This window comes from Bifidobacterium tibiigranuli (assembly GCF_022655035.1).
In the GTDB taxonomy this organism is placed as follows: Bacteria; Actinomycetota; Actinomycetes; order Actinomycetales; family Bifidobacteriaceae; genus Bifidobacterium; species Bifidobacterium tibiigranuli_A.
In genome coordinates this window covers 1-45,605 of the sequence record NZ_JALCUA010000012.1, presented here as the reverse complement: position 1 = coordinate 45,605, position 45,605 = coordinate 1, and the positions used below count along the sequence as shown (strand labels likewise).

38 protein-coding genes are annotated in these 45,605 nt (G+C 57.6%); 24 read left to right on the top strand and 14 right to left on the bottom strand.

All coding sequences use genetic code 11. The features are described 5' to 3' along the window. Positions 1 to 274 precede the first annotated feature (274 nt). The 9 genes from LKK40_RS09665 (at position 275) to LKK40_RS09625 (ending at position 10,513) form a co-directional block, all read left to right on the top strand. Positions 275 to 982, top strand: a complete 708-nt coding sequence (locus tag LKK40_RS09665) for a GntR family transcriptional regulator (protein ID WP_273221803.1) — start codon at positions 275 to 277, stop codon at positions 980 to 982. 64 nt (positions 983 to 1,046) lie between these two features. Further along, entirely contained in the window at positions 1,047 to 1,868 is an 822-nt protein-coding gene (locus LKK40_RS09660; RefSeq protein ID WP_304310392.1) for an HAD family hydrolase, read from the top strand. Between the two features lie 373 nt (positions 1,869 to 2,241). Continuing rightward, entirely contained in the window at positions 2,242 to 3,576 is a 1,335-nt protein-coding gene (locus LKK40_RS09655) for a PTS sugar transporter subunit IIC (RefSeq protein WP_304310391.1), read from the top strand. Between the two features lie 208 nt (positions 3,577 to 3,784). Beyond that, entirely contained in the window at positions 3,785 to 4,087 is a 303-nt protein-coding gene (locus LKK40_RS09650; RefSeq protein WP_304310390.1) for a PTS sugar transporter subunit IIB, read from the top strand. A gap of 5 nt (positions 4,088 to 4,092) precedes the next feature. Then, positions 4,093 to 4,428 carry a PTS lactose/cellobiose transporter subunit IIA gene (locus tag LKK40_RS09645; RefSeq protein WP_304310389.1) on the top strand — a complete coding sequence of 112 codons (336 nt, stop codon included), beginning with the start codon at positions 4,093 to 4,095 and terminating at the stop codon, positions 4,426 to 4,428. Positions 4,429 to 4,483: 55 nt separating this feature from the next. Then, positions 4,484 to 5,917 (top strand): 6-phospho-beta-glucosidase, encoded by a 1,434-nt coding sequence (locus tag LKK40_RS09640; protein WP_304310388.1) that lies wholly within the window; start codon positions 4,484 to 4,486, stop codon positions 5,915 to 5,917. A gap of 219 nt (positions 5,918 to 6,136) precedes the next feature. Next, positions 6,137 to 7,075, top strand: coding sequence for an aldo/keto reductase (locus LKK40_RS09635; protein WP_304310387.1), 939 nt, complete (start codon positions 6,137 to 6,139; stop codon positions 7,073 to 7,075). 17 nt (positions 7,076 to 7,092) lie between these two features. Then, positions 7,093 to 7,380: a hypothetical protein gene (locus LKK40_RS09630; protein WP_304310386.1), complete on the top strand. Its 288-nt coding sequence runs from the start codon at positions 7,093 to 7,095 to the stop codon at positions 7,378 to 7,380. Positions 7,381 to 7,573: 193 nt separating this feature from the next. Then, entirely contained in the window at positions 7,574 to 10,513 is a 2,940-nt protein-coding gene (locus LKK40_RS09625; protein ID WP_304310385.1) for a cation-translocating P-type ATPase, read from the top strand. Between the two features lie 371 nt (positions 10,514 to 10,884). Here LKK40_RS09625 and LKK40_RS09620 read toward each other — a convergent pair whose 3' ends face one another. Beyond that, a complete protein-coding gene (locus LKK40_RS09620) occupies positions 10,885 to 12,369 on the bottom strand; it encodes an ATP-binding protein (protein ID WP_304310384.1) in 1,485 nt (494 codons plus the stop codon). Positions 12,370 to 13,059: 690 nt separating this feature from the next. On the opposite strand from LKK40_RS09620, the gene LKK40_RS09615 reads away from it, so the two are divergent. Together LKK40_RS09615 and LKK40_RS09610 are read left to right on the top strand one after the other, a co-directional pair. Continuing rightward, positions 13,060 to 13,722, top strand: coding sequence for a hypothetical protein (locus tag LKK40_RS09615; protein ID WP_304310383.1), 663 nt, complete (start codon positions 13,060 to 13,062; stop codon positions 13,720 to 13,722). Positions 13,723 to 14,076: 354 nt separating this feature from the next. Continuing rightward, a complete protein-coding gene (locus LKK40_RS09610; protein ID WP_304310382.1) occupies positions 14,077 to 15,057 on the top strand; it encodes a LacI family DNA-binding transcriptional regulator in 981 nt (326 codons plus the stop codon). Positions 15,058 to 15,235: 178 nt separating this feature from the next. On the opposite strand, the gene LKK40_RS09605 is transcribed toward LKK40_RS09610, so the two are convergent. Next, on the bottom strand, positions 15,236 to 17,245 hold the full coding sequence (locus LKK40_RS09605; RefSeq protein ID WP_304310381.1) for a sucrose-specific PTS transporter subunit IIBC: 2,010 nt from the start codon (positions 17,243 to 17,245) through the stop codon (positions 15,236 to 15,238). A 247-nt stretch (positions 17,246 to 17,492) separates the two neighbouring features. Here LKK40_RS09605 and LKK40_RS09600 point away from each other — a divergent pair, with 247 nt between their 5' ends. From LKK40_RS09600 to LKK40_RS09580, 5 genes are all read left to right on the top strand, one after another. After that, positions 17,493 to 19,106: a glycoside hydrolase family 32 protein gene (locus LKK40_RS09600; RefSeq protein ID WP_162000800.1), complete on the top strand. Its 1,614-nt coding sequence runs from the start codon at positions 17,493 to 17,495 to the stop codon at positions 19,104 to 19,106. Positions 19,107 to 19,326: 220 nt separating this feature from the next. Further along, entirely contained in the window at positions 19,327 to 20,283 is a 957-nt protein-coding gene (locus tag LKK40_RS09595) for a TatD family hydrolase (protein WP_152581539.1), read from the top strand. A 468-nt stretch (positions 20,284 to 20,751) separates the two neighbouring features. Further along, positions 20,752 to 23,421 (top strand): KUP/HAK/KT family potassium transporter, encoded by a 2,670-nt coding sequence (locus tag LKK40_RS09590; RefSeq protein WP_304310380.1) that lies wholly within the window; start codon positions 20,752 to 20,754, stop codon positions 23,419 to 23,421. A gap of 126 nt (positions 23,422 to 23,547) precedes the next feature. Continuing rightward, positions 23,548 to 24,417: a class II glutamine amidotransferase gene (locus LKK40_RS09585; RefSeq protein WP_152581537.1), complete on the top strand. Its 870-nt coding sequence runs from the start codon at positions 23,548 to 23,550 to the stop codon at positions 24,415 to 24,417. Between the two features lie 31 nt (positions 24,418 to 24,448). Beyond that, on the top strand, positions 24,449 to 25,231 hold the full coding sequence (locus tag LKK40_RS09580; protein ID WP_152581536.1) for an HD domain-containing protein: 783 nt from the start codon (positions 24,449 to 24,451) through the stop codon (positions 25,229 to 25,231). Positions 25,232 to 25,409: 178 nt separating this feature from the next. Here the strand turns inward: LKK40_RS09580 and LKK40_RS09575 are convergent, their stop codons facing one another. From LKK40_RS09575 to LKK40_RS09565, 3 genes are all read right to left on the bottom strand, one after another. Then, a complete protein-coding gene (locus LKK40_RS09575) occupies positions 25,410 to 26,801 on the bottom strand; it encodes an ATP-binding cassette domain-containing protein (protein WP_152581535.1) in 1,392 nt (463 codons plus the stop codon). Further along, positions 26,798 to 28,135 carry an FtsX-like permease family protein gene (locus tag LKK40_RS09570; RefSeq protein ID WP_304310379.1) on the bottom strand — a complete coding sequence of 446 codons (1,338 nt, stop codon included), beginning with the start codon at positions 28,133 to 28,135 and terminating at the stop codon, positions 26,798 to 26,800. Before LKK40_RS09570 ends, LKK40_RS09575 begins: the two co-directional genes overlap by 4 nt. Before the next feature lie 140 nt (positions 28,136 to 28,275). Beyond that, complete coding sequence (locus LKK40_RS09565; RefSeq protein ID WP_304310378.1) at positions 28,276 to 28,548, bottom strand: hypothetical protein; 273 nt, start codon at positions 28,546 to 28,548, stop codon at positions 28,276 to 28,278. Here LKK40_RS09565 and LKK40_RS09560 point away from each other — a divergent pair. Then, on the top strand, positions 28,547 to 29,935 hold the full coding sequence (locus tag LKK40_RS09560) for an Nramp family divalent metal transporter (protein WP_152581533.1): 1,389 nt from the start codon (positions 28,547 to 28,549) through the stop codon (positions 29,933 to 29,935). The genes LKK40_RS09565 and LKK40_RS09560 overlap by 2 nt on opposite strands. Before the next feature lie 63 nt (positions 29,936 to 29,998). Here LKK40_RS09560 and LKK40_RS09555 read toward each other — a convergent pair whose 3' ends face one another. The 4 genes from LKK40_RS09555 to LKK40_RS09540 form a co-directional block, all read right to left on the bottom strand. Continuing rightward, complete coding sequence (locus tag LKK40_RS09555; protein WP_152581532.1) at positions 29,999 to 30,700, bottom strand: GNAT family N-acetyltransferase; 702 nt, start codon at positions 30,698 to 30,700, stop codon at positions 29,999 to 30,001. Further along, positions 30,697 to 31,353 (bottom strand): DJ-1/PfpI family protein, encoded by a 657-nt coding sequence (locus LKK40_RS09550; RefSeq protein ID WP_152581531.1) that lies wholly within the window; start codon positions 31,351 to 31,353, stop codon positions 30,697 to 30,699. Before LKK40_RS09550 ends, LKK40_RS09555 begins: the two co-directional genes overlap by 4 nt. Positions 31,354 to 31,530: 177 nt before the next feature. Next, on the bottom strand, positions 31,531 to 32,088 hold the full coding sequence (locus LKK40_RS09545) for a DUF1697 domain-containing protein (RefSeq protein ID WP_202613175.1): 558 nt from the start codon (positions 32,086 to 32,088) through the stop codon (positions 31,531 to 31,533). 298 nt (positions 32,089 to 32,386) lie between these two features. Continuing rightward, the gene (locus tag LKK40_RS09540) at positions 32,387 to 33,919 is read right to left on the bottom strand and encodes an ATP-binding protein (protein ID WP_152581530.1); all 1,533 of its coding nucleotides are present in this window, start codon (positions 33,917 to 33,919) and stop codon (positions 32,387 to 32,389) included. 296 nt (positions 33,920 to 34,215) lie between these two features. Between LKK40_RS09540 and LKK40_RS09535 the strand changes: the two genes are divergently transcribed. Further along, positions 34,216 to 34,614: a helix-turn-helix domain-containing protein gene (locus LKK40_RS09535; RefSeq protein ID WP_152581529.1), complete on the top strand. Its 399-nt coding sequence runs from the start codon at positions 34,216 to 34,218 to the stop codon at positions 34,612 to 34,614. A 210-nt stretch (positions 34,615 to 34,824) separates the two neighbouring features. On the opposite strand, the gene LKK40_RS09530 is transcribed toward LKK40_RS09535, so the two are convergent. From LKK40_RS09530 to LKK40_RS09510, 5 genes are all read right to left on the bottom strand, one after another. Next, on the bottom strand, positions 34,825 to 35,751 hold the full coding sequence (locus LKK40_RS09530) for a DUF1684 domain-containing protein (RefSeq protein ID WP_304310377.1): 927 nt from the start codon (positions 35,749 to 35,751) through the stop codon (positions 34,825 to 34,827). 102 nt (positions 35,752 to 35,853) lie between these two features. After that, the gene (locus LKK40_RS09525) at positions 35,854 to 36,705 is read right to left on the bottom strand and encodes a GNAT family N-acetyltransferase (RefSeq protein ID WP_304310376.1); all 852 of its coding nucleotides are present in this window, start codon (positions 36,703 to 36,705) and stop codon (positions 35,854 to 35,856) included. Between the two features lie 3 nt (positions 36,706 to 36,708). Beyond that, a complete protein-coding gene (locus LKK40_RS09520) occupies positions 36,709 to 37,458 on the bottom strand; it encodes an amino acid ABC transporter ATP-binding protein (protein WP_304310375.1) in 750 nt (249 codons plus the stop codon). A gap of 80 nt (positions 37,459 to 37,538) precedes the next feature. Further along, positions 37,539 to 38,381 (bottom strand): amino acid ABC transporter permease, encoded by an 843-nt coding sequence (locus LKK40_RS09515; protein ID WP_304310374.1) that lies wholly within the window; start codon positions 38,379 to 38,381, stop codon positions 37,539 to 37,541. A gap of 105 nt (positions 38,382 to 38,486) precedes the next feature. Then, a complete protein-coding gene (locus LKK40_RS09510) occupies positions 38,487 to 39,404 on the bottom strand; it encodes a transporter substrate-binding domain-containing protein (RefSeq protein ID WP_304310373.1) in 918 nt (305 codons plus the stop codon). 406 nt (positions 39,405 to 39,810) lie between these two features. Between LKK40_RS09510 and LKK40_RS09505 the strand changes: the two genes are divergently transcribed. The 6 genes from LKK40_RS09505 to LKK40_RS09480 all read left to right on the top strand — a co-directional run. Then, positions 39,811 to 40,764, top strand: a complete 954-nt coding sequence (locus LKK40_RS09505; protein ID WP_304310372.1) for a DUF1684 domain-containing protein — start codon at positions 39,811 to 39,813, stop codon at positions 40,762 to 40,764. 32 nt (positions 40,765 to 40,796) lie between these two features. Then, on the top strand, positions 40,797 to 41,858 hold the full coding sequence (locus LKK40_RS09500; protein WP_152581522.1) for a methionine ABC transporter ATP-binding protein: 1,062 nt from the start codon (positions 40,797 to 40,799) through the stop codon (positions 41,856 to 41,858). Continuing rightward, entirely contained in the window at positions 41,855 to 42,541 is a 687-nt protein-coding gene (locus LKK40_RS09495) for a methionine ABC transporter permease (protein ID WP_152581521.1), read from the top strand. The genes LKK40_RS09500 and LKK40_RS09495 overlap by 4 nt, the downstream gene beginning before the upstream one ends. A 47-nt stretch (positions 42,542 to 42,588) precedes the next feature. Continuing rightward, positions 42,589 to 43,512 carry a MetQ/NlpA family ABC transporter substrate-binding protein gene (locus LKK40_RS09490; RefSeq protein WP_162000798.1) on the top strand — a complete coding sequence of 308 codons (924 nt, stop codon included), beginning with the start codon at positions 42,589 to 42,591 and terminating at the stop codon, positions 43,510 to 43,512. Between the two features lie 92 nt (positions 43,513 to 43,604). Further along, positions 43,605 to 45,026, top strand: coding sequence for an FAD-binding oxidoreductase (locus LKK40_RS09485; RefSeq protein WP_162000797.1), 1,422 nt, complete (start codon positions 43,605 to 43,607; stop codon positions 45,024 to 45,026). Between the two features lie 2 nt (positions 45,027 to 45,028). Further along, the coding region (locus LKK40_RS09480; RefSeq protein ID WP_304310371.1) for an aminotransferase class I/II-fold pyridoxal phosphate-dependent enzyme at positions 45,029 to 45,605 on the top strand (577 nt) is incomplete at its 3' end.

Below are 45,605 nucleotides of genomic sequence, written 5' to 3'. Positions count from 1 at the left end.
GGAAGCTAAGACCCAGCACGGCGATGGTACTGCGCTCGACAGGGCGTGGGAGAGTAGCACGCCGCCGCAATTATACTTCACACGAGAGGCCCCGGGGATCACACGATCCCCGAGGCCCCTTCGCACACCCAAACACAATGACGCGTTCATCCGAGTGTAGATGTATGCGCATAAGGTTATTCGGATAACTTACCATCTTGTATTACGATAGTGCGTGTATGCCGCGCAAAAGATACTGACGCGGCAGCGTAATTGTATGAAGGAAAGAACATCTATGGCCCAGAACTATCGTAAGCTGGCGGAACGGTTACGAGCACGGATTAGTTCGGGAGAATTTGCTAAGGCAGGCAAACTGCCCACTGAAGACCAGCTGATTGAAGAATACCAGACTACGCGGTATAGCGTACGAAATGCCATTGCATTGCTTGCTGAGGCCGGTGACGTGTTCCCAGTGCGGGGAAGCGGCGTGTTCGTCCGCGAGAATCGTGGTGCCGATTATCTTTCGGTAGGGATTACGCGCGGCATTTCTTCCGAATATCCCAATCGTTCGGTGACTTCCATCGTGTATGAGCTTGCGTTGATACGGGCTGATGCTGAACTGGCTCGACGGATGCATTGCGAGGAAGGAAGCCAGGCGTGGAAGGTCGTTCGTCTACGCCAAGTAGATGGGCATCCGCTTGCCTATGAAACTGCATGGTATCTTAAGGAATTCGTTCCTTTCATCAATGAGCAGATTGCTGAAGGGTCGCTGTTTGCCTATGCGCGCAACGATCTGGGATTGAATTTCGGATATGTTGATAAAGTGTTGTACGCTGGCAAACTTGACGCCGTATCTGCAAAGATACTGGGACTTCAGGAAGGCGACCCGGCATTGTATCTTGACGACGACTCATTCCTTACCAATGGCAGGCTATTCAACTCTTCACATATCGCCTATCATTACGAGAACACGCGATTCTTCACCATGACTTCTATGAAATGAGTCCACAGTGGCAAGGTATATGGTTGATAATGCTGTCGCAGGTTCAGCGCCGCATGCAATCATCATGCTTGATGTCGATGGGACTCTGGTCGATTATGAGAATCATCTGCCGGATTCCGCAGTGACGGCGATACGCAAAGCTCGTGGCAACGGGCATAGGGTTTTCATCTGCACGGGGCGTAGCAAGGCAGAGGTGTATCCGCCGTTGTGGGAGATCGGATTGGACGGCATGATAGGCGGCAATGGCAGTTACGTCGAATGCGACGGCCAGGTGGTGCTGCACCGTACGCTGAGTTTGGAGCAATGCCGTTGCGTGGTGGACTGGCTGCATGAGCGCAGATTGGAATTCTACCTGGAAGGCAATGACGGGCTGTTCGCGAGCGAGGGATTCGAACACGGCGCGCTGAAGGCGGTGCGGGCTTACAACGCTGCCAAAAGGCATGAGGAAGAGGGCGCTGCAATAACCGTGCGCAGCGTGTTTCCCGATATGATTTTCGGTGCAGAGCTCTATCGCTCCGATGTGAACAAGATCAGCTATGTGTTGAATGCATATGAGGACTCCCTTGTCGCCAAAGCGCACTTCACCGATCTCCAGCATGGCACATGGGGTGGCAAAGGTGCCACTGCCCTGTTCGGAGATATTGGGGTGAACGGCATCACGAAACGGTATGCCATTGACCGGCTTCTTGAGTATCTCGGTGCGGAGCGCACACATACGATTGCATTCGGCGATGCCACAATCGACATTTCCATGCTGGAATACTGTGCTGTCGGCGTGGCGATGGGCAATGCCTCGGACGATGTCAAAAATATGGCCGACTTAATCACCGATGAGGTAGGAAACGATGGACTGGCTCATGCGTTCAGACGGCTCTCTCTGATTTGAGACTTTCGGCATGCTTGTGGAGCGCACACGTACAGTTTGGGCAGAGACCCTTATGCACCCGAACGGAGCGTGTTGGAACGCGACGGAAGCGACAGGCGAGTTGTACGCTCTAGTATGTTTAGTTGTTTGAATAAATTTATCTTCGGCGTGTCGAATCATAGAACTATAGGCTGCTTTTGGCTTGTTCTCAGTGATTATTCATACTGATTTGCTATCGTCCTGCATTTGACAGATGCAGGAACAGCCATATACTTGGAAGCACAAGTTATTCGAATAACAAAGAATAGTGCGAATAACATATACAATCGCAAGGTGGCTTGAATTCCAATGGTGTGGATTCAGTAGCCTGCAATGCCCAAGGAAGGACCCCTTCATGAAGCAATGGCTTACTAACATCGCGCAGAAGGCGCTTGACTTGTTCGTGAAATTCGCGAGCACCAAAGCGATTACCGCGCTAAAAGACGGCTTTGTGCTATCCATGCCCGCTACGCTGGTTGGCTCGATTTTCCTCCTGCTGGCAAATCTGCCGATTCCCGGTTATGCCGATTTCATGGCAGGTCACTTCGGAGACAACTGGAACATCGGTCTCAACCAGATCAACAACGCCACATTCAGCATCTTGGCCATCATCATCGCCGTGGGAATCGGCTATTCCTACGCTCGTAACGAGAAGATGGACGGCATCTCCTGTGGTATCCTGACGCTGATTTCCTTCCTCATCGTTTCCCCCTCGACGCTGACAGTCACCAGCGACACTATCAAGGCCCTAGGTGACAAGACCGCCGAAGTCCCCGGTGTGCTCCCGACGGCGTGGGTGGGTGGCAACGGCATCATCTCCGCCATTATCATGGGCTTGATTGGCTCATGGGTGTACACCACCTGCATCAGAAAGAATATCCGCATCAAGATGCCGGATGTCGTGCCGGAGGGCGTTTCGAACGCATTCTCTGCAATGATCCCCGGGTTCTTCATCATGCTCTATTCCGCAGCAATCTATCAGGTGTGCAAGATCTTCGGTGGTGTTTCGCTCACTGAGCTTATCTTCAAAGTTATTCAGACGCCACTGCAAAGCCTGACCGACAACTGGGTCGGTGCCATCGTCATCGTGCTGCTTATGTCCTTGCTGTTCTGGTGCGGCATTCACGGGCCGAACGTGGTCTCTGGCATCATCTATCCGGTTCTCACTGCCAACTCCTTGGTCAACCAGGGCCTCATTGACAAGGGGATCAAGGTTACGCAGGCCAATGGTGGCCATTATCTCGTGCCGCAGCTCATTGATTGCTTCGCCAAGTATGGCGGCGTCGGATTGACCCTCGGCTTCATCGTATGTGGCTTGTTGTTCGCCAAATCCGCGCAGATTCGCGAACTATCCAAGTTCGCGCTCGCTCCCGGTATCTTCAACGTGAACGAGCCGATTATCTTCGGTTTGCCAATCGTGTACAACCCGATCATGCTCATTCCGTTTATGCTCGGCCCGCTGGTTGCCGTAATCCTCACCTACGGCTCTATGGTCATCGGATTCCTGCCCGCGTTCGGTGCCATGCAGGTGCCGTGGACTACCCCCCCCGATCATCTCCGGGTTCCTGCTTGGCGGATGGCGCGGCGTAGTCATCCAACTACTGATCTTCATCGCCTCTGTCGTGATCTGGTTCCCCTTCGTCAAGATGCAGGACCGGATTTACGTCAAGGAGGAATTGGCCAACGCTGAGGCTAACGCAGAAGCCGCCGCTGAAGCGTAGGCCATTTGCACGGCGCGATTCACGGCATGGGTGGTCGACTCTATGCGGCCGCCCGCGCCGGGTGAATCGGGTAAGGCGCTCCAGTGCCAGGTGCCTCAACGCCGCACGTGCCAACGCATGGCATTGCAACAATTAGCATAGTCGGGCGGCAACGCCGCCACCAATGAAAGGATAATCATGACTCATATCGTGTTGTGCTGCAACCAAGGAATGTCCACTTCGATTCTTGTCAAGAAAATGCGTGAAGCCGCCACTAAGCAAGGCATCGAAGTCGCTATTGACGCCTATCCGATTTCTGAAATTGAAGATAAGGCGCCGGATGCCGCAGTGATTCTGCTGGGGCCTCAGGTTCGTTTTGAGCTTGGCCGCGTCAAGAAACTGTTCCCGAATGTCCCTGCCGAGGCTGTGAGTCCGCAGGATTTCGGTTTGGCACGAGGAGAGAATGTGCTCAAACGCGCATTCGAGCTGATTGGAGAATGACGGCGATGACTGATGAAGAACAACCTATGGATATGGAAATTCTGTGCATGCAGATGATTGTGGAAGCTGGCTCCGCCAAATCGGATTACATGGAAGCTCTGCAAGCTGCCAAGAAAGGAGACTACGCAGCAGCCGAGGCGAAGATGAAGTCTGGTGACGAACATTACGCGATTGGCCATGAACGGCATGCCCATATGATTCAGCAGGAGGCATCCGGCGAATCAGTCACGATGAACCTGTTGCTCACCCATGTTGAAGACCAGATGATGGGTACCGAAACCATCAAGACCATGGTGATGGAGCTCATCGATGTCTACAAGCAGCTTAATGGCCAACGATAAGTCATATGACATGCGACATTTGTCGTATGCCGCACGACAGCTAAGGAGTTGAATCATGGGTTTTCCCAAGGATTTTCTATGGGGTGGAGCAGTTGCCGCGCATCAGCTTGAAGGTGCATGGAATGTGGATGGGCGTGGCCCAAGTATATGCGATGTGCTTACTGGCGGTGCGAATGGGGTGGCTCGCGAAATCACTGATGGTGTGATGGAGGGGAAGAATTACCCGAATCACCGTGGCATTGATTACTATCACACGTTCCGCGAGGATAACGCGTTATTCCGCGATATGGGATTCAACTGTTTCCGCACGTCTATCTCGTGGTCGCGCATTTTCCCCAACGGCGACGAGGAAGAGCCTAATGAGGCGGGGCTGCAGTTTTACGAGGAGCTGTTCTCGGATTACCGCGCCAAAGGCATGGAGCCCATCGTCACGCTTTCGCATTTCGAGATGCCGCTACATCTCGCCCGGATGGGAGGCTTCACTAATCGCAAGGTGGTGGACTGCTTTGTGCGCTTCGCCACCACGGTGATGGAGCGATACAAGAATCAGGTGACATACTGGCTGACTTTCAACGAGGTCGACAACCAGATGAATATGCACACCCCGATTTTTCCATACACGAATTCCGGCATCATGCCTGACCCAGACGCTTCCCCGCATGAGGTGGAGCAGAGTATTTGGCAGGCCATTCACAACGAGTTCGTTGCTGCGGCCATCGCCGTGCGCACAGGACATGAGATCAACCCTGATTTCCGCATTGGCTGCATGCTGTCCTTCGTGCCGATCTACCCGCAGACCTGCCGTCCTGACGATGTGATGCTTGCGCAGGTGCAAATGCGCGACCGATATCTGTTCGGCGACGTGTACACGCACGGCGAATACCCGAAGTACTTGATCAAGCGGTGGGAACGCGAAGGCTTCGACATTCATATGGAGCCGGGCGATCTGGAAATTATTCAAGGTGGCATTGTCGATTTCGTCTCTCTGAGCTACTACATGTCTACGGCTGTGAGTTCCGAAGGGGCCACATCGGTCTCGATGGAGCACAATCTCAAAGGACTGGTTCCCAACCCTTACATCGAAGCCACTGACTGGGGTTGGCAGATTGATCCGGTTGGGCTGCGCTATTCGCTATGTGAGATGTACGAACGATGGAACAAGCCGTTGTTCATTGTGGAGAACGGTGTGGGCATGTATGAAACGTGCGATGAGAACGGCTTCGTCGCCGACGATTCGCGCATTGCATACTTGCGCTCGCATATTGAACAGGTAAAAAAAGCCATTGACTTCGATGGGGTACCTGTGATGGGTTACACCGTATGGGGCTGCATCGATGTAGTGAGCTTCGGCACGGGTGAGATGAAGAAGCGCTATGGCCTGATTTATGTCGATGCGGATGACGAAGGCAACGGCACTTACCGCCGAAGCCGCAAGAAGTCCTCCTATTGGTACCAAAACGTTATCGCAACAAACGGTGAAGAGCTGTAGGATGCCTTCTTCGTTGAAGTGACTGCCCTTTTCGTGACGCTCATGTTGGCATGTGCGTCACGAAAAGGGCATCATGCGTTTGACGGTACATGGCATCCGCAATAACACAGGTCAGACTATGCCCCAAAAGCGCAATCGCAGTGTTCCGGCGCGCTCCATGACAAGGCGAGGCCATACAATGGGGGCACTTATATGTCCACAAGACTCGAAGGAGCGGCAATGAAATATGCGCCATTAGGAACTTCAGGCGTCACGGCTTCGCGCGTGGCCCTCGGCGTGATGCGAATCAATGAGAAGCAGCAGGATGAGGCCGACGAAATCGTAAAAACCGTGCTCGATGCCGGTGTGAACTTCTTTGATACGGCCGATTGCTATTCGGCTGGCGAGAGCAGTCGGCGTTTTGGCCAGGCTCTGGTCGATCTTGGCGTGGAACGCGACAGCATTTTCGTGCAGACGAAGTTCGGCATCTATCGCGATCCGGAATCGAATAACATCACTCGGTACGACTTCTCGAAGAAGCATTTGGTTGCGGCGCTCGACGATGAGCTTGAGAATCTGCAAACCGATTACGTTGACTTCGTGCTCTTGCACCGCCCGGACACGCTGGTGGATGTGGACGAACTCGCCCAGGCCTTCAATGAGCTGCAGACCAGCGGCAAAGTGCGTCATTTCGGCGTCAGCAATGTCAATCCGTGGCAGGTCGAACTGCTGCAGAGCGCGGTGTCGCAGAAGCTCGAAGTCAATCAGCTGCAGTTCGGGCTGGGCCACACCAATATGGTTCAGCAGGAGTTCCACGTCAATATGGAGGATGCGCCGAGCCTCGACCATGATGGTGGGCTGCTGGCTTACTCCCGGCTGCGTCAGATGACCATTCAGGCGTGGAGTCCGTTCCAGTTCGGCTTCTTCGAAGGCGTGTTTATCGATAATCCGAAATTCCCGGAACTCAACGAGGAACTGGATAAGCTGGCGAAGCAGTACGACGTTGGCAAGAGCGCGATAGCGGTGGCGTGGATTCTGCGTCATCCGGCGAAAATGCAGGTGCTGCTGGGGTCGATGACTCCTTCCCGCCTGACTGATATGGTCGCCGGCACCGAGGTGGAGCTGACCGCACAGGAGTGGTACGACCTCTATCTCGCGGCGGGCAACGATCTGCCGTAAGCGGGTGCCGTGCAATCGTGCATTATTTCACTCCTAAACGGTGCGTGACCTCGAACAAGATCATGTACCACGACAAGGCACAGGCCGAGCGCGCCGCCGAGGCCAGCTTCGCCGAGCGCGGCGTGCAGCTGTGGGTCTATCGCTGCGAATACTGCGGGGCATGGCATCTGACGCATCGTGACCCGGACACGGCCTTCGCGTATGGGGCTGGGCACGGTTCAGCGCACGGCTCTACACATGGATCTGCACAGGGCCGCCGCAAGCCTCATTCGCGCAAGCGAGGCTACAAGCCGCGCCGGAAGTAGGTCGTCCTTGCTCATCGGCTGTGTTCACCGAGAGAGGAGCCACGTTACCTGCGTTTGTTAGGTTCGTAAATAGAGATTGTGGCAGATGCCTATGATGCGCTGCCGAGGGGAATTTGCGCATCATATGTGGCATACGTGCGGCGATTACTGACCGAAACCGACCATGGCGATCGATGAAAGGCCTTGCACGACTATGACGAATGCGACGAATAGAGAGAATCAGACGGCAGAAGAACTGGCGACGAACGCCATCATGACGGGCAACGCCACAGGCGCGAGCATCGCTGCGGTAACGAACGAGATGGTCGCCGAGGAGGCTTGGCACAGCCTCAGCCCGGAGGCGACGCTGGACGCCCTGCACACCGCGGCGAACGGCCTGAGCAGCGAGGAATCCAAGCGCAGACTCGGCATCTTCGGCGAGAATGCGCTGGAAGCCGCCGTGCCGACACCCAAGTGGAAAGTGTTTCTGCTGCAGTTCAAAAGCCCGCTGATTGCGGTGCTTATCGTCTGCGGCATCGTCACGATGGCGCTGGATCATCATGTGGATGCCATCGCGATTTTCGTGGTGCTGCTGCTCAATGCCATCATCGGCTTCTATCAGGAGATCAAGGCGAATCAAGCCGTGCGGGCGCTGGCGTCGCTGTCGACGCCGACGAGCCGGGTGATTCGCAATGGGCGCGTGGCCTCGCTTTCGACGCCTTCGCTTGTGCCGGGAGACGTGGTGCTGCTGGAAAGCGGCGACCGTGTGCCAGCTGATTTGCGCCTTATCGAGACTAATAATTTGCGCATCGACGAATCGATGCTGACCGGCGAAAGCGAAGATGCCAGCAAGAACACCAAGGTAAGCGACCGGGATGCCCCGCTGGGCGACCGCAAATCGATTGCCTTCTCCGGCACGATGGTGACTGGCGGGCGCGGGCGCGGCGTCGTTGTCGGCACCGGATCGAACACCGAGCTGGGCGAAATCAACGATCTGGTCATCGGCACGCACGCCTCGACTCCACTTGAGCAGATCATGAGCCGCACCGAGCGCGGCATCGCGATTGCGGTCATCATCGTAGCGCTGTTCGTCTTCATCGGCGGCACGATCATCAACGGCAACCCCACTGATGCATTCCTTTCCTCGGTCGCACTGGCCGTCGCGGCAATGCCCGAGGCGTTGCCGATCGTGCTGACTGTGGCGATGTCGCTGGCGGTTTCGCGCATGGCCAAGCGCAATGCCATCGTGCGCACGCTGCCTGCGGTGGAAACGCTGGGTTCGGCTACGGTTATCGGATCCGATAAGACCGGCACATTGACGCAGAATCGCATGACAGTCGAGACGTGTTCGATCGGGGCAGCGCAGCCGCACGAATGCGTGTCTCAGGAGGATGTCGAGTCTCAACTGTGGAAAGACGACGTGGCGCGTTTGCTGCGAGCCGGCGCGCTGACCAATGAGGCGCATCGGCACGTCGAGGCATCCGGCGAGGTGCGCTATGGCGGTGACGCAGTGGATGTGGCGATGGCCCGTGCGGCCGACGAGATGGGTGCCGTCTCGCAAAGCGACCGCGACTTGCCGATTGTGTTCGAAACGCCGTACGAGCCGGAATTGCGCTACTCGATGACCATACGACGCAACGCCGATGGCAGCTACACGCAATATGTCAAAGGCGCGCCCGATACCGTCGCGGCCATGTGCGCGACGATGGCCGTTGAAGGCGGTAGAAATAACGGCGGGACTGGCGCGAATGTTGATGTTGCTGAAAGCGGTAGAAATAGCGGTGGAACTGGCGATCATAGTGCCGATGCCAGCAACGGCAGCGCGGCGGCCGAGCCAATCGACCTTGCCCGCATCGATGAAGTCTACGAGGCTATGGGCGGCAAGGGGCTGCGCGTCATCGGCGTGGCCATGCGTGAACTCGGGCCGGACGCCCGCCCGCAGGATTACCGTGAACCGGAATCGATGATTTTCCTAGGGCTTGAGGGGATGCTCGATCCGCCGCGTGAAGGCGTGCGCGAGGCGATTGCGCAATGCGCGCAGGCCGGCATCGAAGTCAAGATGATCACCGGCGATCACCCGCTGACCGCGCAGGCGATTGGCGAGCGGCTGGGGCTGCGCCACACTGACAACGCCATAACCGGCAGCGAAATGCTCGAAATGAGCGATGAAGTGCTCAAAGCCCGGCTCAAAGAGACTTCGATTGCGGCCAGAGTATCGCCGCAGGACAAACTGCGCATCGTGGAGGCCCTGCAAGACGAGGGCCATACCGTCGCAGTGACTGGCGACGGTGTCAATGACGCTCCGGCCTTGAAGGCCGCCTCCGTCGGCATCGCCATGGGCGAGTCGGGCACTGACGTGGCCCGCGAGGCCAGTGACGTGGTGCTCACCGACGACAATTTCGTCACCATCACGCAAGCGGTGCGTGAAGGGCGCGTCACCTTCAAGGCCATTCGTGGATCGGCCTTCTTCCTGCTCTCCACAGCGGTCGCGGCCGTGATCGCAGTTGGCGTCAATGTGATTGCCGAAATGCCGCTGCTCTTCATGCCGCTGCAGATGCTCTGGATCAACTTCGTCACCAACGGCGTGCAGGATATCGCGCTCGCCTTCGAACCCGGCCAGGGCGACGAGCTTTCCCGCCCGCCACGCAAGGCGAACGAAGGGCTGCTTTCGGCGGCTATGTGGGCCAGAACCGCGGTGTGCGGGCTGTGGATGGCCATCTGCATTCTCGTCATGTTCCGCGTGATGATCGACGATGGCTATGATGAGACGACCGCGCGGACGATGGCGCTGACACTATTGGTGCTCTTCAACTTCTTCATGTCGATGTCGGCGCGTTCGGAGAACATCTCGATCTTCCGGCTCAATCCGCTGCGCAACCCCTTCCTGCTGATTGCAGCAGTCCTCGCACTGATCGTGCACGCGAGTGTCATGTACATCCCGGCTGCCGCTGCAGTACTGGGTGTCGGCCCGCTTTCGGCAACGGAATGGCTCATTTGCTGGGCGCTGGGGCTGAGCGTGCTCGTCTTCAGCGAGGGGGACAAGCTGATTCGCACGCTGATGGCCAAATACGGCTACCATGGTGCGCGAAGCGGCCTGCGCGCCGCCGGTCACAAGGCCCGCCGCGGTGTGCTGCGCCTGCTGAACAACTCCTGAGGTCTGGGGCTTGGGGTCTGAGGCTCATGCGGCGCGTTCATTAATCAAGCAGGTTACTAGTACATTTGTCACGCAAACGACCCTATTCGCGTGATGTTTCTACTAGGACTGGCAGGTTACTAGTACGGTTGTCACGCAAACAGCCTCATTTGCGTGACAAAGGTACTAGTGGATGGGGCGCATGCGGCGCGTTCGGCCTCTGCCGGTGTTCTGCGACAGGACACCGGCAGCGAAACTTGACACCTACTTACCACTTAACTTAACACCTCTGGTTAGTAAGTGGTAAGTAGGTGGCAAGTTCAGGAGCCGGGCAAGCCGCTAAGCCACAAACGGCCAGATTCAACCGATTGCCCTAGCCGCCTGAGTATGCGTTATTTGTCTGACGGCGCGATTCTGTACCGTTGCTTCGGGCTTCGTGCTGGTTCGGTCGGTTCGATAAGACCCTGTTCGATGAGGTTTTTGACATGATTGTTGATTGTCGTTCTTGAAAGCCCTGAGATGCCGACCAAGTCTTTCGCGGAAACGGAATGCCGCTTGCGCAGCGCATCCAGAATCGCTTGATCGACGTTCTCGCTAGATTGTGAGGACAATTCGCTTGCTGTTATCCGGCGTTTATCCATAGTCAAGCTGAAATATGCAATGGTGTCCTTGGGGTGCGGCGGGCTCATCAGGGCGCTTTCGAGCTGATCCTCGATTTCGCGATATCCCGTTCCCCGGTTTTCCACAACATACCCGCCATCGGGGTATGACGTGGTCTCCAAAATGTTGGACAGCCATTGGTTTCGCGAGGCTGAAACGCCCTCCTGACCTAGGGTGCGAACGGTCACTGCGCCGAATAACCCTCCTGGATTGAGTATTTCCAATCGATCGGCATACAGGTTCACCTGCACTTGCGAGCCGCGAGCCGCCGGCGAGTAGTCACGATGCATCAGCGCGTTGGAGAGGGCTTCGCGCACTGCGGCGACGGGATAGTCGGGTACGTCCTTGCGGAATGCGCCTTCGATGATGGCACCGTTTCTCGTATTTCGAGCTACAGCGGCGATGGCATCCGCAACCATCGCTGGAATGGGGCCGATTATGGTCTGCGTGTCGAGGAATCGGCGGCCATCGCTAGTGCGTTCGGACTTCGTGGTTCCGGGGAAGGCGGTGAATGTGGCGTTCAAACGCGGATAGTATTTTTGCGGGAAGGTTCCCAGCGCCATGATGCCGGCAAGCGTCGGCCTCATATGATGGTTTTCATCTTGGCGGAGGACATGCAGATCCAGCAGAAGATCCTCGTCGCTTTTGGTGCCGAGAATGCGAGGATGCAGTTCGCGTTGACGCCTGATGAATGATTCAACAAGGTGTTGGTCGAGATCGTCGATGGTCGCGTCAGCCACAATGTCGTTATCGAAATTCGGCTGTTCGTGCTCTTCCAGCAGTCGGTCGACCTCGTAGCTGCTCAATCGCATGTCGCCGTCGCCAGTGCGAATGTACGAGCCGCGATACTGGCCGCGTTCGGTTATGTAGCATGGCTTGTCTCTTGGCAGCATCTCCTCGATTCGGGCGCAGAGTACAAGGGTATCTTCGAATGGCAGAATCTCGATGACCGGCCTGACGATTGGAGTGAGCTTGTCGCATTGCGAAATGAACGCATCCTGCATGGCGCGTGCGTTGAACTCTGGCACGGGGGTAAAGCCGTTTTGCTCGGAAATGCCGAGGATTACGGTGCCGCCATTCCCGTTCGAGAAGGCGGAAAGCGTTTCAACGAGTGAAGACGATATCTTGCGTGCGCTTTCCTTGACCTCGCAGGTCTGGGTATCGTTGCCGATCTGACGCATCGACTCAATGAGTGTGCGGAGCTCTTCTGCGGTCATTGACAACCCTCTCGAACTTACCACTTAACTTACCACTTAACTTACCATATACCCGGTTAAGTGTTAAGTTAAGTGGTAAGTAGGTGGTAAGTAGGTGGCAAGTTCATTAATCAGGCAGGTTACTAGTACGTTTGTCACGCAAACGACCCTATTCGCGTGATGTTTCTACTAGGACTGGCTGGTACTAGTACGGTTGTCACGCAAACAGCCTCATTTGCGTGACAAACGTACTAGTGGATGGGGCGCATGCTTCGGAGTTATCCACATTCGGAATATTCGCGTCTGAGTTGTCCACACTCTATCCACAACACGCCGGAATGGTAGCCTTTTTCCACAATGCCCGGAAACTCTCTGCTGCCTGACTGATGAGCCGTAGTGTGAATTGCTATGAGGACTCATTCACGCATTACTCGACTGCTGACGACGGCGAGCGACCATCAGCGATGTGCCATTGCGCAGAATCATGCCGACCAGATGGCTTTGCTCCGGCGAGTTCACTGCAAGCAGGTAGTCAGTCCGTATCGAGGCATATTCGCAGATGCGGAGTATTGGGCGTTGCTCAATCTGACGCAGAAAACCATGCATATTGCAAGGGCGCTCATGATTCTTCACCCGTCATGGGTGTTTGCAGGGCCGACTTCTGCGGCGTTCCACGGCTTTGAGCATCAGTGGTCCATTCACCGTGCAGGCGTGTATATCGCCGATACTGCGAATAAATCCGGGAAACTGCATAGCACGAATCTCAACCGTATTTATATGGCGACGATTCCGGTGTGCGTTATTGGCGGGGTTCGCGTGACGTCGATTGCCCGTACGTTGGTTGACTGCGGAATGCTGCTGCCGTTTTGTCAAGCTCTTGCCATATTCGACTCGGCCTTTGCCTTGACGGCGGTCACAGCAGATGAGGTGAGGGCGGCGTGCGCAGCGATGCATGGTGATTGCGCAGCTATCGAACTGCTGCTGACCTATGTCGATCCGCGCAGCGAGAACGGCGGCGAGTCGATGCTCCGCGGTGCGACCATTGAAGAGGGGTTCGTGCCTCCTGACTTGCAGCGTGTATTCGTGAACCCGCGCAATGGCGCAGAACGATGCCGCGTCGATTTTTCATGGACGCTTCCGGATGGCCGGATTGTCGTGGTCGAATATGACGGCATGGCGAAGTACGTAGATCCGAGCATGACGGGGCGTCGCACCATCAAAGCCATTGTGAACCAGCAGAATCGACGTGAACAGGTTCTTATGGCGGCTGGCGTGAGCATTATCATTCGTTTCGATTACGATGACCTGTTCAACCGCGAAAAGATAGTATCGCTGCTCACTGATGCGCAGGTGCCTCGCCGCTTCCGGCTGTAGCGGCTTCGTTCTCGTATTGTCGTCACGCAAAACTGCTTGTTTGCGTGACGACAATACGAGAACCAGTGATTCCTAGTACGTTTGTCACGCAAACAGACTCGTTTGCGTGACGTCGCTACTAGTGGGCATCGAGTTCTCGCGTATCGGCATGCTGGGCACGGGGGCACGGGGGCACGGGAGCACGGGAGCCCAGTGGGCACGGCGGGCAGGGACTTGGCGAATCACCCGCCAATGGGGAGTCCTGCAGCCCAGTAGACTTGGGCTAAGACGTTGACGTTGGCTGGTGCCTTGTTGCACGACGAGCGCCAGCCGCCGATAGTACAGTAACAGCACAGACCCGTTGAAACGAGAAACATGGCCAAACCGAAGCTCAGCGATGTGGCGAAGCGCGCTGGCGTGTCGGTCACGACAGTATCGAGGGTTCTCAACAATCGCGGGTATTTGAGCGCCGCGACGAAGCAGGCCGTGCATCAGGCGATCGATGAGCTTGGATACCGGCCGAACGAAATCGCACGATCATTGCTTGGCCAGCGCACGTATCTCATCGGTCTCATCGTCCCGACGGTCGCCAACCCGTTCTTCGGCGAACTCGCCGCTGCGATTGAAGGCGCCCTCGCCACCTCCGGCTACAAGATGCTGTTGTGCAACAGCCAAGGGCAGGCTGAGCAGGAACGCGCGTACCTCGACCTGCTTCAGGCGAATCAGGTCGACGGCATCATCACGAGCGCGCATAACGATCTCATTGATGGCTATGCCCATGCGACCCTGCCAATCGTCGCTGTCGACCGGCAGATGGGCGCGCATATCCCCAACGTCCGCAGCGACAATGCGATGGGCGGGCGCATCGCCACCGAGCTTTTGATCAACCAGGGATGCCGATCGATCGTGCTGGTTACCGCAACGGATTCGCCGCAGAATGCCCGCGCCGGGGCATATCGGACAGCGCTCAAGGCCGCTGGCATTACGCCGAATGTCTTCGAATACGGCTTCGATACGCCACGGCAGGCTAGGCAGGCGCGATTGTTCGATTGGCTCGATCGCCAATCCGGGCTTGACGGCCTGTTCGCCACTGACGATCTCACGGCGCTGCTCGCGCTTGAATGGGCGAAGCGGCGAAGCATTGAGGTTCCTGATGCCCTCAAAATCGTCGGGTATGACGGCACGCCGATGGTCACGCAATCCGTTCCTGGTCTGACCACCGTCGTGCAGCCGATCGACCGCATTGCCGAGCGTGCCGTTTCCGTGCTGCTTGCGCGCATCGGTGCCACAGCGTCGGTCAGGCCGCCCGACGAGATTGTGCTGCCCGTCGACATGCATCGAGGATGGACGGCGTAGCCGCAGGCGGCGTGAGCGGCGCGAGTGCCGCGAATACGCACCGCGAATACGCACCGCGAATACGCATGGTCCTAGGCGGATCCGTGCGGGCCCAAACGCATGCAGCAGTATGTATGACAGTATGGCAGCAGCGTACTTCACAGCATGAAGCACGCTGCTGCATGTGAAGCATGCCCAGCTACGCCTGTTGCTGCTGCTCTTCCGACGCAGCCGTGGACTCGGCCACGAGCTTGTTCTCGACGCTCAGAACGACATCGTTGGTCGAAATGGCTGGTTTCTCGCGCTGCGGAACGGTAACGTCCGCGAACGTCGCGGCGTTCGTGACCACGATTGGCGTCGTGATGTCAAAGCCCTCTGACTTCAGGCCTTCCCAATCGACGTGCGCCAACACGTCGCCGCGGCGGACGAAGTCGCCGGCCTTGACCTGGGGCTCGAAGTACTTGCCGTTGAGAGTCACCGTGTCCAAACCGATGTGAATGAGCAATTCGATGCCGCTCGCACTCTGCAGCCCGTAGGCGTGCCCGGTGGGGAATGCGACGCGCACGACGCCATCGACTGGCGAGACGACATCGCCTTCGCGCGGCGCAACAGCAACACCTGGGCCGAGCAGTCCTTGGGCAAAGGACGCATCATGCACGTCGGACAACGCCATAATGTCGCCGTTGACCGGCGAAGTCACATCGAAGTCTGTTGTAGCGCCCGGAATCGGCTCCGGAGCGTTGATGCTGTCGGTGCTGTCGTTTTCAGCGCTGGCGAGCGGCGCGTCCGGGTCGAGCGGAAGCCCCTTGTGCAAGCGGTATTTTCCGTATGCGTAAGTCGCGCCGAACGATAGCACGAAGCTGACCACCATGCAGAGGAAGAACTCCGGAATGCGCTGGGTCTTGATCGAGACGAAGCCCAGAAGACCGGCCGCGCCAAGCGCCGTTGCCACGACGTGGAAGTAGCTGATCAGGGCACCGGAAACCGCCGTGGCGCACATGCCGATGAAGAACGGGAACCGCATGCGCAGGGTCACGCCGAAGATAGCCGGTTCGGTGATGCCCAGCAGCGCTGAGAAACTCGACCCGCCGGCGAGTGCGCGCAGCTTGCTCTTTTTCTTCATGAGCAGGAAGACCGCGAGGCAGGCAGCTCCCTGCGCGACATTCGCCATAGATGCGGTCGCGAAGATAAAAGATCCGCCCTTTTCGAACAGCGCCAGTTCCACCGGAGGGAAGCTCTGGTGCAGGCCGGTGACGACGATAAGCGAATAGAAGAAGCCGAAGACCGCGCCGCCGAAGATTCCCGTGGACGAATAGAGCCACAGGATGCCATTCGTCAGGGCGTCGCTGACCGTGCGCATGATCGGGCCGACGAAAATGAACGTTGCCAGACCGGTGATCAGAATGGTGATCATCGGCGTGAAGAGGAAGTCGATCGTGCCGCGCAGCAGTTTGTGGAACAGCTTCTCGACAACCGACATGAGATATACGACGGCAAGGACGGGGATGACTGAACCTTGGTACCCCGCCTGTGCGACGTGGAGCCCAAAGACATCCCAGAACGGCATCTTCCCTGCCTGAACTGTAGCTGCAACATTATATCCGTTCACCAGTTGAGGCATGACCATCGCTGCGCCAATCGTCGCGCCGAGATACGGATTCGCGCCGAAGCGCTTCGCGGCCGAGAACGCGGCGATAATGGGCAGGAAGGTGAATGCGGCCGCAGCAAGCATGTTGACGAGGTCGATGATGCCTGCGGTAGCTGGCCAGATTCCGGGTAGCCCATCCTTACCGAGCAAGCCGCCTGGTCCGATGATGTTGTGCAACGCCATGAGCAGGCCGCCAGCAATCAGCGCGGGCAGGATTGGCACGAAGATATCAGCAAGCGTCTTAATGAACCGAACGGCCCAGTTGCCCTGCTGGCCCGCGACTTGCTTGACTTCGTCCTTTGTGGCTCCGGTTATGCCGGCCTCGCTGATGAGGGCGTCGTATACCTTGTCGACGTCACCTGGCCCGATGATGATCTGGAACTGCCCGCCGGCCTCGAATGTGCCTTTGACATCAGGGTTCGCGTCAAGCGCCTGCTGGTCAATGGCCGTTTTATCGATGGTGACAATGCGCAGTCTCGTTGCGCAGTGCGCCGCTGCCTGAATATTCTTCGGGCCGCCGAGCGCCGCTAGGACGTCCTTGGCTACCTGTTTATGTTGCATGATTCGCTCCTCGGTGAACAACACGCGGTTACATGACATTGGGTTGACAGCGGGTAAACAAGCTGTCGAGTCTCAGGATAACGGATTTATGTAAATATGTCAAACGATTGACATATCGAGACGACGTGTGCGTGTCGATTCTAAACGTATGGCTGTCTGTTTGTATGGCTAACCACAGTGGGTGCTGCACGTGTTGCCGGAACTTAGCCTATAGCAAACGATTGTCATATTGGTCTATAATGAAATCGTGCAACCGACAGAATATGATCTTTTGGATCTTGCGGACGCCCGACGCCGAGCGGCGTTGGAGCGCGTTCATAACGACCACGACTACCCAGTCTGGCACATTGCTGCGCCCGTTGGCCGCTTGAACGACCCGAATGGCCTGGTCTACTGGCACGGCCGATATCACGTGTTCTACCAGTGGGGCCCTTACGTTCCAGAGGCGAAAGCTGTGTACTGGGGGCATGCGGTGTCAGCTGATCTCATCCATTGGCAGCACGTTGAGCCAGCCATCGCACCAGAGCGTTGGTATGACAAGGACGGGTGCTACTCCGGCAGCGCTGTCGCTTTCGGCGACCACGTCACATGCTTGTACACCGGCAATGTCAAGGATCCGTCCGGCGCGCGGCATGCATACCAATGTGCTTTCGATATGACCGAGGGCGGTGGGGCTAAGAACGGTGTGGCGGTGAGGGGTGAGGCTGGGCGCAGCCTGTCAGCGCAGAAGGCCGACGATGCGCTGCCCATCTGGCGCTGCGAGAAGTGGCCGGACAATCCAGTCATCCCAGTCATCCCGGGTGGCTATACCGCCCATTTCCGTGACCCGATGGTCTTTGGCCGGCCCGGCGACTCGTTCAGCGCCTCGCCGGATGCCGCTTACCGGATGTGCCTCGGTGCACAGCGAGCCAACGAAAGCGGTGCCATCGCACTATTCTCGTCGCCGAACCTGCGTGACTGGCGTTTCGACGGCGAATTGCAGTTCGCAGGCCCAGACGCGGAAGAGCTCGCCGACTTCGGTTTTATGTGGGAATGCCCCAATATTTTCACGCTTAAGGACGAAGTCTCCGGCCGCGAGCGAACCGTGGCGCTGTGGTGCCCGCAAGGACTCAGGCGCGATGGCGAACGGTTCCAGAACACATTCCAATGCGGCTACGTCATAGGCGATCTTGATGGCAACGTTCTTCGTAACTGCACGCGATTCCGCGAACTCGACGGTGGAACAGAATTCTATGCGCCGCAATGTTTCGCGGGCCCAGACGGGTCCATGCTGCTCATCGGATGGGCTGGCAATGCAGGAGAGGACGGCCTGCCCTCGTTGACGAGTGCGGGCTGGCTGCACTCCCTGACCTTGCCGCGCAAGCTTACCTTGCACGGCAAGGTCGTGCGACAGAACCCCGCGCCGACACCGGAATGCTTCGGAGCACAGTTCGAGATATCTGCCGATGGTCTGCCCAAGGACGGCGAGCTGCTGCCACTGGGCGGCCAGCGTGCATGGCGGCTGCAGTTCATCACGCAATACGACGAGCAGGCGATGATTCGCATCGAAGCGGGACGCTGTTCCCTTGACATGCACTTCGAAGGCGGCACAATCACGCTTGATCGTAGTCAAACCTTATATCAAGGTGCCGGAGAGCAAACTTCTGCAATCCGCATCGCAACGTTCGCGCCGGACTGGCGTTCTGGGGATGCAGTGGTTGTCGATTGCATCTTTGATCACTCTGTGCTTGAAATCTATCTCAATGGGGGCGAGGTAGCGCTGACGAGCCGCGTATTCCTCGGCGAGGATGCCCTGAAAGTGTTCTGCACTGCCGATGGGCACCCGATGCCCAACGATATGACGTGCACGTTGCCCCGATAACCAATGGCAGATGCGCAGGTGCCTCGCCGGTTTCGGCTGTAGCAGCAGCGTTCTCGTATTGTCGTCACGTAAACTGATGGTTTCGCGTGACGACAATACGAGAACCAGTGATTTCTAGTACGTTTGTCACGCAAACGACCTTATTTGCGTGACGTCGCTACTAGGACTGCCGAGTTTCTTGGGTATGGGACACGCCAGACCTCCGCATACACTAGGCGTCATGAGCCATCATCATCGCAAACGCAGCTGGGCGCCTGCCCCCGAACCGCTTCCCGAGGGCGTGCATGTCGTTGACGATCATACGCATGTGGCCTCGGTCGTGCCCTTCGCCCGCGAGATGCGGCGGCAGGCCGAGGAGAAGGGCCAGCCGGAGGTGCCGGTGTACGGCGTTGACGATCTGCTGGGCCAGGCCAGCGCGGTCGGCGTGGAGGGCATCATCGATGTCGGGTGCGAGCTGCCGAACCTCATGACGGCTGTGCAGATGGCGCTGGACCACCCGAATACCGTGCATGCGGCGCTTGCGATTCACCCGAATGAGGCGGTTTTGCACGGCCATCGCGGGGTGCCGGGGCCGGATGGTCTGCCGGTTACGTACAAGCCGTATCACGACACGAGTTTCGAGGATGCGCTCGCCGAGGTCGCGCGGCTCGCCAAAGCCTATCCAAGCCAGGTTGTCGCGATAGGCGAAACCGGTATGGATCTCTTCCGCACGGGTGCCGCCGCCACCGACATTCAGCGCGAGGCCTTTCGCGCGCATATCGCGCTGGCGAAAGAGCTGAATCTTCCCATGCAGATCCACGACCGCGACTCGCACAGGCAAGTCATCGAGGCGCTGCTGGCCGACGGCAGCCCCGAGCGCACGGTGTTCCATAGCTATTCGGGCGATGCCGGAATGGCGCAGATAGCCAAGGAACACGGCTGGTATTTGAGCTTTTCAGGCACGGTCAGCTACAAGGGCAATGATGGCATTCGGCAGTCCGCCCGCATCGTCGGCCCGGAGCATATCATGGTCGAAACCGACGCGCCGTATCTGAGCCCCATGCCCTATCGCGGCCGCACCAATGCGCCTTATATGATCCCCTACACGCTTGCCGCGCTCGCCGAAGCCACCGATATGACGATTGCCGAAGTGGCCCAGGCCACGCGGCGCACCACGCACGCCGTGTACGGAGTGTGATTCGGTAAAGAATACAGGCCTGCGGACGCCGCACAGGGGATCAGGCGCAGGGATTCCCATGCAATATGCAGCTCGGCAGCGTACGTTGTACTACACGGTCACGCAGTTCGTATTGGAAAACGTACACTGAGTGCGGATAAGCGTACGTTTTCCAATACGAACTGCGCGAGCAATAAGGAAAACGTACGATACCGCGTGCGCTGCCACGCAATAGGCATCACGTGCAGCTGATCGCATTAACCGCTGCATGGCCGCCCACTTGTGAAGAGAAGTTGGCATCTGTCGATAGGCAGTATAGACTGGCGGCTTGGCTTGAAAAATGCCACATAACATAAGTACAGCACACAGTGACATAACAGTTACATAACACAGTTACAGCACAACCACAACACACTCATACCACAGTGTTCGTCAGCGGTTGCAGGCCAGTGAACACAACGCAGAGGTCTGCGCAATGGAGGATGCATCATGGTGCAGTCGCGTCGGAACAGGGCGTCGGAGCGGTCGCAGAGCAACGACCAACATCGCAAACAGGCTAAACAGGTACATCAGGGACAGCAGGAGCAGCGCAAGCCGACTGGCAAAATCGGCAGGAAGCCCGCGCCTCCCCAGTCGGATAGCACCCTGCTGAAAGCCGACACCTTCACGAACGCGCCGAAGGTCTCGCGCCGCACGCTCACCAAAGAGGAGCGCGAGGAGATCGCCAAGCAGGAGCAGACCCAGCGCCAGGAGGAGCAGCGGCTCGCGCTTATGGCCAATAAGGGCCCGCTGGCTCGCTGGTGGATCAAGGTGCAGCACAGCCCCGACAAGGTTTCCTTTGGCATGGCCATCGTCGCGCTCGGCGTAGTCTATGGCGACATCGGTACCTCGCCCCTGTACACCGCGCAGACCTTCATCTCCGGTCAGGGCGGGCTGGGCAACGTCGACCGCAGCGCGGTGCTCGGCATGCTGTCGCTGGTGTTCTGGTCGATCACGCTGATTACCACGGTCAAATATGTGCTCATCGCCTTGCGCGTTGACAACAATGGCGAGGGCGGCATCTTCGCGCTGTACTCGCTGATTCGCAAATACGGTGCGTGGCTTACGATTCCGGCCATGCTCGGCGGCGCGGCCTTCCTCGCAGATTCGGTGCTCACCCCGGCGGTCTCGATCTCGTCGGCAGTCGAAGGCCTGAAGACGATTCCGGCGTTTGCGCCGGTGTTCAGCATGAATCCGAATCTGGCGCTGACCATAACAGCGGTGATCATCGTCGCGCTTTTCGCCGTGCAATCGCGCGGCACCGAAAGCATCGGCAAGATCTTCGGCGTCGTCATGCTCACTTGGTTCACCTTCCTCGCCATCGTCGGCATGGTGAGTCTGAGCAACGACTGGAGCGTATTTGCAGCCCTGAACCCGGTCTATGGCGTCAGATTCCTCTTCAGTTCGCACAACCTGGCCGGCATCGCGCTTATGGGCACGGTGTTCCTCTCGACCACCGGTGCCGAGGCGCTGTATTCCGATATGGGCCACGTCGGACGCGGCAACATCTACTTCACCTGGCCATTCATCAAGGTCGCGCTGGTGCTGAATTACTTCGGCCAAGGCGCATGGATGCTGCGCAACCAGCACAATGCAGCCTACGCCAATGTCGAGGGGCTTAACCCCTTCTTCGATATGCTCAATCCTGATGTGCGCTATGTCGCGGTGACGCTCTCCGTCGCTGCCGGCATCATCGCCTCGCAGGCTTTGATCTCCGGCGCGTTCACCATAGTTTCCGAGGCCACGGGCATCAATTGGATGCCGCATCTGCAGGTGCGCTACCCATCACGTACGCGCGGCCAGCTCTACATTCCTGTCGTCAATACAGTATTATGCGTGGCTGTTCTCAGCGTGCTCATGCTGTTCCGTGATTCCGAACACATCTCTGCCGCATACGGTTTGGCGCTTACCGTTACGATGATCAATTCCACGATTTTGCTATCGGTTTATTTGCATCATCACCACCATCACCTATTCTCCATCGCATTCTGCGTGTTGTTCATTGCCGTCGAGACGATGTTTTTCGTTTCATCGGCTGCAAAGTTTTTGCACGGCGGCTGGTTCACGATGCTGCTCACCATGCTGATTCTGCTCATCATGGTCACGTGGAATGACGGCACCAAAATCGAGCGCTTGCAGCGCCGCCACATGCGGCCCACCGACTTCCTGCCCGCGCTCGACAAGCTGCACGGCGACTTCCGCATCCCGTATTATTCCGACAACATCGTGTATCTGACGTCGGACACCGAGATGAAGCGGCTGGACACTGACATCTTCTTCTCCATTTTCGCCGACCATCCCAAGCGCGCCCGCGCCTGGTGGGCCATTTCGGTGGAGACTACCGATCAGCCGTTCACCCGCGAGTATTCGGTGGAGAATTTCGGAACGAACTATATATATCGTGTACGCATCCGCATCGGATTCAAGGTCTCCCAGTCGATTCCGGCCTACATTCATCAGGTGATGCACGATCTTTCGCGCACCGGCGAGCTGCCGCAGCAGAAGTCGGCGTACCCCAAGATCGATGCCGACCCGGATATCGGCACGATTCGCTATGTGCTGGTGCACAAGGCGCTGATGCCTGAATCGAATATTTCAATGCGCGAGGCGCTGTCGCTGCGCATGAAGTATGCGATTCGCCATCTGGTCGGTTCGCCGATCAAGTGGTTCGGCCTGGCACCCTACAATCCGCAGATCGAAGTGCAGCCGCTGTTCGTCACCACGCGCCGGCCGCCGCGCCTGCGCCGCGAGACCGTGAAGGCGAATGATGCCCGTCGTGGGTCTGGTGCCGGTGCTGGCTCTGTGGTTGGTGCTGGCGGCAAGATTGAGGTCAAGATTGCTGATTCGTCGGCTAATCCTGGCGTTTCTGCAGGTCTTGCCAAACTCGCTGCCGAGAAGCCGGCTGCTGAGAAGGCTGCTGCTGAGAAGGCTGCTGTCGAAAAGGCTGTTGAGAAGCACACCGAAGCGTCTGCTGCCTCCGGCACGGGGAAAACGAGCAGTCCTCATAATGCGGACAAGACTGCCAAGAAGCCTGGCAAAACGGCCGCCGAACAATCCGCTGAGAAGTCTGCCGCAGCCGCTCCAAAGAATCGCAGAGGCGAGACCGACGGCAAGGCCTGAACGGTTTGAGCGGGTCTGAACGCCTGCTGTGCGCTTGCCGTTCAATGCCCGCTAAACGCCCGTTATAGGAATCGCTTATGACCCTACCGCGTGCGGGGTGGCAAACATGCGTTACAGTGGGCTGTTATGTGCAGATTACTGGGATATGCGACCGCGGGCTTCGACCTAAGCCTTCACGCCATCCTGGGATCGCAGGCGGTGGCCGATTACCGGGCCCTGAGCGAGATCCACAACGACGGCTGGGGCGCTTCGCTGCTGTCCGAGCCGGTGGAACCGCCGTATGTGCCCGATGGCGGCGCTCCCAGCCCGGAAACCGGGACGAGGCTGTATCGCTCCACGCTCGCCGCCGAATTCGATCCGGTGTTCGGCGAACTCGCCGAAGAGCCTGCGCGCGGGGCCTTGTGGCATTTGCGGCTGGCCAGCTCGAATCTGCCGCTGATCCTTGAAAACCAGCAGCCCTTCTTCGCCAACGGGCTGAGCTTCATCCACAATGGCGACATCTCGGACGAGCAGGGCCGCAATATTATTGCCAGCCACGACTATCCGGTTGACGAGAAAATATTCCTTTCGACGGGTGGCCGCAGCGATTCGGCCATGTTCTTCGCGGTGATTCTGGAATACATCGGCTTCGGATTCGCGTTGGACGAGGCCGTGGCGCAGGCGGTGCGCGAACTGCGCCAGCGCTACCCGAAGTCGAGCTACAACTGCATGCTGCAGAGCGAGGACCAGCTGATCGTGCTGTGCGCCGCAGGGCACGAGGAAACTGCGTCGCGCGTCGTGGAGATTTACAACCGCTACGGTCGTGGCGGCAAGGTCTATGATTACCGAACCTTACGCTACCGCGCCCTGAACGACGAGAACGGCGAGCCTGCGGGCGTCGTGGCGGCCAGTTCGGGCTTCAAGCAGGATGAGGCCGACGGCTGGACCGCGCTGAAGAACAACGAGATGCTCATCGCCTCGAATCGCACCGGCCAGTTCAGGCTGCGCTCCATCTAAGTCATTCGGACCGACTCCCTACAATGGTCGTATGACCGGAATCATTCCTACGCTTGCACAGGCCGACGAGCTGCATCGGACGATTGCGCCCTCGCAGGCGGCCTACGACCTCATCCACACGCATTGCGTCATCATCGCGACCATCACCCGCCAGCTGGTGCACCGGCAGAACGCGCTGTTCGTGCGGCGTTGCACGCTGCCCGCAGGCGCTGCTGAGCTGGGCGGGAGGCAACCCGCGTCATCAGCGGACTGCCTCGCCACGAGCAGCTTGTCCCTTGCTGCACCCGCCGTTCCGCCGACCGATGGGGTAAGCGGAGGCAAGGTGCCGCCGTACTTGCTGGATGAGAAGCTTGCGGTCCTCGGGGCGATGCTGCACGATATCGGCACCTACAAGGTCCTTAAGGACGACGGCTCGGACGGGGGCGCGTTGAGCTTCGACGGGCCGCGCTACATCCTGCATGGGCTGCTGGGCTATGAGTATCTGCTCGAACAAGGCGTGGACGAATCGGTGGCGCAATTCGCCCGGAACCATACCGGAGTAGGGCTGACCAGCGAGCAGGTGAAGGCGCAGCACTTGCCGCTGCCGGATGGGGACTACGTGCCGATGACCCTTGAGCAGGAGGTCGTCATGGTGGCCGACAAATACCACAGCAAGTCGATTCCGCCGAAGTTTCTCACGGCCGAGGCTTACGCCGCGAAGGCGGGCCGATATGGCGAGGCCAATAAGCGCCAATGGCTCGATCTCGTGGCCAAATATGGCACGCCTGATATTCCGGCACTGGCGAAGCGCTTCGAGATGCGTCTCGTGCAGTAACAGGCTCACACTTTTTGCGCTTGCCAGAAAAAGTGTGAGCCAAACGCACAAACTATGTTCGATTTTTTATAGCAAGAAACGTTGAAATTGCGCTATTCTTGCCGATAAAACATAACATGGCTTGTGTTCATTTGGCTCACACTTTTTTTGGTCGTCCTCAAAAAGTGTGAGCCGACAATCACTCATCCACGTCGTACACGGTGTCGGCCGCGTCGCAATCGACGTCAGATGAGGTGAGCATGATGACGCTGCGCCGCGTGTCGCGGCTGCGCGAGACCGTGGTCAGCAGGGACAGTATCTCCTGCGATTGGGCATCGTCCAGCCCCAGAGTAGGGCCGTCGATGATGATGACCGATGCTTCGCAGCTAATCGCCCGGGCGATCGCCATGCGCCGCTGATCGACTGCGGGCAGCTCGCGCACGGGGACGCCGGCGTGGATGTCCTCGCAACCGACCCGGCTGAGCAGATCGCGCGCGACCTGTGGCTTGGGCTTCAGGAACGTGCGCCCGGAGGCGTCCATCGCATACACCAGATTCGCCACGCCGTCGAGGTCCTCGCGCAACGCGAAACGCTGCGGAATCATGCCGATGCGGTGGCCGCGAATCTCGCCGATTTCCAGCTCATTGATATTCGCGCTTTTCAGCAGCACCTGCCCGCTGCTCGCCCGGGTGAAGCCGCCCATAACGGACATGAGCGCCGTGCGCTGCTCCTCGTCGTCGACGAATACGGCGTACAGCTTGCCCGCGTGGAACGCCATATCCACGTCATCAAGCACGCTGCGCCCCGATTTGCGGTTGGTTACGGTGAGATGGTCCAGCGCGAAGTTCGGGTAGGACTTGAGCAGCATGGCGTCATCGCGCCGAGAGACGATCTCCCTGTCAAGCCGCGAAGCGATGCGTTCCGTGGGGGCTACTGCGGAGTCGGACGTGGAGTCGGCCGCGTCCTGCGTCGTCGCGGCTGCGAAAAGGGGATTGGCCTGCGACTGGGTGAGTCCGAGCGTCGCTTTGACATGGGCGGCGTTCAATGCTGCGACATCGCCTGCGGCGTTTTCGGATGCTTCGTCGTCTGCGGAGTCTGTGCTGATGGCGTCTGCGCCCACGGCTTGTGCGTCGTGCGAGTCGTCCGATTCGTCTTGCTTGGCGACTGCCTCGGCGGAATGATTGTTGGCGTTTTGCGCGGCCGAATGCTGAGCATCTGAGTCTTGCGCATCGGACGAATTGACATCATCGGCGGGCTGATCGGCCTTGGCAGCGGCACCGGAATCAGCCCCAATCCCGCTTTCCGCATCGTCGTTGTCATCGTTATTGTTATCACCGGAGAGTCCGCCATCGCCCGATATGACCGCGAAATCCCCGTCCTCATCGTCATCGAAGACGACGCTGAACTGCACGGTTCGGCCTTCCGCTGCGGTTTCAGACTCGCCATCCGAGGAAGATGCGGATTCATCGGGCAGCTCGCGTGTCTCGTTGTCGTCGCTCATGTCCATATCCCTTTCGGTGGTGTCGTTTACGGCTTCCGGATTCTCGCGACCGGTCGCCTCCGTTGCGTTCTCAGGCTGCTTTTCGCTCATCGCGCCACCTCCTCACGCGGCTCGAACAGGGTATCGGTACGCAGCAGCAGCGCTCGCAGCGAGGCGATAATGCCCAGACCCAGGCTCGCGCACAGGCCGAGGCCGAGCACCTTCCAAATGATTCCCGCGTTCATGGCGATTGTGCCATTGCTCAGGCCCGAACCGCTCAGCAGCGCCGCCCCGAGCGGCTTGGTGCCGAAGCCTCCGGCGAGCATGCCGATGGCAAGTCCGAGCAGCGTGGGCAGCAGCAGTTCCAGCATGAGCTGCCAGCCGATGCGCGGCTTCGTTGCACCAACAATCAGCGCGGTCGATAGCTCGCCACGGCGGTTGCGCATCGTCAGCGCTGCAAGCGCGAGCAGCAGCAGTGCGCCGGCGATCCACGCGATATCCATCAGCAGCTCCGTCTTCGTATGCAGCGCAACCAATGGGGCGATCTTCTCGTGATAGGCCTCAAGTGAAGGCGACGAAACCGTGTGTGTGGACGGCAGCTTCGCGGCCTTGACGATTTTGACGAATTTGTTGTAATCCGAAACCCCGCTCAGCTGGAACATGATGTTGAGATCGGGCACGGACCAGTTCTTGGCCGTGGTGGACTCGAAGCCATTGGAGCCAAAGGCATAATAACTGGTGTAGATTACGTTCTCGCGGTTGTCCTTCGCGAGCTTCGCATCCGAGCCGTAGCCTTGGGGGGCGTCGCCTGTGTAGGCGTAGATGCCGAGCACTTTGAAAGTGTAGGATTTCGAGGCATTCGAGGGGTCGCCGACCTTGAACTCGCTGCCGACCGTGAGCTTGTTGCGCATGGCCGCCTGCTGCGAGATCAGCACGCCGGTCTTGTCCTGCCCGGTGTAGTTGAGCTGCTTGCCCGCGATGAGCTTGTAGGTTCCCAGATCGTTGGCTGCGGCAGCGTCCTTCGTGTAGAAGCTGCGCAGCGTGAACTCTCCGCCCGTAGCGTTCGAATCCGGCCTAGCGGAGCCCGGAATCGCAGTGAACGATGCGCTTTGGCGCACCGGCAGCGATTCGGTGAACGAATAGGTGAACTGCAATTGCGCCGTCTGCACTGCCGTGGCGTAGGTAGTGTAGTCGTTCCATGACAGATAATGCTTGGTCCAGGACAGGTCCGCGCCGTTGCGCGTGGCCATCGTGGCTGCGGTGGGCCTGATGACCGCCGAAACCTGCTGCGAATTGTATGCCGTGCCATGCGCGGTGTCATTCGCCTGCCGCGTCGCGAGCCCGAACAGGCTGGCGGATACGATCAGCGCCGCGACGACGACGATGCATATGGTGCGCCATAAATGATGCGTCAATGCGGACCATGCGTTCTTGAGAACGAACATGCAGCTCTCCACTTCTCTTGCGGCCTGCGGCAGGACCTTCGAGCCGCGTTACAGCGTTCGGTTACAGCGTAGTCGACGCACGCCCCGAAGCCGTGACGCATGCCGCGCGTGAATCTCGTACGCACTTAACTATGGGCACGCTATGTGACCGTTGTCTTGCGCAATGCTGATTGTCCGCTGCGAGCAATCAGAAAGGGGGCTGGAAACAGGGACTTGGCTTTGCGCTGGGTGGCGGGTTCGCTTGGTTTTCGATCATTGGACAGGGGATTGCGCGGGGGATTGCGTAGTGAATTGGGTAGAGGATTGCGCAGCGGGTCTTGCGTGTTTCGCCACGCCGTATTTATTGTTGTTACATAAAAGTTCGACCCCTCGAATATAGTAATATTGAAACGAAGGTAGAAAGCAATACCCATGATTAAAAATATAGGAGAGACAGGCGCTTCCGCACGTCGCCCACTGGTGACGACCGCGAACGGGCGGTCTCTTGAGGAGATCAATTCGACGATTCACGTCCCCTCCCGTTCCTCGGGCTTCTGGAAGAATCTCGCGGCCTTCTCCGGTCCCGGCGCGCTCGTGGCCGTAGGGTATATGGACCCGGGCAACTGGATCACTTCGATCGGTGGCGGCGCGCAGTTCGGCTACTTGCTCATGTCGGTGATTCTGATTTCCAGCCTCATCGCGATGATGCTGCAGTACATGTGCGCCAAGCTCGGCATCGTCACTGGGCTTGATCTCGCGCAGGCCACGCGCATGCATACCGGGCGCAAGCTCGGAGTCGCGCTGTGGATTTGCACCGAACTAGCCGTGATGGCTACCGACATCGCCGAGGTGATCGGCGGCGCAATCGCGCTCAATCTGCTGTTTGGCATTCCGCTGACTGTCGGCGTGGCGCTTACCGTGCTCGACGTGCTGCTGTTGCTGCTGCTTACGAAAATCGGATTCCGCAAGATCGAGGCCATCGTCGCCGCGCTGATTGCGGTCATCGTAGTCGTGTTCGTCTACGAAGTGGCGCTCGCCAGACCGGATATGGGCGCCATGTTCGCCGGCTTCCTGCCCACCCCCGCGATCCTGAAGCCCTCGCAGCTCACAATGGCGCTCGGCATCGTCGGCGCGACCGTGATGCCGCACAACCTGTACTTGCACTCTTCGATCGTGCAGACCCGCAAGGTGGACCGCAGCGACGAAGCGCAGGTCGACCACGCTGTGCGTTTCGCCGCATGGGACTCCAACATCCAGCTCAGCGTGGCCTTCGTGGTCAACTGCCTGCTGCTCGTGCTCGGCGCGGCGATGTTCTATGGCCACGGCGATGGGCTCGACACCTTCACCTCGCTGTACAACGCGCTGGGCGACTCGTCCCTGGCCGGCCCCGTCGCCAGCGGTGCCCTGAGCACGCTGTTCGCCGTCGCATTGCTGGCATCCGGACAGAACTCCACCATCACCGGCACGCTGACCGGGCAGATCGTGATGGAGGGCTTCATCCGCATGCACATCCCGCTGTGGCTGCGCCGGCTGGTCACGCGCGTCATCTCGATCATCCCCGTGCTCATCTGCGCCATCGTCTTCGGCGGCAAGGAGTCCGCCCTCGACAGCTTGCTCGTCTACTCGCAGGTGTTCCTATGCGTGGCATTGCCGATTTCGATGGTGCCGCTCGTGTGGCTCACCTCGTCCAAAAAGGTCATGGGCAAGCATGCCAACCCGCTCTGGCTCGCCATCCTCGCGTGGGTGGTCGTGGCGGTGCTCACCGGGCTAAACATCCAGCTCATCGTGCAGACCGTCGGTGCGTTGTTTGCGGCGTTGTGACGGTGTTACGCTGCGGTAAGCGGCGGTGATTCCGAGGGTTGAGATAGGCGGCTGCGGTATATGTCAACCCAGGAAGGCGCGGATTGTTGAGTCGTCAACGGGGCGGTCTGTGTAGAGGCAGCGGAGCAGATTGTCGGCGGCTGGGTCGGTGTCTTTGTGCGCGAGCGCGAATCCGAGACGAAGTGCGATGCTGCATGATGCCGTGTTGCGTTCCAGGGCGTTGATGAAAACGGGCATTTCGGGGTGCAGGGTGTGTGCTGTCTGCAGCGCCTTGCGCGCGATTTCAGTCGCGTAGCCGCGATGCCATCGCGCGGGCGTAAGCCGATAGTAGATATTCCACCCAATGTAGGAGGATTGCTTCGACTCGGGGCGTTTCGATGCAGAATGCAGTGATGCGGCGGCTGCAATCAGACGCACGCCGCCGACTCCGATAAACTCGCCTTGCGTGTTTCGCGCAACCCAGTAGCCGATGCCATCGCGTTCCCAATCGGCGAGCCATTCGAGCAGCATAGTCCGAGTCTGGCCGATTGACGTGTGAACGCCGCTGGGCAGATGCGTCCACACGCGCAGATCGGCGTGCAGCGCATGGAGTTCGTTCAAATCCTCCATAGTCGGGCGTTGAAGAAGCAGCCGCTCGGTGTTGGTGGATTCATTGCTGACTGATTCGATGGCATCGGACTGAGCGACGAAGGGCACGTCGTTGGACTCGGCGGCGGAAGAATGTGTAGCGATAGACTCGGCGTTGGTGAATTCCGTGCTGCTCATGCTTGGTTGCTCGTTTGACCGGCAGGAGAAGACGATGGCTCAACTGCGAAGGGGTCATCGTGCGGGTCTTCGGTCCAGCGGTACTCGGTGTGCTCGGCGATGCGTCGCGCGAGTTCGACGCCATACTGCCCGGCGATCCAGCCCAGCGCCATATCGATGCCGGCGCTTATGCCCGATGAAGTGACGTATTTTCCATCGCTCGACCATCGGGCTTGATTTTGCCAGTTGACCTGCGGCCGCACGGATTTCACCCAATTCAGGGCGCGCTTGTTCGAGGTTGCGCACCGCCCGTCGAGCTGACCGGTCGCTGCGAGCAGCGCCGAACCGGTGCAGACCGTCAGGCAATGCTCGCAGCGTGATGCCAAGGAGTCGAGCATGGCGATGAAGTCGGCATCCTTGCTCAGCGGGCGCGTGCCGCCTCCACCAGGAACCAGCAGCACGTCAGGTTTGTCGTCGCTCGAAACCGGCGTCGTCTGCACGGGTACGCCATAGCTGCCGTGCACCAATCCGCCCTGCTGCGACACGAAACGCAGCCGGGTCTCGGCCGGCGACCCGTCGATTTTGCCAAGATATCCCAGCATTTCCACCGGCCCGAACGCATCCAGTGGCTCGAACCCCTCGAACAGCAACACCGCGATATCTAAGCATTCCATGTGATGCACCCTTTCCATGCCTTTGTGTTGAGGCTCATTATGGCATGGGGCGTGACAGGCTGGGCAGAGGTAGCGCACGCGGTCGTGGTAGAGCTTCGTAAATCAAGCGGCGAAACCGACGACGGTTCCGATTGCGCTGCGATGAACGATACGGTGTACCGGCCGTTTACGTCGCGCTTATTTCTCGTCGGTCATTGCTGCGAGTTTCGTGACCGTGTTCCAATTGCGAACCGTGGCGATTATGCCGGATTCCAGAATGCGCGGCTGCACGAGTTGCGCGGCGAGTTTGGAGCGGCCAATGCCGCCCGGCAGCAGGAGATAGATGGCTCGGTCGCCCACGGCGAATCGCTCGGGCAACAATGCGGTAGCGTCGATCTGATCAAGCCGCGCCGGGTCGGGCTGGGCCGAACGATAAATGACATGGAGCTGTTTGGGTGCGTATTCGCCTGCGGGAAACGGGCAGTGCGAGACAATTGCGTCAAAGTAATCATGGTCCCGCACAATCACATCGACAGCGGAACCATATTCGTCGGCCAGCGCTTGGCTGATTCGAGCCGCAAGCACATCATCGAGGCAGCCTTCAGCATCAAAGGCGACCTGTCCGCTCTGCAGATATGTGACGACGCGCTGATATCCGAGACGTTCCAGCAGCGCTCGCAGCTCAGCCATAGCCACGCGCCTATGGCCCGCCACATTGACACCGCGAAGGAGCGCCGCATACCGCTTCATGACCATGTGTGGCTCCTTTCGCTTGGTTTCACCGGTTCTCGTCGGTATGGATGCTGTCGGTGTGGATGACAACGAGTCTGACCGATATCCGCGACATGAGGGCGCGATCGCAGTGAAGCGGGGCATTGGCTGGCAACTCAGTTCTGCCGCCCATTACCTAGTTAACTCCTGCCGTGGAACCTAGGAAGTACCTAGGAAGCTAAACCCTACCAACTTCCTAGGTTCCTAAGTATTCTTCCTAGGTTCCAAGGTTACTTCCTAAGTAACTTCCTAGGTTCGTTGTGGCGCACGGTCGATTAGTCGGTTAATTGGCGACGCTGCTCGTCTCTCCGTGCGATGCGATAAGCCGATAACGGCGTTTCGGGCTGTATTTGGATCCGATGCCTTCCACAAGTCCTTCCTCCATCAGTTGGGAAATATAATCACGAATGGTTTTGGTGGAGACTCCGGCGGCGTTCGCCAGTTCAGAGGTGCTGGCGCTTTGCCTTTCCGCTAGGTAGGCCAGTATGGCCGATCTCATATTGTCGTGCGAGTAAGAAGCGCCTTCCTGTTCGGTCATCTTGCGATGCCCGAAGATAATGCGGAATTCGCTTAATGAGCTGACTGGGATTGGAGGCGGCATCAGCGCATCGGCCAGAGAGCCCTTGATGATCGCGTACCCGGTGCCGCGATTCTCAACCACGTGCCCTGTCTGCCCATCGATGTCCGTGTACGGGGTGTCTTCCAGAATCCTGGAAAGGAACTGATTCCTGGATTGCGTACTGCCTTTCTTCCCGAGTTCATCAACGGTGAGAGGTCCGAACAGACCGCCGGGATTGATGATTTCCAAGCGGTCTGGATACAGTTCCACCCGGACGGGCGCACCTTGGGCGTCGAGCGAATAATCGCGGTGCATCAAGGCGTTCGCAACTGCTTCCCTGATCGCATCAAGCGGGTACTCGGGCACATCCTCGCGCAGGGCACCTTTGATGAGCGCACCGTGTCGAATATTGCGTGAGACAGCACGCAGCGCCGCTACGAGCATGACCGGGATAGGGCCGTCGATGTTTTCTGAATCTACAAACCGATGCCCTCCTGTGGAGGCGTCTCCTTTGATTGCAGTGGGGAAGGCTGAAAACACAATGTTCAAGCGAGGGAAGAATTTCTGAGGGAATGCGCCGAGCGCAAACAGTCCGGCAATTGTAGGCCGTGCAACGCCTTGTGCATCATAGGCCACGACACGGCGATTCGTCATCAGCTGCTCGTCCGTCATTGAGGCGGTGCCGCCGAAAGATCCGCTTCGCTGAATATCCAGCCAGCCAGATAGCAGTTTTCTATCGAAATCCTCGATGGTTGCGTCGTCGACGATCGCAATGTCATTGCGCGCCGTGCGATACTGATTTTCCATGAAACGGTCGATTTCGTACATGGTCAGTTTGTAATCGCCGTCGCCGGTTCGCAGATACGAACCTTCTGGTCTTCCATATCGCTTGATGTAGCAGGGTTTCTGCCGCGCATCCAATTCTGGGATATTTGCCACCACGATGGGTTTGCGCTCATAGTTCAGCACTTGGATATCGGCGAATATGGCGGGGCTGATCAGATCCCGTGCTGCTTGGGCCAGCTGACTTTGCAGTTTCCTGACATCGACATCCACTGCGTGAAATGTCTTTTCAGAAATGCCCAGAATGATAACGCCGCCTGTAGTGTTTGCGAAAGCCACCATTGATTCCACAACGGAGGAGGGGAATCCGCCTTTGGCGTCTTTGATTTCATAATCCGCCAGATCTGTGCCGGCTTCTTTCATAACGGCAATAGCTGCTGCCAACTCCGCGTCGGTGGAGATTCTCGAGAACATAGCCCCTGCCTTATGTGTTTCGCCGCTACAGTATATTCTGCATTACCTAGGAAGCTAGTATATCAAAACTTCCTAGGTTCCTAAGTATTCTTCCTAGGTTACAAGGTTGCTTCCTAAGTAACTTCCTAGGTTCGAAGACGGTTCTTGGCTGGTAAGAGAGGCTTCGGGGAGGGGTAATTCGTAGTATGCCTCCAATTACAGGAATTCGAATAAGTCAGTTTTGTCCGTATTGTCAATTTTGCCGTTTTTGATATAATGACCGTATTGCGTTTCGAATACGCCCCAAGGAGGTCATCATGAGCATGGTGGTGATTGATAAGGCAGTGGTGCAGCCGGATACGCCCTATGTTCTGCAGGGTGACGGCAAGACCTACCGTCTGGATCGCTCGGCTTTCGAAGCTGCTCTGCAGGCAGCCGAAGCGGCTTCGGATAATCAGTCGTTGATTACGACCGGCGAGGCGGCTGAAATTCTGCAGATGTCAGCGCGTACGGTCGCACGTATTCTCGACGCCGGACGTCTACCGTTCTTCCGCAACGGACAGTCAGGTCGGCGCATGGTAGCTCGCGAGGACGTGCTTGCTTACCGAGATGCGCAGATGCATCGAAAGGCTCACTTGCAGGAGGCTCGCGATTTGGCCGATAATCTGGGTCTGTATGATATCGATCCAGCCTCGTTGCCCTTGAAAACTCGGTAGGCAAGGGACTGGAATCGTGAGAAGAGTCGTCATCGATGCAAACATTTTTATGCGGACGTGGTTGCTTGACCCGATGCTTTGCCTTGCCGATGAGGCCTTTTGAACGGATTCGGACATTCTCACGCCGAGAATGTCCGAATCCGTTCAATTGGAGGTTAGTCCTAGTCCAAACGGTTTGAAAGGTTCCCCAAGTGAGCTAACGCCTACTCATTACTCAGCAGGAGTGTCGATGATGGTTGGGGTCTTTTCGCCGGCGGTGATGGCGAAGTCGAAGTTGTTTTCTTCGGGCGCGAAGGGGCAGGTGCAGAAGTAGGTGAACGCGCAGGGCAGGTTCCCTGTCTGGTTGAAATCGAGGTAGGTGATGCCGTCGGGGTCGGTGAAATCAAGGTGAAGAGCTCGCCCGCCGCCGTATGTCTCCTTGCCGGAAGTGGCGTCGCGCAGGAGGATGAAGCCGTAGTCCTTCGTGTTCTGGCGGTTGTCCAGGTAGGCTTTCTTGCCGGTTTTCTCGTCGACCTTGATCCAGGCCGAATCGTCGTTATGCCCCTGCAGGACGACGATTCGGTGCTCTTTGCCGTCGACTTCGACATACAGATCGCCGATGGCGGTTTCGTTGTGGGACAGGTCGCCCAGCACGGCGGAGGTCTCGACGTTCTCCCATTGCGGCAGCGGCACGTAGCGCGCGGGAACGACCCAGCGCTTGTCGGGCTTGAAATGCGGGATTCCTGCGAATCGCTGGCGAGTGATCGAATTCGGGTCGCGCTGGCGCACCGCGAAGGTCCTGCTCGACCCGATGCGCTTGATCAGCTGGGCGCGGACTCCTTCGTAGTCGAAGTCCTCCACATTCACGTCAGCGGTGATATCGACGGTGATCTCCTTGGGCTCGGTCAGCACCTCGCCGTGGTTCACCACGTCCTTGCCCGGCTCCGGCGTGTATATCACGGTGTTGCCCTGCTGCGACCACTGCCCGGGGAAGCCATCGATGGTGATGGTGGCGTTGTCGCTCAGCCAGTCGATGCTGCGCAGCGAAAGCCAGCCATATTCAGAGTTGAGCTGGGCCTCCCGCGCCTCGCGCAGTTTGTTCCATAGCGCGGTGTACTCGTCGTCGCTGAGGTTTTGGATATCCTGATATGTAGTCATGATGACCCCTTTGTGGTGTGTTCCTTACATTGTGTGTTGTTTGTTAGTGGTGTTGTTACGGTCTTGTGGTGCGATATGTGGTTGTGATGCGTGATTGTGTGGCTAGTCGCGTTGCCGGATGAGCTGCGTGCCGTCTTCCAGCGCTTTGGCGATCAGCTCCTTGGAGAGCTCGGTAATAGGAACGATCGGCTCGGGTTTGGCTTCCAAAGGGCGCAAGGGTTTTTCCATCCAGAGCTTGTCGTACCAGGTGCCCAATTTGTAGCCGGCTGCATAATTTCGCCCGACGGGCTTGTAGCCCAGCGCCGCATGGAATCTGGGGCTGGTATCTGGCAGATGTGGGTCGTGAATACCGGTCCTTACAGTGGAGTTAACACCGTTGCCAGTACCCGCAGTACCGTTGCCGTTGCTATCGTCACCGGCCACGTCGTCAAGCTGCGGTGGCAATCCGCCGATGTCGGCCAGCGAATCATCGCGGCGAACGGTGATGCAGGAGAACAGACTGACGACGTGCTGTGCTTTCAGCAGGGCTTCCAACGCTTGGTAAAGGGCTGACCCTATGCGATGCCCACGGAAATCAGCGTCAAGATAGATAGACATATCGGCGGACCAGCCGTAGGCCGGCCGCTCTCCCATAGGATGAGCGAAGGCATATCCCACGACTTGCGACCCGTTGAGATCGGCGACGATGAATGGGTAGCGCGTAGAAACGAGTTCGATGCGCTTGGCGAACTCCTCTTTGGGGGGTATATCGTATTCGAAATTGATAGCCGTTTCGGTGACATAGTGGGCATAGAATTGCGCGATATCGCGGGCGTCCTCCACCCGTGCCAGACGTAATGTGATTGAGCTCGGGCGCTCCTGTTCGGATTGCTTGGGCTGCGAGTCATCCGCCTCAAGGTTCGTCTCGATCTGAGTTTCCTCCGCGGTTGCTGCGGCGATGCTTGCAAACGACATGCGTTATGCCTCCTCTTGGGGTGTGACCCCGGACAGGAATTGCCGGGTGCGGTCTTCCTTGGGATGGTTGAATATCTGGTCGGCTGAGCCTTCCTCTTTCACAACGCCTTGATCCATGAAAACGACATGGTCGCAGATGCGACGCAGGAAGTTCATCTCATGCGATGCGATCAGCATGGATTGCCCTTCATCGGCCAGGTTCTTGATAACCTTGAGCACTTCGCCGATGTTTTCGGGGTCCAGGGCGGACGTCGGTTCGTCCAGCAGCATGAGCTTGGGTCGCAGCACGGCGGCTCGCGCCAAGGCGACGCGCTGCTGCTGTCCGCCGGAAAGCTGATCGGGGAAGCTGTTGCGCTTGGCATACAGCCCGACCTTGTTCAGGAATTCTAGCGACGCCTCATGCGCCTTTTTGGGGGCGTAATGCTTGGCGTGAGTGAGCGCGAGCTCGATGTTCTCCGTCGCGGTGCTGAGCTTGTAGAGATTGAAGTTCTGGAACACCATGGCGGTCTGCTTGCGCAGCTCCTGAACCTGCTGTTTGCTGGCATGCGTGGTATCCACGACATTGCCATCAAATTCAAGCGTCCCGGAATCGGGTGACTCAAGGAAATTCGTACACCGTAGCAGCGTGGATTTTCCCGCGCCGGAGGAGCCGATAAGGCCGATTACCTTGCCGTCCGGCACTTCGATGCTCACCCCGCGCAGGACTTCGTTCTTGTCGAAGCGTTTGCGCAAATCGGAAATTCTGACAACCATAGTGCTGTTCCTTAAGACTGATGACATTGCTGTGAACATTGCTGTGAAGGGTAAGAGAGTTTTGCGAGTCGCAGTGGTTCCTACCCGAGCGTTGCCTTGGCAAACGCTGGTGTCGCCGCTACCGGTGCAATGTCGACAGCCACTGTTGACGAATTGCCCGCAATGGCTGTCGTCGTAGCTTGTGCAGGCTCCCACTCCGGCGCATCGTTGTCGGTTATCGTCCGTTCGTTGCGCTTGAGCCGTTGCTCGATCCAGCGGAAAAGCGCGGAAAAAGCGCCCGAGAGGATCCAGTAGCACAGCGCGAGGGCGATGTACATTTCCAGGAATCGGTAGGTGCGTGAGGCGGCAAGCTGACCGGCCGAGGTCATATCGACCACGGAGACGACGAACGCCAGAGACGTGCCTTTGAGCATGCTCACGAACTGGGATCCGAGGGAAGGAATGGCGACGACAAGCGCCTGCGGGATGACGATTTTGCGATAGGCGGTGAATTTCGACAGCCCGGTGGAAAGCGCCGCTTCCATCTGGCCCTTGTCCACGCCTTGCAGCGTCGCTCTGAATGATTCGGCGGAATATGCTGCGGTGATATTCGTGAAGGCGACGAGGACGAACAGCATCTTGGGGATGCCGTTAACGCTGATGCCGGTGCCCCAGTAGTAATTCGTGTACTGCAAGATAACCGGAATCCCGTAGAAGGCTAGGAACAGCTGCACCAGCTCCGGAGTTCCGCGAGTGAAAGACACGAATATCCCGCAGAGCTGGTACAGCACCGGCGGCCTGTACATCTTGACCAAGGCGAGCGCAAGGCCGAAGATCCAGCCGAAAATGGTCGAAACGATGACGATTTCCATCGTCACGGGCAATCCGGACAGAATCGCCGGAATGTCGGACCAGATGTACGAAGCGTCGAAAATATCGGGCATCGGCATATCCTTTCCCGCTCTCAATCATCAGAGCTAAGAGCCGTTGGAACTATTTGAAACTGTTGGAGTTGTTCGCCGCGCAAGCGTATGCGTATGTGTATGCGGTTATGCCCAGTCAGCCTTCGTACCAGTCATGTCATAGCCCAAGTAGTGCTTGGAGAGCTTCTGCATCGTGCCGTTCTGGTGGAGTGTGACGAGGGCCTTGTCGACTGCGTCCGAAAGCTTCTGACCATCAGCGGTTTTCGGGAACAGGAAGTAGGTCTCCTGCCGCAGCGATTTGAGCAACTGCTTCTGTTCATCGTTTTGCGCCGCGCTATCGGGTATGGCGATGTACTCGACTTTGACACCGAGATCCGTGGCGTAGACCTTCTGGTGGAATCTGCCGCCATAGCCGAAATCGAATTGCCCTTGGCTGATCTGGCGCAGACGTGTGGCGTGATCCACGCCCGTATACACGATGTTCAACGGCTTATTGGGGAAGAGCTTATTGAAGTCTTCTACGAAGACTTCCCATGCTGAGCCTGTCTGATCTGATGGAACAGTGTATCCGCCGAGGTCGGAGAGCTTGGTGAACTTGTGCGTTTCCGAGAATCCGGGCTTCGCTAGGACGGAGGCGCTGTCGCGGTAATGCGGGTATTTCGAGAAGATGAACTTCTGTGCGCGTTCGGGTGTGTAGTTATAGAAGTTTGCGCCTATCTGGTATTTGCCGCTGTCGATTCCCGCCGTGATACCTTGGAAATCCACTTTCTCATAGTTGAACTTATACTGCGGCGTGAGCTTGTCGACTTCCTTGAGCAACTCGATTTCATATCCTGTGAGATTCCCGTTTTTGTCGGCATAGGTCATGGGAGCCGGGTTGCCGGAGGTCGCAACTGTTATGGTTTTGACCGCATTGGCGGACTGCGCCTCGCCGCTTGCATCGCCGCGTTGGCCGCATGCCGAGGTCATGACCATGAGGGCCGCGAGCACGACGGCCGCCGCCGCCCTCCCTCGTTGTTTCGTTCCGAATTTGCGCGAAAACATGGCTTTCTCCTTCTTCTTGTGCCGCACGTTGTTGCATAGCACCAAGAGTGACTGAACCGCGTTGACGGAGTGCATGCTGGTGCCATGTGCGTTGCGTTCACTATAGAAGTGCTCCGAGTTGCGCAAATCGGCGTGCCTATAGCCGTTATCTATAGGCAGTTATCTTGGCGATCGGCTCGGTGGATATTGCTGCTGAGGTAAAAGGTATGCGCCGGAACGCCCGAAGAGCCTTGTATAAGGAATATGTATACCGTTCTACGCAATTCTCGTGGTGACATGAGATATCTTCGGCAGAAAACTAGCGGTGCATAGCTGTGGCTGGCCGATTATTTGGACTGTTCGGCTGTCCTGCGTCGTTGAATCATCATTGACCTACAGCAGTTGGTCTGTACACAAAGGATTTTCCATGGAATTGTTTTCACGCCCCGCTTCCGTCAGCTATGACGACATCAAGCATCAAAGTCCCGAGGAGTTCCGCAAGGAGTGGGAGGAATGGCGGCGTCTGCGCGAAGACTATATGAAGGAGCCGTATGGCTGGCTTTCGCTCACCAGCATCGACTGGCTGGAAAACGGGGAGCCGAAAACGCTTGACGGCTTCCCGGGAACGTGGCTGCAGCAGGGCGACGCGGTAATCTATACGCCTCCGGAGGATGATGGCATTGTCATCACGAATCACGATGCACCTGTGAGCGAGCCGGTGCGCATCAACGTGCCCGAAAAGGGCGATTTTAACTTAGAGGATTTCTATAACGGCGACGTTCGGGCGCAGCTCATCAAACGAATCGGCGTGCAGCATCAATTCGCCATCCGCATACGCGACCCGCACTCCGCCGGCATCGGGCAATTGCAGAGCATTCCCTCTTTCGAACCGGACCAGCGGTGGGTGTTCCCGGCGAAGTTCGAGCCGGCCGAGCAGCATGAGGATGTGACTGTTGGCGCAGTCGCTGGCGAATTGTCGCATGACGAGACATCCATCGGAATTCTGCATGTTGATTTCGATGGCGACAAGCGTGATCTGATCGTCTTCGAGGTGCATAACGACGATTCCGGCGCACGCCGCATCGATGAAGCGACGGGCGAGTACATCTACCTCAACAACCGCGCGAACATCACCAACGAAGGCCACGTCCTGTTCCGCGACAAGACATCAGGCCACGAGAGCTATGGCGGCGCACGGGTCATCGGCTTCGACAACAGCGACCCTGCTTCGGTCAGCTACGTCGATTTCAACCGTTCGATGAACCTTCCCTGCGCGTTCACCGTGTTCTGCACCTGCCCCTTCGCGCCCTTACAGAACACGCTGCCGCTCGCGATCGAAGCCGGTGAAAAGAAGCCCGCCGTCTTCGGCTCGTTGGAGTGAGCGGCTGCTGGTAACGCGGAAAGGTTGTGCTCATGACGAATGAACCCGCCATAGAGATACAGGATGTGACCAAAACGTTTGCGACGCGCGGCGGAACTGTCACTGCGCTTCATGATGTCTCCTTGAGTATCGAACGAGGCACGATCTACGGAGTCATCGGGCACAGCGGCGGAGGTAAAAGCACGCTGGTACGCTGCGTCAACGGTTTGGAGCGCCCGACGCAAGGCGTGGTCAGAGTGCAAGGCGAAGATATCGCTGCGCTGTCGAGAGAAGAGCTGCGTCTGAGGCGCAAGAAAATCGGCATGATTTTCCAGAATTTCAATCTGCTCGACAACGCGACTGTGCAGAAGAATATCGAGCTTGCGCTTCCGGCAAGAAAGCTGGGGCGTGCAAAGACGTCTGAACGAGTGAGTCTCCTTTTGGAGGAGGTCGGGCTCGCCCACAGGAGCGACAGCTACCCTTCTCAGCTTTCCGGCGGGCAGCGGCAAAGGGTCGCCATAGCTAGAGCCATGGCCAATGAACCCGACATCCTGCTGTGCGATGAGCCGACGTCGGCCTTGGATCCGGAAACGACTGACTCAATTCTCGAACTGCTCCGCCAGCTCAACGAAACGCACGGCATAACAATCATGCTCATCACCCATGAGATGAGCGTAGTGACGCGAATATGCAGCAATGTGGCGGTTGTTAACGAAGGCACGCTTGTGGAACGTGGCGCCACGGTTGATATCTTCAAGCAACCCAAGCATGCGGTGACGCGCGGTTTCGTAGACAGCTTCTTCCAGACTAAAGAGGCCGCCGAGAGCCTGCGCAGCCCGTATGTGACGAATCTCGTGAGCGAGGGCGCGTGGATTGTGCGCTTTCTGTTCTATGGAGACGAAGCGTACCAGGCGTTCATTTCCGAAGCTTCGCAGAAATTCGGCATTCAGATCAGCATCATCTATGGCAGTGTCAGGATGATAGGAAGCGCCCCGCTCGGCAATCTGTATGTGCTTGTCAGGGGAAACGCGGATCAGCTGGCTTCGTTGTTCCAATTCGCCAGGCAATCGCAGGTGTCCTGCATACGCATCAACCAGGCGGGAGAAGAGCTATGAGCGCTTTCTTCGAACATTATTTCCCCAACGTCATCATGTATGGCGATGATATTGTCACCAGTTTTTGGCAGACCGTCGTCATGGTTGCGATCTCCTTCGCCTTCGTGGTGGTGCTGGGCACGTTGCTTGGCATCCTGCTCGTAGTGATCTCGCCGGGGCATATTTACGAAAACAGCGCGCTGAATGCGATCATACCCAAAATCGTCAACTTCATGAGATCGATCCCATTCATCGTGCTCATCACCATGCTGCTTCCGGTCACGCGCATAATCGTGGGGACGGGCATAGGAGTGCGAGGTGCCATCGTGCCGATGGTGATCGGGCATATTCCCTTTTTCGCACGCCAAGTCGAGCAGGCACTGCTGGAGGTCGATCCGGGGAAGATCGAAATGGCGCAATCCATTGGTCTGACGCGCCCGGCGATCGTATCATCCGTGCTGCTGCGCGAATCACGATTCAGCTTGATACGGATTACGACGCTGATGGCTATCTCCCAGGTCAATCTCTCTGCGATGGCCGGTGCGGTAGGCGGCGGAGGCCTCGGCCAGATGGCCATTCAGTATGGTTTCTCCCAGTACATGTTTGACATCGCACTGGTCACCCTGTTCCTCCTCGTCGCCATCGTATACTTCTTGCAGCTGCTTGGAAATCTGACCCTCAAACTATCGACTCATCACCAATGAATATGCATCACAACACATATATCACAACAAAAATGGAGCATCCACTCATGAATAACAATATTTTCGATTCCAGCAACGGCGTTCGAACCCGTAGCTACAGGCTGGGCCGGCACCTGTTCCAGAAGGTGTTTGCGGCTTTTGCCGTGCTGACGCTATTTGCGCTGTCCTTGGCCGGATGCGGCAGCTCAGGGGAGAAAGTCGTCAAAGTGGCTTTGAGAGCACCTTATAAGATTATCTATGATGCGCTGAATCAGGAACTCGCAGCCCGCGGAGACAAAATCAAAGTCGTAACCAGCACATATGACACGTCTACTGACACGAGCCAGCTGCTGGTCGATCACGATGTCGATATCGCCGCGACCATCCATTCCGCTGCGCTGAAGGCGGCCCAGAAAAAGAACCCTCCATTCAACGACGTTGTCAGACTCGGCTATATTCATATGCAGGGGTCGTCGTTGTATTCTCATAAATACAAATCTGTCGCGGCGATTCCCGATGGTGCCACTATTTCGATTCCCTCGGATACGTCCAATCAGGCACGTGCCTTGTACAATCTGCAGACGATGGGATTGATAAAGGTCGATATGACGGTTCCATACCCCACTCCTCGAAACATAACGAGCAATCCGAAAAATCTGAAGTTCAAGGAAATCACCACACAACTGCAGGTGAGAACGCTTGATGATGTGGATGCAGGTTTTGTGCTGACCACCCAGGCATATGATGCAAAACTCGATCTTAAATCGGCGCTATGGGGAGAATCGACTGACTTTAAGAAATATCCCGAGCAACGACAGTACATCATTATGTTCACCGTGCTCAAGGAGAATCTCAACAACCCTACGTACAAAAAGGTTGTCGAAGCCTATCACTCGCCGCGAGTGTACAAGGCCTACGTCAAGGAGTATGGCAACGCGCTCGTTCCTGTCGATAATCAGGGCAACGCTGTTGATTTGAAGCAATACGCGTGAAATGAGGGGAGATAAGTCAGGAAAGGCATGGGACCCGGGTCCCATGCCTTTCGTTCGGCTTGCTTCACAGGGCATAGTCAGAAGGCATGTGCATGGCAGCTGCAGTCACTGAAACGATAATAGACAAGGCGCTTCTCGAAATTCGGAACGCATTGCAGGACGAGGATATCGAGACGGATCCGTCAGCGACGGCGCCGTATGCTGAAGACAAATCCGCATTCAGCGGTGATGCTCGCCTTATTGCGGCCGTATTGCTGCCCGAGACGACCGCTGAGGTGCAGAGCATCCTTCGTGTCTGTAATACCTATCGGATCCCTGTGACGACACGGGGCTCCGGCACCGGCCTCGTTGGCGGTGCAATACCGGTCAGGCAAGGATTCGTGCTCAGCACGGAAAGGCTAAACACCATCCGCAAGATTGACCCTATCGGTATGACGGCACGGGTGCAGGCCGGTGTAATCACCGATGCCATCTCCGATGCAGCATCCCAATACGGACTGTTTTATGCTCCGGATCCTGCGAGTTCCGCTGTTTCGAGCATTGGCGGGAACATCGCCACGAATGCTGGCGGCCTTCATTGCGTCAAGTATGGCGTAACGAGGGACAATGTGCTGTCGCTGCAAGTGGTTCTGGCCGATGGCAGTGTCATCGAGACCGGTAAAGGCGTCATCAAGAATGTTGCAGGGCTTGACCTTACCGGATTATTCGTGGGTTCGGAGGGCTTGCTTGGAGTGGTGACCGAGGCGACCGTGCGATTGCGGTCGATTCCAGCGGAAATCAAAACCGTGGGAGCTGTTTTCTCTGGCATACAGGCAGCATGTTCTGCAATCAACGGTCTTTTCGAGCATAATGTTGCGCCCGCCGTCCTTGAACTCATGGAAGTGCCGCAACTGCTGGCCGCCCAACCAAAGTATGCGCGTTTTGCCGTTGAAGGGGCCATGGTTCTTGTGCAGATTGACGGATCGGACATCGACAGCGAAATCGAGCGTGTGACGTCGCTGTTGCGAGACAGTCAGGGGATCATTATTGATGCGCGTGATGCACAAGGCGACAATGTTGACTTGCTGAATCTGAGGAAATCACGACCGCGGCTCCCGCGAGAGGCGATTCGCACCCATGGCGATGTGGCAGTGCCGAGATCTGCGGAATCGACCATGTTCGGCACCGTGATTGCCATCGCTCGTCAGGAAGGGCTTTCGTACACGGCGATCGCGCATGCTGGGGATGGGAATATCCACACTCGATTCTTCCAGATTCCCGCCAGCGAAGCAGAATCCAGCGATATATCAGAACGAGTGAAACGGGCGCAGAGCAGGCTGTTCGAGGCGGCGCTCGCCGTCGGCGGGACGCTGACCGGTGAGCATGGCGTCGGGCTTGAACTCGCCGCTCGTCTACCTCGGCAGCTCGGCGAGGCCAATATGAAATTGCAGCGTGGCATCAAACAGGTTTTCGACCCGGACAATATCCTTAATCCGGGGAAATGGCTTGATGCGGAAGACGGAAAGAAAGACTGACCATGCGTGATGACATCGATTTGCGAATCGGCTCCCCGGTGGATCCTGTGCCTCCCAGCGTGAAAGCTGCGCTGGAACGAGGATATAACGCGCACCGATATATATCGGCACGAGGTCTGCCGGAATGCCGAGCAGCGTGTGCGAATTGGTATAGAACGACACGAGGCGTGATGGACATTGATGATACATCCGTGCTTCCTGTCGCCGGAACGAAGATGCTTATCGGCCTGCTGCCGCTGTGGCTTGGCCTTGATTCTTCCAGCGTCATCGTCATCCCGCGGCTGCACTATCCGACCTATGAGGCGGGCGCCGCGTTGGTGGGTGCGCAAGTGATTGCCGAGGACGATGTCGAGCGATGGCCCGAAAATGCTTCGCTGATCTGGCTGAATTCGCCACGAAACCCTGACGGCGCAATCAATGGGCGTGATTACTTGCAGCGTGCCATAGAACGCGCTCGCCAATTGAACGCGATTATCGTACAGGATGAATGCTATTCCGCGTTCGACTGGACCTCCGAGGGCGACGACCCCACTGCCAGCATTCTTTCAATACCGGGTGCCACACGGCCTGGTGGCGGCG

Coding starts and splice junctions, on each gene's coding strand:
- LKK40_RS09665 (WP_273221803.1), top strand. CDS start 275: ATGGCCCAGAACTATCGTAAGCTGGCGGAACGGTTACGAGCACGGATT.
- LKK40_RS09660 (WP_304310392.1), top strand. CDS start 1,047: ATGCTTGATGTCGATGGGACTCTGGTCGATTATGAGAATCATCTGCCG.
- LKK40_RS09655 (WP_304310391.1), top strand. CDS start 2,242: ATGAAGCAATGGCTTACTAACATCGCGCAGAAGGCGCTTGACTTGTTC.
- LKK40_RS09650 (WP_304310390.1), top strand. CDS start 3,785: ATGACTCATATCGTGTTGTGCTGCAACCAAGGAATGTCCACTTCGATT.
- LKK40_RS09645 (WP_304310389.1), top strand. CDS start 4,093: ATGACTGATGAAGAACAACCTATGGATATGGAAATTCTGTGCATGCAG.
- LKK40_RS09640 (WP_304310388.1), top strand. CDS start 4,484: ATGGGTTTTCCCAAGGATTTTCTATGGGGTGGAGCAGTTGCCGCGCAT.
- LKK40_RS09635 (WP_304310387.1), top strand. CDS start 6,137: ATGAAATATGCGCCATTAGGAACTTCAGGCGTCACGGCTTCGCGCGTG.
- LKK40_RS09625 (WP_304310385.1), top strand. CDS start 7,574: ATGACGAATGCGACGAATAGAGAGAATCAGACGGCAGAAGAACTGGCG.
- LKK40_RS09620 (WP_304310384.1), bottom strand. CDS start 12,369: ATGACCGCAGAAGAGCTCCGCACACTCATTGAGTCGATGCGTCAGATC.
- LKK40_RS09610 (WP_304310382.1), top strand. CDS start 14,077: ATGGCCAAACCGAAGCTCAGCGATGTGGCGAAGCGCGCTGGCGTGTCG.
- LKK40_RS09605 (WP_304310381.1), bottom strand. CDS start 17,245: ATGCAACATAAACAGGTAGCCAAGGACGTCCTAGCGGCGCTCGGCGGC.
- LKK40_RS09595 (WP_152581539.1), top strand. CDS start 19,327: ATGAGCCATCATCATCGCAAACGCAGCTGGGCGCCTGCCCCCGAACCG.
- LKK40_RS09590 (WP_304310380.1), top strand. CDS start 20,752: ATGGTGCAGTCGCGTCGGAACAGGGCGTCGGAGCGGTCGCAGAGCAAC.
- LKK40_RS09585 (WP_152581537.1), top strand. CDS start 23,548: ATGTGCAGATTACTGGGATATGCGACCGCGGGCTTCGACCTAAGCCTT.
- LKK40_RS09580 (WP_152581536.1), top strand. CDS start 24,449: ATGACCGGAATCATTCCTACGCTTGCACAGGCCGACGAGCTGCATCGG.
- LKK40_RS09575 (WP_152581535.1), bottom strand. CDS start 26,801: ATGAGCGAAAAGCAGCCTGAGAACGCAACGGAGGCGACCGGTCGCGAG.
- LKK40_RS09570 (WP_304310379.1), bottom strand. CDS start 28,135: ATGTTCGTTCTCAAGAACGCATGGTCCGCATTGACGCATCATTTATGG.
- LKK40_RS09560 (WP_152581533.1), top strand. CDS start 28,547: ATGATTAAAAATATAGGAGAGACAGGCGCTTCCGCACGTCGCCCACTG.
- LKK40_RS09565 (WP_304310378.1), bottom strand. CDS start 28,548: ATGGGTATTGCTTTCTACCTTCGTTTCAATATTACTATATTCGAGGGG.
- LKK40_RS09555 (WP_152581532.1), bottom strand. CDS start 30,700: ATGAGCAGCACGGAATTCACCAACGCCGAGTCTATCGCTACACATTCT.
- LKK40_RS09550 (WP_152581531.1), bottom strand. CDS start 31,353: ATGGAATGCTTAGATATCGCGGTGTTGCTGTTCGAGGGGTTCGAGCCA.
- LKK40_RS09545 (WP_202613175.1), bottom strand. CDS start 32,088: ATGGTCATGAAGCGGTATGCGGCGCTCCTTCGCGGTGTCAATGTGGCG.
- LKK40_RS09540 (WP_152581530.1), bottom strand. CDS start 33,919: ATGTTCTCGAGAATCTCCACCGACGCGGAGTTGGCAGCAGCTATTGCC.
- LKK40_RS09535 (WP_152581529.1), top strand. CDS start 34,216: ATGAGCATGGTGGTGATTGATAAGGCAGTGGTGCAGCCGGATACGCCC.
- LKK40_RS09530 (WP_304310377.1), bottom strand. CDS start 35,751: ATGACTACATATCAGGATATCCAAAACCTCAGCGACGACGAGTACACC.
- LKK40_RS09525 (WP_304310376.1), bottom strand. CDS start 36,705: ATGTCGTTTGCAAGCATCGCCGCAGCAACCGCGGAGGAAACTCAGATC.
- LKK40_RS09520 (WP_304310375.1), bottom strand. CDS start 37,458: ATGGTTGTCAGAATTTCCGATTTGCGCAAACGCTTCGACAAGAACGAA.
- LKK40_RS09515 (WP_304310374.1), bottom strand. CDS start 38,381: ATGCCCGATATTTTCGACGCTTCGTACATCTGGTCCGACATTCCGGCG.
- LKK40_RS09510 (WP_304310373.1), bottom strand. CDS start 39,404: ATGTTTTCGCGCAAATTCGGAACGAAACAACGAGGGAGGGCGGCGGCG.
- LKK40_RS09505 (WP_304310372.1), top strand. CDS start 39,811: ATGGAATTGTTTTCACGCCCCGCTTCCGTCAGCTATGACGACATCAAG.
- LKK40_RS09500 (WP_152581522.1), top strand. CDS start 40,797: ATGACGAATGAACCCGCCATAGAGATACAGGATGTGACCAAAACGTTT.
- LKK40_RS09495 (WP_152581521.1), top strand. CDS start 41,855: ATGAGCGCTTTCTTCGAACATTATTTCCCCAACGTCATCATGTATGGC.
- LKK40_RS09490 (WP_162000798.1), top strand. CDS start 42,589: ATGAATAACAATATTTTCGATTCCAGCAACGGCGTTCGAACCCGTAGC.
- LKK40_RS09485 (WP_162000797.1), top strand. CDS start 43,605: ATGGCAGCTGCAGTCACTGAAACGATAATAGACAAGGCGCTTCTCGAA.